General features: G+C 65.7%; 50 protein-coding genes and 2 pseudogenes (1 of these 52 running past the window's edge). 27 read left to right on the top strand and 25 right to left on the bottom strand.

Annotated features, from left to right (window positions below; all coding sequences use genetic code 11):
• Both MRBLAR12_RS00810 and MRBLAR12_RS00805 read right to left on the bottom strand, forming a co-directional pair.
• On the bottom strand, positions 1–1078 hold the 5' portion of the coding sequence (locus tag MRBLAR12_RS00810) for a serine hydrolase domain-containing protein (protein WP_364742698.1). It extends 80 nt beyond the left edge of the window; only the first 1078 of its 1158 coding nucleotides appear in the window; it begins with the start codon at positions 1076–1078; the stop codon falls past the left edge of the window.
• A 107-nt stretch (positions 1079–1185) separates the two neighbouring features.
• Entirely contained in the window at positions 1186–1995 is an 810-nt protein-coding gene (locus tag MRBLAR12_RS00805; protein ID WP_364742696.1) for an SDR family NAD(P)-dependent oxidoreductase, read from the bottom strand.
• A 314-nt stretch (positions 1996–2309) separates the two neighbouring features.
• Between MRBLAR12_RS00805 and MRBLAR12_RS00800 the strand changes: the two genes are divergently transcribed.
• Positions 2310–3797, top strand: a complete 1488-nt coding sequence (locus MRBLAR12_RS00800; protein WP_364742693.1) for an MFS transporter — start codon at positions 2310–2312, stop codon at positions 3795–3797.
• A 146-nt stretch (positions 3798–3943) separates the two neighbouring features.
• Here the strand turns inward: MRBLAR12_RS00800 and MRBLAR12_RS00795 are convergent, their stop codons facing one another.
• Positions 3944–4618, bottom strand: coding sequence for a TetR/AcrR family transcriptional regulator (locus MRBLAR12_RS00795; RefSeq protein WP_364742691.1), 675 nt, complete (start codon positions 4616–4618; stop codon positions 3944–3946).
• A 175-nt stretch (positions 4619–4793) separates the two neighbouring features.
• On the opposite strand from MRBLAR12_RS00795, the gene MRBLAR12_RS00790 reads away from it, so the two are divergent.
• The 3 genes from MRBLAR12_RS00790 to MRBLAR12_RS00780 all read left to right on the top strand — a co-directional run bounded on the left by MRBLAR12_RS00790 (position 4794) and on the right by MRBLAR12_RS00780 (position 6933).
• Positions 4794–5342, top strand: a complete 549-nt coding sequence (locus tag MRBLAR12_RS00790; RefSeq protein WP_364742688.1) for a TOPRIM nucleotidyl transferase/hydrolase domain-containing protein — start codon at positions 4794–4796, stop codon at positions 5340–5342.
• A 60-nt stretch (positions 5343–5402) separates the two neighbouring features.
• The gene (locus tag MRBLAR12_RS00785; protein WP_364742685.1) at positions 5403–5780 is read left to right on the top strand and encodes a hypothetical protein; all 378 of its coding nucleotides are present in this window, start codon (positions 5403–5405) and stop codon (positions 5778–5780) included.
• Positions 5781–6000: 220 nt separating this feature from the next.
• Complete coding sequence (locus tag MRBLAR12_RS00780; RefSeq protein ID WP_364742683.1) at positions 6001–6933, top strand: alpha/beta fold hydrolase; 933 nt, start codon at positions 6001–6003, stop codon at positions 6931–6933.
• A gap of 54 nt (positions 6934–6987) precedes the next feature.
• Here the strand turns inward: MRBLAR12_RS00780 and MRBLAR12_RS00775 are convergent, their stop codons facing one another.
• Positions 6988–7704: a hypothetical protein gene (locus MRBLAR12_RS00775; protein WP_364742680.1), complete on the bottom strand. Its 717-nt coding sequence runs from the start codon at positions 7702–7704 to the stop codon at positions 6988–6990.
• Positions 7705–8414: 710 nt separating this feature from the next.
• Positions 8415–8729, bottom strand: coding sequence for a hypothetical protein (locus tag MRBLAR12_RS00770; RefSeq protein WP_364742677.1), 315 nt, complete (start codon positions 8727–8729; stop codon positions 8415–8417).
• 416 nt (positions 8730–9145) lie between these two features.
• Between MRBLAR12_RS00770 and MRBLAR12_RS00765 the strand changes: the two genes are divergently transcribed.
• The 5 genes from MRBLAR12_RS00765 to MRBLAR12_RS00745 are packed head-to-tail and all read left to right on the top strand — an operon-like array spanning position 9146 to position 11746.
• Positions 9146–9448 (top strand): YnfA family protein, encoded by a 303-nt coding sequence (locus MRBLAR12_RS00765; protein WP_364743714.1) that lies wholly within the window; start codon positions 9146–9148, stop codon positions 9446–9448.
• Positions 9449–9503: 55 nt separating this feature from the next.
• A complete protein-coding gene (locus MRBLAR12_RS00760) occupies positions 9504–9830 on the top strand; it encodes an ArsR/SmtB family transcription factor (RefSeq protein ID WP_364742674.1) in 327 nt (108 codons plus the stop codon).
• A complete protein-coding gene (locus MRBLAR12_RS00755; RefSeq protein ID WP_364742671.1) occupies positions 9827–10717 on the top strand; it encodes a cation diffusion facilitator family transporter in 891 nt (296 codons plus the stop codon). Before MRBLAR12_RS00760 ends, MRBLAR12_RS00755 begins: the two co-directional genes overlap by 4 nt.
• Positions 10717–11403 (top strand): DsbA family protein, encoded by a 687-nt coding sequence (locus MRBLAR12_RS00750; RefSeq protein WP_364742668.1) that lies wholly within the window; start codon positions 10717–10719, stop codon positions 11401–11403. Before MRBLAR12_RS00755 ends, MRBLAR12_RS00750 begins: the two co-directional genes overlap by 1 nt.
• A 31-nt stretch (positions 11404–11434) precedes the next feature.
• Positions 11435–11746: a thioredoxin family protein gene (locus tag MRBLAR12_RS00745; protein WP_364742665.1), complete on the top strand. Its 312-nt coding sequence runs from the start codon at positions 11435–11437 to the stop codon at positions 11744–11746.
• A 372-nt stretch (positions 11747–12118) separates the two neighbouring features.
• Here MRBLAR12_RS00745 and MRBLAR12_RS00740 read toward each other — a convergent pair.
• Positions 12119–13149 (bottom strand): annotated as a pseudogene (locus tag MRBLAR12_RS00740) (NADPH:quinone reductase).
• 314 nt (positions 13150–13463) lie between these two features.
• Between MRBLAR12_RS00740 and MRBLAR12_RS00735 the strand changes: the two are divergent.
• Together MRBLAR12_RS00735 and MRBLAR12_RS00730 are read left to right on the top strand one after the other, a co-directional pair.
• On the top strand, positions 13464–14087 hold the full coding sequence (locus MRBLAR12_RS00735; RefSeq protein ID WP_364742663.1) for an HAD family hydrolase: 624 nt from the start codon (positions 13464–13466) through the stop codon (positions 14085–14087).
• Positions 14088–14355: 268 nt separating this feature from the next.
• The gene (locus tag MRBLAR12_RS00730; protein ID WP_364742660.1) at positions 14356–15204 is read left to right on the top strand and encodes an HAD-IIB family hydrolase; all 849 of its coding nucleotides are present in this window, start codon (positions 14356–14358) and stop codon (positions 15202–15204) included.
• Positions 15205–15446: 242 nt separating this feature from the next.
• On the opposite strand, the gene MRBLAR12_RS00725 is transcribed toward MRBLAR12_RS00730, so the two are convergent.
• On the bottom strand, positions 15447–16682 hold the full coding sequence (locus MRBLAR12_RS00725; protein WP_364742658.1) for an MFS transporter: 1236 nt from the start codon (positions 16680–16682) through the stop codon (positions 15447–15449).
• A 270-nt stretch (positions 16683–16952) separates the two neighbouring features.
• On the opposite strand from MRBLAR12_RS00725, the gene MRBLAR12_RS00720 reads away from it, so the two are divergent.
• Together MRBLAR12_RS00720 and MRBLAR12_RS00715 are read left to right on the top strand one after the other, a co-directional pair.
• Entirely contained in the window at positions 16953–17852 is a 900-nt protein-coding gene (locus MRBLAR12_RS00720; RefSeq protein WP_364742655.1) for a helix-turn-helix transcriptional regulator, read from the top strand.
• Between the two features lie 420 nt (positions 17853–18272).
• Positions 18273–19967, top strand: a complete 1695-nt coding sequence (locus MRBLAR12_RS00715; protein ID WP_364742652.1) for a SulP family inorganic anion transporter — start codon at positions 18273–18275, stop codon at positions 19965–19967.
• Between the two features lie 60 nt (positions 19968–20027).
• Here the strand turns inward: MRBLAR12_RS00715 and MRBLAR12_RS00710 are convergent, their stop codons facing one another.
• A complete protein-coding gene (locus MRBLAR12_RS00710; RefSeq protein ID WP_364743711.1) occupies positions 20028–20507 on the bottom strand; it encodes a cupin domain-containing protein in 480 nt (159 codons plus the stop codon).
• 111 nt (positions 20508–20618) lie between these two features.
• Here MRBLAR12_RS00710 and MRBLAR12_RS00705 point away from each other — a divergent pair, with 111 nt between their 5' ends.
• Entirely contained in the window at positions 20619–21278 is a 660-nt protein-coding gene (locus MRBLAR12_RS00705) for a TetR/AcrR family transcriptional regulator (protein WP_364742649.1), read from the top strand.
• A 64-nt stretch (positions 21279–21342) separates the two neighbouring features.
• On the opposite strand, the gene MRBLAR12_RS00700 is transcribed toward MRBLAR12_RS00705, so the two are convergent.
• The 11 genes from MRBLAR12_RS00700 to MRBLAR12_RS00650 all read right to left on the bottom strand — a co-directional run bounded on the left by MRBLAR12_RS00700 (position 21343) and on the right by MRBLAR12_RS00650 (position 33696).
• Entirely contained in the window at positions 21343–22164 is an 822-nt protein-coding gene (locus MRBLAR12_RS00700) for an alpha/beta fold hydrolase (RefSeq protein ID WP_364742646.1), read from the bottom strand.
• 326 nt (positions 22165–22490) lie between these two features.
• Positions 22491–24008, bottom strand: coding sequence for an aldehyde dehydrogenase family protein (locus MRBLAR12_RS00695; RefSeq protein ID WP_364742643.1), 1518 nt, complete (start codon positions 24006–24008; stop codon positions 22491–22493).
• Positions 24005–24745: an HD domain-containing protein gene (locus MRBLAR12_RS00690; protein ID WP_229995178.1), complete on the bottom strand. Its 741-nt coding sequence runs from the start codon at positions 24743–24745 to the stop codon at positions 24005–24007. The genes MRBLAR12_RS00695 and MRBLAR12_RS00690 overlap by 4 nt, the downstream gene beginning before the upstream one ends.
• A 40-nt stretch (positions 24746–24785) precedes the next feature.
• A complete protein-coding gene (locus tag MRBLAR12_RS00685; protein ID WP_364742640.1) occupies positions 24786–26087 on the bottom strand; it encodes an NAD(P)/FAD-dependent oxidoreductase in 1302 nt (433 codons plus the stop codon).
• Positions 26088–26089: 2 nt separating this feature from the next.
• Complete coding sequence (locus tag MRBLAR12_RS00680; protein ID WP_229995180.1) at positions 26090–26410, bottom strand: 2Fe-2S iron-sulfur cluster-binding protein; 321 nt, start codon at positions 26408–26410, stop codon at positions 26090–26092.
• Positions 26411–26471: 61 nt separating this feature from the next.
• Complete coding sequence (locus MRBLAR12_RS00675; protein ID WP_364742637.1) at positions 26472–27221, bottom strand: SDR family NAD(P)-dependent oxidoreductase; 750 nt, start codon at positions 27219–27221, stop codon at positions 26472–26474.
• Between the two features lie 7 nt (positions 27222–27228).
• Entirely contained in the window at positions 27229–29097 is a 1869-nt protein-coding gene (locus MRBLAR12_RS00670; RefSeq protein ID WP_364742634.1) for a PEP-utilizing enzyme, read from the bottom strand.
• Between the two features lie 69 nt (positions 29098–29166).
• On the bottom strand, positions 29167–30336 hold the full coding sequence (locus tag MRBLAR12_RS00665) for a PEP/pyruvate-binding domain-containing protein (RefSeq protein ID WP_229995183.1): 1170 nt from the start codon (positions 30334–30336) through the stop codon (positions 29167–29169).
• A gap of 3 nt (positions 30337–30339) precedes the next feature.
• Positions 30340–31617: a cytochrome P450 gene (locus tag MRBLAR12_RS00660; RefSeq protein WP_229995184.1), complete on the bottom strand. Its 1278-nt coding sequence runs from the start codon at positions 31615–31617 to the stop codon at positions 30340–30342.
• 153 nt (positions 31618–31770) lie between these two features.
• Positions 31771–32565 carry an IclR family transcriptional regulator gene (locus MRBLAR12_RS00655; protein WP_364742630.1) on the bottom strand — a complete coding sequence of 265 codons (795 nt, stop codon included), beginning with the start codon at positions 32563–32565 and terminating at the stop codon, positions 31771–31773.
• A gap of 450 nt (positions 32566–33015) precedes the next feature.
• Positions 33016–33696, bottom strand: coding sequence for an SDR family oxidoreductase (locus MRBLAR12_RS00650; protein WP_364742627.1), 681 nt, complete (start codon positions 33694–33696; stop codon positions 33016–33018).
• 113 nt (positions 33697–33809) lie between these two features.
• Here MRBLAR12_RS00650 and MRBLAR12_RS00645 point away from each other — a divergent pair.
• Positions 33810–34163: pseudogene (locus MRBLAR12_RS00645) on the top strand (transposase); the annotation flags it as partial.
• Between the two features lie 422 nt (positions 34164–34585).
• On the opposite strand, the gene MRBLAR12_RS00640 reads toward MRBLAR12_RS00645, so the two are convergent.
• The 3 genes from MRBLAR12_RS00640 to MRBLAR12_RS00630 form a co-directional block, all read right to left on the bottom strand.
• Complete coding sequence (locus MRBLAR12_RS00640) at positions 34586–35557, bottom strand: diacylglycerol/lipid kinase family protein (protein WP_364742624.1); 972 nt, start codon at positions 35555–35557, stop codon at positions 34586–34588.
• Between the two features lie 329 nt (positions 35558–35886).
• On the bottom strand, positions 35887–36288 hold the full coding sequence (locus tag MRBLAR12_RS00635; RefSeq protein ID WP_364742621.1) for a DUF1003 domain-containing protein: 402 nt from the start codon (positions 36286–36288) through the stop codon (positions 35887–35889).
• 851 nt (positions 36289–37139) lie between these two features.
• Entirely contained in the window at positions 37140–37754 is a 615-nt protein-coding gene (locus MRBLAR12_RS00630; RefSeq protein ID WP_364742618.1) for a TetR/AcrR family transcriptional regulator, read from the bottom strand.
• A 244-nt stretch (positions 37755–37998) separates the two neighbouring features.
• Between MRBLAR12_RS00630 and MRBLAR12_RS00625 the strand changes: the two genes are divergently transcribed.
• Together MRBLAR12_RS00625 and MRBLAR12_RS00620 are read left to right on the top strand one after the other, a co-directional pair.
• Positions 37999–38895, top strand: a complete 897-nt coding sequence (locus tag MRBLAR12_RS00625) for an amino acid-binding protein (RefSeq protein ID WP_364742616.1) — start codon at positions 37999–38001, stop codon at positions 38893–38895.
• A 53-nt stretch (positions 38896–38948) separates the two neighbouring features.
• Positions 38949–39206 carry a hypothetical protein gene (locus tag MRBLAR12_RS00620; protein WP_364742613.1) on the top strand — a complete coding sequence of 86 codons (258 nt, stop codon included), beginning with the start codon at positions 38949–38951 and terminating at the stop codon, positions 39204–39206.
• A gap of 353 nt (positions 39207–39559) precedes the next feature.
• Here MRBLAR12_RS00620 and MRBLAR12_RS00615 read toward each other — a convergent pair whose 3' ends face one another.
• Complete coding sequence (locus tag MRBLAR12_RS00615; RefSeq protein ID WP_229995190.1) at positions 39560–40177, bottom strand: TetR/AcrR family transcriptional regulator; 618 nt, start codon at positions 40175–40177, stop codon at positions 39560–39562.
• A 245-nt stretch (positions 40178–40422) separates the two neighbouring features.
• Between MRBLAR12_RS00615 and MRBLAR12_RS00610 the strand changes: the two genes are divergently transcribed.
• From MRBLAR12_RS00610 to MRBLAR12_RS00600, 3 genes are all read left to right on the top strand, one after another.
• Positions 40423–43644: a bifunctional cytochrome P450/NADPH--P450 reductase gene (locus MRBLAR12_RS00610; RefSeq protein ID WP_364742610.1), complete on the top strand. Its 3222-nt coding sequence runs from the start codon at positions 40423–40425 to the stop codon at positions 43642–43644.
• 439 nt (positions 43645–44083) lie between these two features.
• Positions 44084–45130, top strand: a complete 1047-nt coding sequence (locus MRBLAR12_RS00605) for a zinc-binding dehydrogenase (RefSeq protein WP_229996153.1) — start codon at positions 44084–44086, stop codon at positions 45128–45130.
• 173 nt (positions 45131–45303) lie between these two features.
• The gene (locus MRBLAR12_RS00600) at positions 45304–46530 is read left to right on the top strand and encodes a hypothetical protein (protein WP_364742607.1); all 1227 of its coding nucleotides are present in this window, start codon (positions 45304–45306) and stop codon (positions 46528–46530) included.
• Between the two features lie 44 nt (positions 46531–46574).
• Here the strand turns inward: MRBLAR12_RS00600 and MRBLAR12_RS00595 are convergent, their stop codons facing one another.
• Positions 46575–47273 (bottom strand): TetR/AcrR family transcriptional regulator, encoded by a 699-nt coding sequence (locus MRBLAR12_RS00595; RefSeq protein ID WP_229996155.1) that lies wholly within the window; start codon positions 47271–47273, stop codon positions 46575–46577.
• A gap of 132 nt (positions 47274–47405) precedes the next feature.
• Between MRBLAR12_RS00595 and MRBLAR12_RS00590 the strand changes: the two genes are divergently transcribed.
• From MRBLAR12_RS00590 to MRBLAR12_RS00570, 5 genes are all read left to right on the top strand, one after another.
• Positions 47406–48560: a 2,3-dihydroxybiphenyl 1,2-dioxygenase gene (locus MRBLAR12_RS00590; protein ID WP_364742603.1), complete on the top strand. Its 1155-nt coding sequence runs from the start codon at positions 47406–47408 to the stop codon at positions 48558–48560.
• On the top strand, positions 48557–49495 hold the full coding sequence (locus tag MRBLAR12_RS00585) for a fumarylacetoacetate hydrolase family protein (protein WP_229996090.1): 939 nt from the start codon (positions 48557–48559) through the stop codon (positions 49493–49495). Before MRBLAR12_RS00590 ends, MRBLAR12_RS00585 begins: the two co-directional genes overlap by 4 nt.
• Positions 49492–51390, top strand: a complete 1899-nt coding sequence (locus MRBLAR12_RS00580; RefSeq protein ID WP_364742600.1) for an acyl-CoA synthetase — start codon at positions 49492–49494, stop codon at positions 51388–51390. Before MRBLAR12_RS00585 ends, MRBLAR12_RS00580 begins: the two co-directional genes overlap by 4 nt.
• A gap of 49 nt (positions 51391–51439) precedes the next feature.
• Complete coding sequence (locus MRBLAR12_RS00575; protein ID WP_364742598.1) at positions 51440–52981, top strand: bifunctional 3-(3-hydroxy-phenyl)propionate/3-hydroxycinnamic acid hydroxylase; 1542 nt, start codon at positions 51440–51442, stop codon at positions 52979–52981.
• 131 nt (positions 52982–53112) lie between these two features.
• Positions 53113–53739, top strand: a complete 627-nt coding sequence (locus MRBLAR12_RS00570) for a malonic semialdehyde reductase (protein WP_364742595.1) — start codon at positions 53113–53115, stop codon at positions 53737–53739.
• 274 nt (positions 53740–54013) lie between these two features.
• Here the strand turns inward: MRBLAR12_RS00570 and MRBLAR12_RS00565 are convergent, their stop codons facing one another.
• The gene (locus tag MRBLAR12_RS00565) at positions 54014–54325 is read right to left on the bottom strand and encodes an MmcQ/YjbR family DNA-binding protein (RefSeq protein ID WP_364742592.1); all 312 of its coding nucleotides are present in this window, start codon (positions 54323–54325) and stop codon (positions 54014–54016) included.
• Between the two features lie 207 nt (positions 54326–54532).
• On the opposite strand from MRBLAR12_RS00565, the gene MRBLAR12_RS00560 reads away from it, so the two are divergent.
• The gene (locus tag MRBLAR12_RS00560) at positions 54533–56428 is read left to right on the top strand and encodes an ABC transporter ATP-binding protein (RefSeq protein WP_364742589.1); all 1896 of its coding nucleotides are present in this window, start codon (positions 54533–54535) and stop codon (positions 56426–56428) included.
• Complete coding sequence (locus MRBLAR12_RS00555; RefSeq protein WP_364742586.1) at positions 56428–57447, top strand: CHAD domain-containing protein; 1020 nt, start codon at positions 56428–56430, stop codon at positions 57445–57447. Before MRBLAR12_RS00560 ends, MRBLAR12_RS00555 begins: the two co-directional genes overlap by 1 nt.
• Positions 57448–57671: the final 224 nt, after the last annotated feature.

The raw sequence follows: 57671 nt of genomic DNA, 5'->3' as shown, positions 1-57671 counted from the left end.
TCAGGCAGACGAAGGTCATGTCGCGTTCCGGGTCGATCCAGAAAAGCGTGGATCCCGCGCCGTAGTTGCCGTGGGTCCGGGGGCTGGTGAAGGGCCCGAAGAAGGAGGGATGGGTTCCGGTGCCGCTCAGCGAGAAGCCCAGGCCGAAGTTTCCCGGGGGCTCTTCCCAGCCGCGCATCCGGGCGATCATGGCGTACAGGTCGTTGGTCATGTCGCCTGTCTGCAGTGTGGTGGCGGCGTCCAGGACGGCCGGCGCAATTAGCTGGCGGCCGTTATGGGCCCCCTTGCGGCGGATCATTTCGGCGAAGGCGAAGACATCAGCAGCGGTGCTGGCCGACCCGACCCACGGCATCTCGGCTTCCTCGTTGATGACGTCGTCCAGGACCTCGATGTCCTTGGCCGAGAGCCAGCCGGAGTCCGGGATGTAGGCCTTGAGCGGAACCATCCGGTCCTTCCAGTCTTCCAGCGGACCGAACCGGGTGTCCTTGAGGCCCAGCGGGCCGAACAGGTTCTTGCCGGCCAGGTCGCGGAACGAGTCGGCACCGTAGACCCGGCGGAGCATCTCGCCCATCAGCGCATGGTTGACCGCGGGTGAGTACGTGAGGTTGGTGCCCGGCTCGTGGACCACGTCGAGTTCGCAGATGGCGGCAATGACGTCTCTGAGGTTGCCCAGCCGGGCGTTCGGGAGCGGTTCGGGCGTGGCCGGCATCCCGGAGCGGTGGGTCAGCAGGTGGGCCAGGTTCACGCGGTCCTTGCGTCCGGCGCGGAACCGGTCGCTGCCGTAGAACTCGGGAATGATGTCCACCACGCGGGTGCTCAGGGCGAGCTTGCCCTCGCCAATGGCCTGGTACACCAGGGCGTTGGTGAAGGCTTTGGTCAGCGAGAGGACCCTGAAAATGCTGTCCGCTTCCATGGCGCGGCCGGCGGCGCGGTCCGCCCATCCGAGGGTGGCGTCGAGGGCCACTTCGCCGTGGCGGGCCACGATGATGCGGGCGCCGTCGTAGTCGCCGGCGCTGATGTCGTTGCGGATGGTCTGCTCTAGTAGTCCGATGGTCTCGGCGTTGAGTCCGTGGGTCATGGTCCTGCTCCTGTGTGCCTGGCTTAACGGGGGGATGAAAAGCGTGGCGGCAGCCCGCCGTCGTAATTTCCGACGGCGGACCGTTGCCACGGTGCGCAGCGGCAGACCTACATGTGGAGGCCGCCGGACGGCGAGAGGGTCTGCCCGGTGTAGTAGGCGCCCGCTTCGCTCGAGAGGAACACCATCGTGGCGGCGATTTCCTCCGGGGTTGCGGGGCGTTTGATGGGCTGCATGCCGATCAGCATTCCGGTGATTTCCTCGGGCTGTTGGCGGAACAACGGGGTGTCCACAGCGCCGGGCGCGATCGCGTTGACCCTGATATTGAAGGGGGCAAGTTCGGCGGCCGCTGCCCTGGTCATGCCGAGGACTCCGGCCTTGGACGCCGGGTAGTACAGCGGCATCGGAACGCCGAGCAGGGCTGCCGAGCTGGAGACGTTGACGATTGAGCCGCCGCCAGTGCGCTTCAGCAGGGGCGCCGCTGCCCGCATGACATAGAAGGGACCGAACAGGTTGACTTCCAGGACACGGCGGAAGTCTTCGTCAGTGATGTCGCCGAGGAAGTCGGGGAAAAACTCCTCGCCTTCCCGTGCTGCCCGGAAGGCCCGGACGTTGGTGTCAACGAGTTTGTCGTTCGCCGCCTTGGACGGCGCGTTGATGCCGGCCGCGTTGATGACCACGTCGAGGCGGCCGAATTCTGCGTCGAGTTTGGCAAAGGCATCGTTGACCGCCGTGCTGCTGGTGACGTCCAGCGCGATGGCGAGTGAACCGGGGATGGCGGAGAACTCGCGGGACAACGCCTCATCGGACATGTCCGCACCCACCACCCGGGCACCTGCGTCAGCGAAAGCCTTTGCGGTGGCAAGGCCGATTCCGGAGGCCGCTCCGGTAATGAATGCCACTTTTCCTTCAAGAGTCACGACGTTGTGCCTTTCTGCTGTCCACCCCGCAGTGCGGTCGTGGGCTGTGATGTAGGGCACCAGTGTTGCAGTTCGCTAGACACATGTCCAGCCAAAATGCTGGACATTCGATAAATAAAAAAGCAGTTGTTGAATCACTAGACAACAGTCCAGCCAATGTGTTCTGCTTCTCTCATCCCCGTGAGGACGGTCACACATCACCGGCCGGGTCTGAACACACTTCCCGGCGCTTCGCTCTGGAGCCTGCCGGCTGCGGGGACCCCGTACCAGAGACAGAACTTCGAGGCCCCCGGGCCTCTCTTCAAAGGAGAAGCATGACAGTTCCCACGACGGGCTCCCCGGCCGTCCAACTGGCCCCGGCAGAGCTGCCGGATACGCAGAGAAAGCTCCCCTGGAAGCGCGCCGGCATGCTCATGGCCGTGACGTTCTCCGGCCTGCAGATGCTCAACGAAGTGGGCGCCATGATGGCCATCCCGCTCTACCAGTCCATGAGCATGGATCTTGGCCTCACGCCGTCCCAGGTCTCCTGGGCACTGCTGGCCACCCTCCTCATGGGGGCGGCCTCCATCGCCCTGCTGTCCAAGGCGGGCGATGTCTTCGGCCACCGCAAGGTGATGATCATCTGCATCGTCGGCATCTTCGTGGGCTATGTCATGTCAGCACTCGCTACTGATTTCACCGTCCTGGTGATCGGCCGCGCGCTGACCGGCATCATGGCCGGACAGGCCCTGGTGGTGGGCATCATGAACGACCGCCTGAGCAACTTCGACCGCAAAAAGGCCATCGGCATCATCGCGGGCGGCCAGGCCGTCGGCGTCACGCTGGGCTTCGGCGTGGGCGGACTCATGGTGGTCGTCGGCGCAACGTGGCGCCACGCCTTCTGGATCGGCGCCGCCCTGACCGTCCTGAGCATGGCGGGAATGCTGCTATGGGGCTCGGACTCGGACGCCACGCTGCGGAACCGGGGCAAGAGCAAGCGCATCGACGTCGCCGGCGTCACCCTGCTCGGCTTCTCCCTGACGGCCATCTGCATCGGTTTGAGCCAGAGCCCCGCCTGGGGTTTCACCTCGCCCGCCACCCTGACCTGGGTGATCGCCGGCGTCGTGGGCCTTGGCCTGGCGCTTGTAGCGGAATCCCGCAGCAAGCAGCCGCTCGTTGACATCTCCCTGCTGCTGAGCACGCGACTGATGCCCGCCTACGCCGTATTCGTGACCCTGGGCATCGCCGGCATCATGATGTTCAACTTCGTGATGGGCTGGGCACTGACACCTGCCGAGCTGGCCGGCTACGGCTTCGGACTCAATCCACTGACCGCCGGTTTCCTGTTCATCCCCATGACCCTGGCCGGAATCGTCGTTTCCACCGTCATCCCGCGGCTGCTGCACCGTGTTCCCCCGCGCGGCCCACTCGCCGCCGGGGCGTTCCTGCTGATGCTGTCCTTTGTCTGGCTGTACTTTATGCACACTCAGCTGTGGGCCGTCGTCGTCGGCATCCTCTTCTACGGCGTCGCCTACACCACGGTCCTGACCATCGCCATCTCGATCATCGCCGCCGAAGCGCCGGCCGGGAAAGGCGCCGGCACGGCCTCCATCTACGTGGGGATTGCGCTGTCCGCCTCGGCAATCGGCACGGCAGTCTACGCCGCCATCATCGGCCTGAACACAACCCCCGCGGCTCCGCTTCCGCCGGCCGAAAACTATGCCACCGGCTTCCTGACGGCGGCCATCGTCTCGATCGTGGCGATCATCGCGGCATTCACCCTCTCCAAGCGCGTGCAGCTGACCGAAGTGGCCAGCCACTGAGGTCGAAGGATCCGCTGACATGGATCAGCGCAGGTTGAATCACCGCGGTTTGAATCAGCTCAGCTGAGCATTTGAACCACAACAAGGGCGCCGGGCCCATGGTCCGGCGCCTTTGGCGTCTGGTTCTAACGTGTGGTTCTGTCCGTCTAGCTGGCGGGGGCGTCACCGCGGACGAAGGCCAGCCATTGCATTGCCAACACGTCCTTGAGCAGGGCCATGTCCAGTGGCCTGCCGCGAAGGATCGTAAAGAACATGGTCCTGTCCAGCGCCATCTGGAGTGTCAGCAAATGGAGCCGCGCGCGTTCGTGCTGCACCGGATCCGTATATCGGGCAAAGGTCCTCGGCATGACCTTGTAGGTGTCGCCGAGGATAGTCATCCACGTCTCGGTCACCAGGTCATCGTTCGCCAGAGCCTGCTCCATGGTGGTGAAGTCGCTGGAGCGCTCTCGCCACAACATGATGGTGTCGTCCAGCCAGTCGAGGATGCTGGCCTGGTCCGGATCTTCCAAATCGTCCAGGCGGCGGTAGGCGGCCATCACGTCGGACTGGCTCCGCCTCATCAGCTCGGCAACGATCTCCGCTTTGGTCCGGAAATAGACGTAGAACGTGGCGCGGCTGGCGCCGGCCGCACTCGCGATGTTCTCGGCAGTCGTCTCATTGAAGCCGCGGCTGCGGAATTCCTCCGAAGCGGCCTCGATCAGCCGCTCGCGGGTCACTTGTTTCTGCACCTCACGCAGGGATTGCCTGGGAGCCTGCGTGCGTTGGGAACCCGGCGCTTGCCGACGAGGCTCAGCATATTTTTCGTTGTCGGCAGTGGTCACGCTCACCAACTTATCACCGGGAACGGCTGGAATTCGGAAACCCGAAGCGAGCCCTCACCAGCCCTTGAGCGTGAAACTGCTGAATTCAGGTCGCACCGAAAGACGACTCGCGAAATCCTTGCACCCATCTACCGGGAGTATCCTGTCGCGGCCGGGCGTCCGACATACTAGTTCCATGCAGGCGACGACGGTATTAGTCGAGGGCGAGAGTGACCGGCTGGCGGTCGAGACGCTGGCCTTACGCCTTGGCCATGACCTGACAGCCTTGCGGGTGTCGGTCGTACCGATGGGAGGCGCGACGAGCATCGTCCACTTCATCGACCGCTACGGCCCGAATGGTGCAGGCCACCGGTTGTTCGGCCTGTGTGATGCAGGGGAATCTCGTGGCGTCGCCCGCGCGCTCGGCCGTGCAGGTATCGGGTCCGGTTCGCTGGCCGAGCTTGGGTTCTACGTCTGTGACGCCGATCTAGAGGACGAACTCATCCGCTGCCTTGGGATCGATGCCGTGCTCAATGTCATCGCGGCTCAAGGCGAGCTCGCGTCGTTCCGGCTCCTCCAACGCCAGCCGTCATTGCGAGATCGGCCAATAACGGCGCAGTTGCGCCGGTTCTTCGGAGGACGCAGCGGTAACAAGGTCCGATACGCGCCACTGCTGGTCGACGCATTGCCGGCCGGACATGCGCCTGCGCCGCTAGCCCGCCTCGTTGCATCATTCTCACGGTGATCCGACTGTCCAAATAGATGGGCCCTCGCCGCAGGAGTTGGCGCGGCGGTCGCGTCGTTGGTGCAGGCCGCCATCGCCGCGGTGACTGTCCTCGAAGTCGACGCGATGACAGCCGAGGACACACTCGGACTCGTGCAGGCAATTGACCGCCTCGACAGCCTGAAGCTGCTGCTGCTCGCAGGCTTTGTCGCTACCGTAACCACCGTGCTGCGCCGCAATGGGTTCACCGCACACTGGGTCCCCGCCATCGCAGTGCTGCTCGTCCCGATGCTGGTCACCGGGACTGTCGCGTTTGCCGTGTCCAACCAAGTGCTGGACACTATCCTGGCGGGATCCCCGGTGCTGCTTCTGGTGTGGGCGGCGGGAATCGCCTGGACCATGAGGCCCCGGCGAGCGCGAATCGCACCGGAGATCCAGCAGTCACGGCCGACCGCCTGATCGTCGCCCCGCCTGTCCTGCACAGCCTGATCCCCATGAACGTCGGAGAACTCAAGGGAAGCGAGCGTCCTTCCGATTTTCCGAGACAGAGGTACCGCCCGGCCCACCCCGGTAACTTGATCAGAACGTTGTCCGCCCTGGGGCCTGGCTCGTCACAGTGTTGTTCCGAAGTGATTTCTCCTCAAGCCGTCTCGCCGGCCAGTTGGAGTACTGTTCGATCATGACGACGTCTGGGCGGGAACCCGGTAGTCCACAGCCCAACGTCAGGGTGACGACGAACCGTGTCAGGTCGGAAGGCGATGACCTGTACTTCGAAGTACGGGGTCACGGGCCGGCGTTTTTGTTGATCCCTGGAGCCGGTGGGGACGCGGACTTGTATGCGGCCGTCGCGGACCTCCTCTCAGACGAATTCAAGGTAATCACCTACGACCGCCGTGCGAACGCCCGCAGCACTTCCAACAGTCCCCAGAATTTCGAGATCAGCCAGCAAAGCCGGGATGCGGTAGCAGTCATCCATGCCGCCGGTGAGCAGGCGGCCTTCATCTTCGGGAGCAGCAGCGGGGCTGTGATTGCCCTTGATGCGGCGAGGACCCAACCCCATGCCGTGCGGGCCGCCATCGCTCACGAGCCGCCGTGTGCGAGGGTATCCCCGAATGCTGCCAAGTGGCAGCGTTTCTTCGCCAACGTATACCGAACGGCCTACCACTTCGGCCCTTCGCTGGCAGGGCTTCGTTTCATCTTCGGAATTCAGGTTCCCGTGAGGAAACTTGTCAAAGGACATGCCCAAGCCGCGAGATATGCCCGCGGCCATAGAGAGTTCCGGCAACACGAGTCTCGCATCAGCTCGCTCGACGCGAACAGTGTCCTGATGAAGCTCGAACTCCTGCCGGTGACGAACTATCTCCCGGATGTTCAAATGGTTCATCGCAACGGAGTGACGGTCATTATGGCCGTGGGCAAGTGGACCCAGGAACGGAAGACCTGGCTTGCTGAAGTGTCGCTCATCCTGGCAGAGCGGCTGGGCTGTGAGCTGGTGACATTCCCGGGTCACCATGGCTCGTACACCGACATGCCCCACGAATGGGCGGCAACCCTGCGCAGGGTCTTGCGCAAAGCCGGCGGAACAGAGCAAACCGGCCAACTGACGAAATGACAGCCTGCTCAGGCGTATCCGCGCCTGAGTCCGCCGCTTTGGTGCTTGGGTCAGTCAACTGCGTGGACGCGGCCTTTGGCCTGCGGCAACATCCTTGCGTTCGCGGAGAACCTGGACGCCTGCATCCACGTAGGGCACGGCGACGAGGAGGACCCCCGCCAGTGCTGCCGCGAGCGTCCCGATGCTGAGGGCGAACTGCGCCTGGCCAGTGTAGGCCTGGAAGACGCTGACTGCCAGGACCAGGGAATAGCCGATGCCCGCGCTCCACACCGCGTGCCGACGTCGAACATCTGACCAGGAGGAGCGCTGGACAAGCCACCCGAGCAGGGGCAGCACCTGGATGGCATGCAGGGCGATGCCATGAGGAGATTTGAGGATGCCGGCGGCACCGAGGACGACACCTTCCGGACCAAAGACCGCTGCCTCGTTGCCAGACAGGACGGCAGGTTCGCCGACGCCGATGATCGCCGCGCCGAGGACCTGTCCCGCGACGAGCAGCACCATGCCGGCCCGGACGGACAGCGTGAGGTCGGGCGCACCGGGTTTGGCTGAGGTGAAACTCAGGATGGCCAGGCTGACAATCACGACGACGATGACCATGACGGTCATGCCCATAGCTGAGAAGACCATGGCGTCGAAGGGCGTGGCGGTGTTGAAATGCGAGGGTACCCCGCGCCAGGCCTGCATGGTCACCAGCGCGGCCTCGACCACAAACGCGGCGCTGAGAATGCCGAGAAGGAGCCACGAGTCAACGGGCGCAAACGTAGGCAAGATTCGATGAGGGCGAGCGTGATGGCGGTGAGTGCCAGGGACAAGCCAAAGGTGATCGGCTTGCGCCACGAGACAGGGCCTTCCCAGGCAGTGCCTGACTGCAGGAAAACCACGGTATGGAAGACGGCGGAGACGGCCATGATAAGGCCGACGGCGGCGAGGACTTTGGCTGGCGCGGACAGGTGCTGCCAGTTGCGGAGGAGGAACGAAGGACGGGGGCGCTGGTTCACGGTTGCTGTGGGCACGACGTTCAGACTAGGGCGATTAATGGTCCAGAAGGATCGGGGACTCCCCTGAAGCGGACCCTGGGCAAACCCGGATTTCACCCTTGGTCGCGGGAGATTTTTCATTCAGTTGAACGCCCGCGTCACGGCAGGAACCTGGATCCAGACAGAGTTAGTGTTGCCAACCAGCCGTGTCCGTCTCACAATCGGCGCGTGAGATTCGATGGAGTGGTTCCCGAAGAAGCAGGCAGCGACGGCTTCGACAACCTGGTGCCGATTCCACACGATGTGCATCAGACCCAGTTCAAAGCATGGTGGAGTTACTGCTGATTCCGACCGTAAATGCTGCCCTCGACCCCTATCGCAACTGGACCGAGCCCCGTGACGGCGTCGGGTCGAACCCATTCCGGCTCTTGGTGCTTGAAAAGATCGGCCAACTCAAACGTGGTGTACCCGACGGGGCAGGCGGTTCTGGGTCCCTGTTGCCTAGCCGCCGCCGCTGATGTTTTCCAGGAACCACTGGGTAGCGGGCGGGTTCCGGCGCAGGGTGAAGGTCCGCAGTGCGGAGTTTGAGCTAAGGCGGACCTGGATGCGCCAGTATTCGATGCCCACCAGGTCGCCGTCGCCGACGGCCGCCGTGCGCTGGGTGTCCGGCCAGGCCTCCCGGGTGAACCAGTGCACCGGATCGGCGGCTGCGGCCCAGATGCGGTCCTCGTGCCGGATGGCCAGGGGTGTGCCGGCCGGGGTGAACCGGACATCCACGGCAACGTCCAGGGCCGATCTATTCGCTGTTGCCGTCACGGTCTGCTCGTTCTCCCAAGTTCCTGTTCATCATTTCGGTTCGGCGGGTGACCGCCGAACTCCGCACCAGGTCCGGTAGGTCCTGGTCATCGAAGTCCCCTCATGGCGCCAACGCGGCCCACTGAACCGGCCCGCCGCCATTGACGAAAACAAGGAAAGCAGCATTGCCAACTAACAGGCTGAGGCCTAATGGGGGCAGTCGACAGCCCGCTTTCGCCATGGAAGGCTGGCCGGCGCCCGATGGGGACAGACGCTGGCAAGCGCTGACGGTGAAGGGTCGACCGGAGACCAGATGGGGGGAAGGCGCCGGCCGACGCTTACGGTGCAGGGCCGGCCGGTGCCCGATGGGGGGTCCTGGCTCCGAGCGGCGCTTACAAGGGGGTAATCGTTGGCGTAGCCCGAAAGGTTACGCACCGATCGGAAATCTTTTTTCTTTTCAGGCCCGGCTCGTATGGCAGTCGGTCCGCGAGGGCAAGGAATGGTGGTGGGCCGGACTCGGGGTCGTGGACCTGGGTGTCTACGGCTTCGCCGCGACACTGCAGCCCGACGCGCACTTCGGCCGGATCCTCGCCGCCTATGGAGGGGTGTTCGTTGCCGGGTCCCTGGGCTGGGGGATGATTTTCGACGGTTTCCGGCCCGGCCGGTGGGACATCACCGGCTCCGTGATCTGCCTGCTCGGGGTGGCCGTGATCATGTTCGCACCGCGTAGCGCCGGCTGAAAACCGCTTCAATACACAATTGTGTGAATACATCGACGCCTGTATTTTGGGTTGCATGGAAACCCTCACGCATGCCCCGGTGCTGGCCCGGTTCGGCTACGCGGTCTCTGACCCCACCCGGGCGCGGATTCTGCTGGCCCTGGCGGATGCGCCCGCGTACCCGTCGGAACTGGCCGATTCCCTGGGGGTCTCGCGGCAGAGCATCTCCAACCACCTGACATGCCTGCGGGGCTGCGGCCTCGTGGTGGCTGTCCCGGACGGCCGGCGGACCCGGTATGAGCTCGCTGACGCCCGGTTGGGACATGCCATCAGGGATCTGCTCGGCGTGGTGCTGGCCGTTGACCCGGCCTGCTGTGCCCCGGACGGGACGTGCCTGGCATGACCACGACAATTCAGCCCGTGCACACGGCCTCCCGGCGCGCCGTCTTGAGCCGGCGGATCCGGCTGTTCGCGGCCGCGACCATCACTTACAACATCATCGAGGCCGTCGTCGCGCTCTGGGCAGGCAACGTCGCGGACTCGTCAGCTTTGATCGGCTTCGGACTCGATTCGGTGATCGAGGTCGCCTCCGCGGTCGCCCTGTCCTGGCAGTTCTCCGCTAAAGACCCTGAACGGCGCGAGCACCTGACCCTGCGGATCATCGCGATCTCCTTCTTCGCCCTGGCACTGTTCGTCTCTGTGGACTCTGTCAGGTCGCTGACCGGAGGCGGCGAGGCACAGCATTCCACTCCGGGCATTGTCATCGCTGCCCTGAGTCTGGCCATCATGCCCGTGCTGTCCTGGCTTCAGCGCCGGGCCGGACGGGAACTCGGATCCAGGACCGCGGTGGCGGATTCCAAGCAGACGCTGCTGTGTACGTACCTCTCCGCGGTTCTGCTGGCCGGTCTGGTGCTGAACAGCACGCTGGGATGGTGGTGGGCAGACGCCGGCGCAGCCCTGGTCATCGCCGGGATCGCCGTCCGGGAAGGCATCGACGCCTGGCGCGGCGATGTGTGCTGCACCGTCCCGCATACCGGGGTAAGCCACGACGGGGAAGGTGACGATTGCTGTGCCACCCCCGAACCCTGCCCCGTCACAAACGACGACGGCGGACCGGCCGGTTCGGGTGTGCACGCAGTTCCGGATACGGATGCCGGGCAAAGTGCGGCTTCCGGCTGCTGCGAGGGCTGCGGATCCGGTCCCGAACCGAAAGCTGTCAGCCTGTCTCTGACCCCAAAAGCGAATGCCACAGAACCAGCCCGCAGCGACCAGAAAAGCATCCACCACTGATGGCACGGACCCTGACAAACACCCCGGCCCCCAGCGACCCGGCCAAGACGGCCCGCCTGGTGATATGGATCTTGCTGGGGGTCATCGTCGCCGGCGGTGTCATCTGGTACGCGGTCTTCACCGCCACCAAACCCACACCCCCGCATGCTGCCACTCACGCACAGCTCGTCCGGGAGGACAGCCACCGCGTGACATCTCCGTCCACGGAGAAGGCGCAGCTGGTCGAGTTCCTGGACTTCGAGTGCGAATCTTGCCGCGCCGCCGAGCCGCTCGTGCAGCAACTGAAGCAGGAATACGGGGACAGGATCACGTTCGTCCACCGTTACTTCCCGCTCCCCGGGCACCGGAACTCCGGAACCGCGGCCCTCGCCGTCGAAGCCGCGGCCGCGCAGGGCAAGTACGAACAGATGGCCGCAAAGCTGTTCGAAACCCAGCCCCAGTGGGGCGAAAAGCAGGACTCCCAAGGCGCCCTGTTCCGGACCTTCGCGCAGGAGCTCGGCCTGGACCTGGACGCCTACGACGCCGCCGTGACGGATGAACAGACCAAGGACCGGATCCGCAAAGACGTCACCGACGGCACAGCCCTGGGCGTGACCGGGACACCCACGTTCTTCCTCGGCGGCGAAAAGCTCGTCCTTAGCGGCGAAGCGGACTTCCGCCAGAAACTCGCCGACGCCGCAAAATAGCCCGGTTGACCCGGACAGGAACAATGACCGCATGAGAATAGAACTGCTCCACATCGATGACTGCCCCAACACGTCAAAAGCGCTCGAACAGGTCGAAGCAGCCCTGACCGCCCTGGGGCGTGGTGACGTCCCCGTCCATTTGCGGCCCATAAAGTCTTCTGCAGATACCGCCGGAACCGGATTTGCCGGTTCACCCACGATCACCGCAGACGGAACCGACATCTTCCCCGACGGAGCACCAAGCAGTGACCTCGCATGCCGGATCTACCCCACGCCCGGCGGTCATGCGGGCGTGCCGACCGTCGTCCAAGTCATGGAAGCCCTCACGAACCATGGCCTCTGATACGTACTGCCAGTGCACCTGCTGCGGGCGGACAATGCAGCGCGAGAAACTTCATGCCCTCGGCGCCGAACCTGCCTACATTTGCCGGCGATGCGGGCTGTGGGTCGCCCTAAGGCGTCGGACCCGACCCTGAGCCAGCCAACTCTACAGCGGCCGATTGCCCGGTGCAGAGGACTTCGGACATTCCGTGCAGACGACTCCTGAAAATGACACCGAAGCCCTAGAATCCCGCGATATCTGACCGTCCGCCGAGTTGACCCAAAAGTGCGGCCATATTGATCCATCACGGTGCGCAGTCCGGACTGCTCGGCCCGCGCGGTTCTGCGGCTGCACCGCGTGATCGCCTCCGCGAGGCTCCCGAAGCGTTATCGCCTAGCCCGCTGACACATCGATCAGCACCTTGCCGACGATGCTCTCTTCCACCGCCGCGTGGGCCGCAGCAGTGTCAGCCAGGTCAAACCGATGCAGCGGAAGACCCGCGGCCTCTCCCACCGGAAGGGCGCCGTCTGCGATGGCCGCATTGTGTCCTCGGCGGCGGCGTGCACCGCCGCCATGCCAACGGTGTAGAGCAACACGAACTGATAGCGGATATTGAGGCTGAAATGCCTGCGCACGTCCAGGGTCACCTGATCGCCTCCATTGTTGGCGTAGACCGCGACGGAGCCGCGGTTGCGGATCACTGCCAGGTCAAGTTCCGCGTTCTGCGCGGGTGCCACCTCCACGATCTGGTCGACGCCCTCGGGAGCGATCCGGCGGATCTCTGCGGCCGCGTGGGTTTCCCGGTAATTGATGACGTGATCGGCGCCGGCGGCCGTGACCAGCGCAGCCTTTGCCGGTCCGCTCACGGTCGCGATCACAACGGCGCCGGCCCACTTGGCGAGCTGGATCGCCGCATGGCCTACGGCGCCGGCCCCTCCAGCGACGAGAACTACCTTGCCGTCCAAGGCTCCCGGGTGCAGCCGCCGCGGGCCGTCCTCGGCGATGGTCAGGGCCCGGTGAGCGGTGACCGCAGGAACGCCCAGGCTTGCACCGACGTCGAAACCGGCGTTCTCCGGCAGCGGAAAGACCCGCTCGGCCGGAAGGACGGCGAACTCCTGCGCTGTCCCGCCGTCGGCGCGCTGGTAGGCGGCCAAGGCCAGCCAAACTCTGTCACCGACGTGGAGATGCTCGACGCCGGGTCCGACGGCGTCGACCACTCCGGCACCGTCTTGGTTCGGCACGACCTCCGCGAAGGGCAAGGGCTCGCCCGGTTTGGCCCCGCGGCGGGACTTCCAGTCGGTGGGGTTCACCGCGGAGACCATGATCCGCACGCGTGCCTCCCCGCGCCCCGGGTCGCGGATCTCGCGGTCGACGAGCTCGAGAACAGACGGGTCGCCGGTGGCACGGTACACGATAGCTTTCATACTCAGACCTAACGCCGGCCCCGACCGAAAATTCCCGCCGGGTGCCGGACCAGATGCGGGCAACGGGCCTCGCCAGGAACGTCCTTCGTCCTGACTGGACCGCCTTGTGGCGGGACTTCAAGGGTCGAGACCCGGCCTCAGCAGCTCGAATCAATCAATCACCAGGTCCGGCCGGGCCGTCCGGGCTGCACCGGAGGAATCAGGAGGCTCCCGGACGTCAGCTGGCCGGTGCAGGCCGGCGCCGCTGGCGCAATTGCCTCAGCGTCCAGTTCAAACCAGCGAAGTGAGCTACTTTCTATCCGGAGGAACCGCATTTGCCCACCACCGTCAAGGCCGCCCCCGGCGAGCCCCTGCCATGGACCGGCTATCGCGCCTTGATTTTTGACTGGGACGGCACCCTGGTTAACAGCCATGGGGCCAACTACCAGGCCATGGCCGCAGCCCTGAACGCACAGGGTGCGCGAATGGAAAAGGTGTGGTTCGATGCCCGAACAGGATTGTCCACTCCGGAGATGGCCTCTCTCATCAGCGGCGAGCAGAACATCGACCTGAATCTGGACCAGATCGTGAGCGCGCGCAACAGCGAATACATGCAGCTGCTCGAGTCCGTCAGGGAAATCGTGCCAGTAGTCAACGTTCTCCGTGAAGCGTCAGCGGCAGGGGTTCTGACCGCTCTTGCAACCGGCGGAGGAAAGGCCACTGTGATGCCCAGCGTCGACGAGCTCGGGCTGCGGGATCTATTCAACGTCATTGTCACGAGAGAAGATGCCGAGCGTGGGAAACCGGCGCCGGATATCTTCCTGACTGCAGCGAAACGCCTGGAGGTCTCCCCCGCCGACTGCCTGGTTTTTGAGGACAGTGAAGAGGGACTCGCTGCGGCCCAGCACGCAGGCATGGACTCGGTGGATGTACGAGCGCTGCGCGGAACTGTCGCGTGAACGACGGCTGTCCGCCGGACGGGCAAAACTATGTGATCCCGTGACACCAGGGGGACCAGTTCATAGGGACCGACTCCCCTCTCCTGTAATCTGGGCGCTCCGGTCCGGGTTAGGACATCCGTGCGGCGGCACGGTGTGAACACGGGCGCCACTCGATGCAGGGCCTCTCTGGCCAGCCGCCGATTCGGAAGTGGAACAGCGAGAACGTCAAATCCACAAGAAGGAGTCCCGGCTGGATCGGGATGGTGCTGGGATATGATCGCGGATCATGAGCGCAACGCCGAGCACCACAGGAACCGTCCGGGCTGTCTTCCTTGACGTGGACGGCACCTACGCGGACTACGGCGTGGTCCCCGAGGGCCATGCGCGCGCTGTGCGGGCAGTGCGTGAAGCCGGCCACCGGGTCCTGCTATGCACCGGCCGGCCGGTCTCGATGCTGCCCGACAGTATCCTCGCGGCAGGCTTCGATGGCATCGTGGCCAGCGCCGGCGCCTACGTGGAGGTGGCCGGGACCGTGCTCGTGGACCGGCGCTTCCCGGCAGATCTCGCGGCCAGAACGGTTAGGGCACTCGACGCGCACGACGCCGTGTATGTCCTGGAGGCGCAGGAGGCGCTGCACGTTTCACCGGCGGCGATGCAGCGTTTGCGAGCGATCCTCGACGCCCATTTCAGCAAGGCGCAGGAGGGCCCGGTGGGTTCTTCCGCTATTCTCGGCGCGGTGCGCACCACTGCGGACCGTGGGGCCGTGCCCTTCGCCAAGGTCTCCGTCTTTGAGTCGCCCGTTGCCATGGAGCGCCTGGTCCAGGAAATCGGCGACGGCATTGCCGTCGTCGCCAATTCGGTGGCCGACGAGGGCCGGCACGCCGGCGAACTGTACCAGTTCGGGATCAGCAAGGCTGACGGTGTCGCGGCCGTTATCGCCCACCTCGGCATCTCCCGCGAAGACACAATTGCGATAGGTGACGGCGCCAATGACCTGGAGATGATCGCCTACGCAGGTGTCGGCATCGCCATCGAAGGCTCGTCCCCCGAGCTTATGGCCATCGCGGACCTCACCGCCGCCGGTCCGCGGCAGGAGGGGCTCGTTGCCGCGTTCGCCGAGCTCGGCCTCCTCTAATCCGGCACGGCTTGGGATTTCGCGGAAGTGACATGACGCTTGCCAAGCAACTAGGCTTCACGGCCCCTTCGTCACAGACCAACTGATACACAAGACACTCTCGCCGTACGCGGACGACCTAATCATTGCCACAAAAGTAGGACAATCGCGAGAAGGACCCGGCCAGTGGACCGCCCTCGGTCGGCCCGTTCATGAGACGCCGGCGGCGCCGGAGGCAACCGCAGGCGCAGCGCCGTCGGGCTTTACCGCGCGGCACGACGGCGGGTGGCGATGGCGAGTGGAATGGCGGGAATCAAGGTCAAAGCGGCAATGATCGTGCCGACGAGGCCGGGACCGGTGGTCCCGAGCGGGGAGAGCAGGGCTGCCCCGGCGATGGCGGTGCCCACGGCGGTGCCTGCGTTGAACGCCGAGACACTCAGGGCGGAACCGAGGGTCGCGGCTTTCCCGGCGAAGCGGACCGCCAGGTGAATCAGCACGCTGTTGGCGCTGAGGCCGAACAGGCCCAGCAGGACTACCAGTGCGCTGGTCAGCCATGGCGAACCGGGCAGCAGGCTGATTCCCAGCAGGAGGATGGTGGTCACCGCGGGTGTAATGATCGTGATCGGGCCGGGGTGGGCGTCGCCGAAGCGGCCGGCGAGGAGGGTGCCGATGACCGAGCCCATACCGAATCCGGTGAGCACCAGCGGGACCTGGGCAGCGTTCACGCCGGCCTGATCCGTCAGGATCGGGGCGATGTAAGAGTAGGCGGCGAGCACGCCGCCGCACGTCGCGGCGCAGGCAGCCAGCGCCAGCCACAGCCGGCCCGAGCGGAGACCGGCCAGTTCGGCACGGATCGAAGTTGTTTGCGCCGCCGGGGCGCCGTGCGGCACGAGGCGGGCGACGAGAACAGTGGCAACTGCGGCGGCGGCCGCCAGGGCCCAGAAGGTTCCGCGCCAGCCGACGAGCTGCGCTACGAATGCCCCCAGCGGCACGCCGAGAACGGTGGCCAGTGCCCCGCCGGCGCCCACGACCCCTACCGCTCGGGCACCTGAGGACGGGCCCGCGGCGCGGGTGGCCACCACAGCGGAAACTGCCCAGAACGCGCCGGTGGCAAGGGCGCTGACGAACCGTGCCACCAGCAGCAGCGTGAAGTCCGGGCCAAGCGCCACAACGATGTGGCCGATAACGAACACGATGAGCGCCAGGACCAACGTCAGCTGCCTGGACATGCGCATCGTCAGCATTGCCATCAGCGGCGCGCCTATGACCATGCCGATCGCGAAGACGGTGATCAGCGATCCGGCCTGGGCGACGCTCACCTTCAGGTCTCCCGCGATCATCGGAAGAATGCCGGCCACCACGAACTCGCTCGTGAGCATCAGGAACGTACCCAGTGCCAGCACGTAGACCACCACCGGAAGCTTCGGCCGCCGTCCGATCTCACCGGTTTTCGTATTGCCGGCAGTAATGCCGTCCTTGATTTTTGTCTGCACGCTCATACGCATTCCTCATTTAGGCAGTGGAAAATGTCTTGTATCCATTTCAACCGTTTGCTCACCGGGCGGAGAAGGCTGCGTTTATCGGGGTATAAACGGTCCCCCCTTTGCCGGAACATCGGCGGGTGCGGGCATGCTCACGAAGCGCGGCGACCCGTCCCGACTGCGACTCATGGATTGGCAATCCAAGGCATCTGGCGAGTGGGGGCGGGGTTTATGGGGGGAAGAAGCTGTCTCCCCCTAACCGAAGTGAACCGGGGTTACCGTGGACGTATGGACCATCTGCCTGACAACCGCACCGACATCCGGGACTTCCTGGCCAGCCGCCGCGCCAAGCTCAACCCGGACCAGGTCGGCCTCCCCGCCGGGACCCGACGGCGGGTCCCGGGGCTGCGACGCGAAGAGGTCGCCGTGCTCGCCGGGGTGAGCACCGAATGGTACGCGCGGCTCGAGAAAGGCCACATCAGCGGCGTCTCCGAAGATGTCCTCGAAGCCGTCGCCCGGGCACTGCACCTGGACGATGAAGAACGCGCCTACCTCTTCGAACTGGCCCGGGCGGCCCGGCCCGCAAAGCGGACTCCCGTCCGCAGCAAAGAGCCGGAGGTGGCTGCCCAGGTCCGGTGGCTGCTTGACTCCATCACCATGTCCGCCGCGTTCGTCCGCAACGGCCGGCTCGACGTCGTCGCCGCCAACCCGCTGGGCCTGGCGCTTCACGCTCCAATGTTCGCCAGCGACACCACCACCGCGAACGGCCACGCGAACTTCGCGCGCTTCCACTTCCTCGATCCGACCTCGCGGGACTTCTTTATCGACTGGGACGCCGGCGCCGCAGCCACCGCCGCCCTCCTCCGCACCGAAGCCGGCCGCGAGCCCAACGACAAGGCCCTCCGCGAACTCGTCGGCGAACTGTCCACGCTCAGCCCGGAATTCCGCACCCTATGGGCATCGCACGATATCCGATTCCGGCACGACGGCATCAAACGGCTCCAGCACCCCGTTGCCGGATACCTGGAACTGACCTACCAGTCCCTCGCCCTGCCCACCCTCCCCCGCGCGGTCCACGAACTCAGCGTCTACACCGCCGAACCCGGAACCATCCACGAGGAGCACCTCAGGCTGCTCACCAGCTGGGCGGCCACAACCATCCCAGAAACAGCACAAACCAACAGCTAGCCAGACCCATACCGACGGGGGTGACCTTGGGCCCCGTGTCGATTCAAGCTTTTTGCAAGGCGCTTCTGGCAGGATGCATTCCGACGTATCCCGATTGAACGTGGGTGGTTGTTATGTATGAAAACGCGAACTCGAAACGCTCCGTCCGGTTTTGGGTAGTTTCCATTGTGACTTTGGGTGCCCTTGGGGTCGTGGGCTGGTACGCGATCAGCGTCTTCGCGCGCCTGTTGTTCCCTTCCTGAGGCAGGATCATTAGTTTTGTCTCGAGGACGTCGGGATTGAGGGGAGCCCTGGCCGAGCCGACGCAGACCGGCGGTGGCTGGGGCGCAACGATCCGATCATCGGATACTGGTCCCGCGCAAGGCTGAGTTCGCCCGATTATGGATGGCGAGCAGGGCCATGTTGGGACATGATCGGAAGATGCGCCGATCCGGAAAGATTCCATTCTGGGCGGTCCCGCCAGCCCTGCGCGGCTACAGGATCGAGTGGCTGCGCCACGACCTGGTGGCCGGCGCCGCGCTCTTCGCGATCTTGGTCCCCGCGGGCATGGCGTACGCCCAGGCCGCCGGCCTTCCACCGGTGACCGGCCTGTACGCGACGGTAGTGCCCCTGCTTGTCTACGCAGCAGTCGGGCCATCGCGTGTGCTGGTGCTGGGGCCGGATTCCGCGCTCGCCCCGATGATCGTTGCAGCCTTGGTTCCCTTGGCCGCGGATAACGAGCAGAAATCCGTGGCCCTGGCCGGTCTCCTGGCCATACTGATTGGCGGCATCTTGCTGCTCGGCTCAGTGCTGAGATTGGGAATCGTCACTGGACTGTTGTCGAAGCCCATCCGGCTCGGCTATCTCAACGGCATCGCCTTGCTGGTGGCTGTGTCCCAGCTTCCCACCCTCCTGGGGATCTCCGTGGAAGGCAGTACACCTTGGGAAAAACTCATCGCCGCCGCGCCGAAGGTGCTTGCCGGCGAGACCAATTTGACGGCACTACTGCTCGGCCTGGTCTCGCTGGCGCTCATCTGGGTTCCCCGCCGGCTGAAATGGAAGGTTCCGGGCGTGCTCATTGCGGTAGTGGTGTCCTGCATCGCCGTGGCCCTGCTGGGACTCCAAGAGCGTTTGAAGGTCACAGGTGCCCTCCCGCAGGGGCTCCCTGCACCGGCCCTGGGCGGAATTGGCTGGGCTGACGTCCTGACACTGTTGCCCGCCGCCGCCGCGATCGCCCTCATCGTCTTCGTTGATACCGGAACCCTGTCCCAATCCCTGGCGGCCGCAGAGGACGGCAGGGTATCCGGCAACCATGAAATGGCAGCCTTGGGTGCGGCGAACGCTGCCACCGGGCTGCTGGGCGGCTTCCCGGTGTCGGCCAGCACGTCCCGCACGCCGGTAGCAGTCGAGTCCGGGGCGAAATCCCAGCTCACGGGGGCTGCGGGCGCAGTACTGGTGCTCGGCTTCATGCTCGTGGCGCCCGGCGTCACCGAGTTCCTGCCCGCCACAACCCTTGCCGCCATCGTCATCGCCGCAGCCGCCGCAATGGCCGACCCGGCCGGTGTGCGACGGCTCATCGGCATGAGCCGCAGTGAATCGTTGGTGATGTTCGCGGCATTCCTGGGGGTCACCATACTGGGCGTCCTCCCGGGCATCGCCATTGCCATCGGCTTGGCAATTCTGGACTTCCTACGGCGGGCCTGGGACCCCTACCGCGCTGAACTCGTGGACGTGCCCGGTATACCCGGGTACCACGACGTGAGCCGTCATCCGGAAGGGGAACGCATCCCCGGCCTGTTGATCCTGCGCTTCGACGCACCCCTGTTCTTCGGCAACGGAGCCTTGCTGGGGTCCTTCGTACGCAACGAACTGGACCAGGCGGAGGACGGCACTGAACGCGTGGTGCTCGCGGCAGAACCAGTGACAGGAATCGACACGACTGCACTGGACGAGTTGGTGCAGCTTGACGAATGGCTGGACCGGCACGGCGTAGACCTGGTATTCGCCGAGCTCAAAGACCCGGTCAAAGACAGATTGTTGCAGTACGGCATGGGCGCCCGCTTCTCTCCCGACCATTTCTACCCGACAGTGAGCGAAGCAGTGAGGGCGTTCCAACGGGAGAAACGGGAGGGGTAGGAAACGGTATCCCCGGACGCCGTGAAACAGCAGGCCCCCGCCTCTGCACCTGGGCTCGTGTCAGCCCATCGGAGGTGTCAGCCCGTACCGGGCGATGATGTCCGGCAGCCAGGGCGGCTCACCGAACTGAAGCCCGTATTCGGCGGCCATTTTGGCAATAACCTCGGGATCCGGCGGACCCGCTTCAAAGTGATCGGCCAGTCCCCAGAAGAAATGCTCAAACCCGGCCGGGCTGATGATCTCGATCAAACGGGCGGGGACTTTGCCGGCATTCCACATCGTGTGGAGCTCCCCCCGCGGTTTCGTGATGTAGCCTCCCGCTCCGAGCACCGCCTCACGATCGCCGGACCGGAACCCTATCTCGCCTTCAAGGACGATCGAGTACTCGTCCTCCCTCGTATGGGTGTGCGGGGGGACCAGAGCCCCGACAGGGAACGGGTGCTCCACAATCGAGAGCTGTTCATTGGTGTCTTCGCCGAAGAGCTTGAAGACAACGCCGATTGTTCCGAGACGACCCTCCCGCCCGTTGCCCGGCAGCACAACTGTCAACCGCGGAGCCCTTTCAAGGTCCATAACAGACCACCCCTCCAATTTCAATATACAATGGTGTTTACCGAAATTGTCCGCCCGGGAAGGAGCCGAGTCAATACATTGAGTGAACACCACGGTTCATCCAAGAGCCGCCGCTACGAAATGAGCAAGAGGACAGAAAAGATAAGCGGCACTCACCAGCGCATCATCGACGCGGCCGTGACCCTGCACGGTTCCGTCGGGCCGGCCCGCACCACGATCGCGGGCATCGCCGAAAAGGCCGGTGTCACCAGGCTGACGGTCTACCGCCACTTTCCTGACGACGAGGCACTGTTCTCCGCCTGCTCCTCGCACTGGCTCTCGCAACAGCAACTGCCGGACCCCGAGGAATGGTCCCGGCACGCCGACCCACTCGTACGCCTGACCGTTGGCCTGACCGATCTGTACCGGTTCTACCGCCGCGGCGAGGCCATGCTCACCCGAATCTATGCGGACTGGCACGCGCTCCCCCAAACACGCCGCGCGGCCCTCGAATCCACGAACGCCCACTTCCGGAACATTCTTCTCGAGCCGTTCCCCGAGCCGAACAGGAATTCCAGGTTTAACGCCACGCTCAGCCACGCGGTTTCCTTCTGGACTTGGCGATCACTTTGCCATGACAACGGGCTCTCCGACGATGACGCCGTCGAAGTCATGTCCACCCTGATCACCACCGCAGTCCGCGCTCCGGAGACGCCCGACGCACCCATGCCAGAGAACGCGGGCGTCCGCGGACAGTGAACCGCTAAAACAGGCGGACAGAACCTGCTGCCAGGTCGGCTGCAAGTAGTGCGGTGCGCGGCCTTCAGCGGAAGAGAGGCGAGTCCAGAAAGGTGGTCACAACTTCCTGCACCAGAGGTGTCTTCGCGAGCCCGAAGAAATGTGTCGTGCCCGGAAAAACCGCGAGCTGCGACGCCGGTACGCCCTCAAAGTCGCCGTTCACGTCTCCCCCGCGCAGCTGCAGGAACCGCACCGCGTGCTCGAGCTTGACCATGTCGCAATCGCCGACGGTGATCAAGGTGGGGGCCGCGATGCCCCGGACCTCGTCATCACTCCACCCCGTCGCGCCCGCGTCGTAACGCCCGAGCTTGTCCAGGAGTCCTTGTAGATGCTCGCGGTCGGGATGCGGCGACACCGTCAGATAGCGCTCTTCCATGGGGGTGCCGGCGATCATGTCCACGGTCATGGCGGCGACCGCTTCGGAGTTTTCGCCCCGATCGCCGTCGGGCCGGAATGACACGGACGAAACGATGAGTTTGCGGATCAGGTCCGGGCGGTTGACTGCCAGATGCAGTGCGACCGCGCCGCCGACGCTGAATCCGAAGATATCCACCTCCCGGACGTTCAGATGTTCAAGGAGCCCAACGACGTCGGAGGCGAGGTCTCGGGTGTTCAGCGGACGGTCGATGTCGTTGGTTCGACCGTGACCTTGGAAGTCCATCGCGATGACCCGGCGGCCCGCCGACAAGCCCGGGAGCAACGCGCCAAATTGCTGCTCGATATCGAACAGCCCGCCATGTAATAACAGCAGCGGTGTGCCGCCGGCACCATGCAGCTCGTAGTACATCTGCATTCCGTTAACGGGGGCGTACCCGGTTTCGGGGCCTGCCGTCGCTTGCTGATCCATCCGCTCGTTCTCCACCCGTGTCAGGACGCCCTTCGTTTTGGGGCCATCCTAGTCCGGCGGCAGTGCAGGCGGCAGGGTGTTCGGGACTGACAACAGCAGCGTTCGACGGCGGGTGCGCACCCGCCGTCGAACGCTTTGGTTACAAGCCTGTTCTGCTTGTCAGGCCCTTGGCATAGAGCGAGATGTCTCAAAAAGCTATTGCTTGGCGGACCGCCGCGGGACCTCCCGCCGCCGTCCGGCTCTGAACGCGCAGCTACATGGACGGGTCAGCCTCGGGGTCGTGCTCGCAACCAGCCTGACTCCGCGTAAGGCCCACACCCCGATAGTTAGGCACGGCGGTGAATGGACTTGTAGCTCAGGTACGCGTTGAGTCCTTCGATCCCGTACTCGGTGCCAAGGCCCGAGTCGTGCCGGCCGCCAAAGGGTGCGGCATGGTTGGATGCGAAGAAATTGATGCCCACGGAGCCGGTGTCCATCCGGTCCGCCACGTTCAGAGCAGCGTCCGCGTCCTTCCCGAACACCAGCCCGCCCAGGCCGAACTCGGTGTTGTTCGCCAGCGCGACGGCCGCGTCAACACTGCCATCGGCGTCGTCGTATTTTAGGATGCACAGGACCGGTCCGAAGATCTCCTCGCGGGAAATCCGCATCTCCGGTGTGACGTCGGCGAAGACTGTGGGCTCGACGAAGTAGCCGCCTTCAAGGCCACCGCCCAACGTCGCCGCACGCCCGCCGGTGGTGGCCCGTGCGCCTTCGGCCAGGCCTGACTCCACGTACTCCAGCACGGTCCGGTACTGGGACTCCGTTGCGCAGGGGCCGAACACGGTGTCCGGATCGAGCGGATCACCCTGCGTCCCGGCGGCAATCGTGGCCGTGACCATGTCCACCACCTCGTCATAGCGGCTCGCGGGCGCCAGGATCCGGGTGGAGATGTAGCAGGTCTGGCCGGTGTTGCGCATGGAGGACCGGATCAGGACCTTGGACATGGCGTCCAGGTCCGCGTCGGGCAGCACAACGGCGCTGGATTTCCCGCCCAGCTCCAGCGTGACCGGGCGCAGCAGTTCACCGCAGGCCGCGGCAATTTTCCGGCCCACCGGCGTCGAACCGGTGAACGCCACCTTGTCCACGCCCGGGTGCTTGACCAGCACATCCCCTAGCCGGCCGGAACCGGTGACCAAGTTGACCACGCCCGCCGGGACCCCGGCCGCGGCGACGGCGTCGATAATCACCCGGATGGACAGCGGAGTGGGCGACGCCGGCTTGATCACCACGGTGCAGCCCGCCAGCAGTGCCGGCGCCAGTTTGATGACCACCAGGTTGATGGGGAAGTTCCACGGTGCGATCAGCGCGCAGACTCCCAGCGGGTCGCGCCGGACTACGGACTCGCCGCCGCCGCGTGGGAAGGGGCGGACGTCTTCGCGCTCGAGGTACTCGGCGAGGGTGGCAAAGTAGCGGAAGATGCTTGCCGCGTTGGCGGCCGCGCCGGCGGACTCGGAGACCGGGGAGCCGTTTTCCCGCGAGTTGGTCAGCGACAGTTCTTCAGCCCGCTTTTCCACTTCGTCGGCAATCCTTAGCAGGTAAGCGGCGCGTTCAGACGGCGTAAGCCGGGGCCACTCCCCCTGAAACGCTCGCTGGGCGGAGCCGACGGCGGCGTCCACGTCTTCCGGTGTTCCGTCCGGCACCGAGCCCCACACTTCGCCCGTGGCGGGGTCAGTCACAGGGTTGCGGCCCGTGCTCCGCGAAGGCTGCCACGCTCCGCCGACAAAGATCGTATCCACATACGTATGCGGCAGGGACAGCTCCGTCCGGGCGACCAGGGCGGGAGCATTATGCGTGGCGGAGGTCATCGGATCACCGCCGTCTTGAGGAGGGCGTTGGATCGGTTGAGGTCCGCCGTCGCCATGTCCACCGCCGCCTGCGTGATGAGTTCGGGCACGATCTCGGTGGCCAGCCGGTCGGTGTACGTTGCCGGGTCCATGGCGAACCACGAGGAGGCCAGCGAGATCCCGGCACGGTCGAAACGCCACAGCCTGTCGGCGTCGCGCATCAAAGCGTCCTCCAAGGACCTGGCCACTGGCCGTGTGTCGTGGCCGTCGATGATTTCGCAGACGCGTTCCACAAAGGCCGGCGAATAGCCCAGCCCCGGGAGCACCCGGCGGGCCACCTCGCAGCCCTGCTGCTCGTGTTCGTAGCGGATGGCAGCCTTCCGCCAGTCACCGGTGAAGCCCTCGGAGATGATGCGGGATTCATCAACGTGGGCCCAGCCGGTGTCGTGCAGCAGGGTGGCCACGCGCACCAGTTCAGCGTCGGCGCCGGGATAGGCCCGGCACAGCCTTTCGGCGTAGGCCAAGGAAATCGGCAGATGGATGTCGTTTCCGCGCGTCCGGGTTTCCTGGACGACGGCCTTCCACAGCGCGTCGAGTTCCTCAAGGGCCGCGGGGGTGTTGCAGATGGCGGTGGTGTCCACCGGACCGGCCGCGGGTACGGGCCGGACGCTGTACTCCGCGGCGAAGGCCTCGGCCGGCACGTCCGCCGGTTCAGCGGCGAGGCCGGCTGAAGCGACCGGAGTCTTGGGGGTGCGCATATTGCTCCTTCGGGTGGGCCGACGTATTGTCTGAGTGCAGTTAGCTGTCCGTGGTGATGGTCTTGAGTTGCGTGGCGGGGTCCGCCGCGGCGTCGGCGGGGATGTTCTGCCCCTTTGCCAGGGCGTTCTTCACTGCCATAAAGTCCAGCGGTGCGTTGACGCAGTCGGCGGCGATTACCTGGCCCTGGCGGTAGTAGAGGACGCTGAACTTTCCGCGTGCCTCGTCGCGCCGGAGGACTGTATGGTCGAAGCCGTTGCAGAGACCCGCGATCTGAAGCTTGAGGTCGGCCTGGTTGGACCAGAACCACGGGATGCCGGCGTATTCCTCCCGCCGGCCCGTGAGCGAGTAGGCGGCCACCTTGGCATGCTCGATGGCGTTGTTGACGCTTTCCAGCCGGATCCGCTCACCCGGCTCCGAGCCCGGTACCGGGTTGGGCAAGTTGGCCACGTCCCCAACTGCAACGGTGGTGCCGTCCGAAGCGAGCGCGAAACGGTCCACTACCACACCGTTGTCCACGTCCAGTCCGAGCTGTTCGGCCAGCTGCGTGTTGGGGATGACGCCGATGCCGATCAGCACAATCTGGGCAGGCAGGACCGTGCCGTCCTTAAGCTCGACGGCGGCGACTGCAGTGCCGCCGTCGGCGGGGGTAAAGCGCGCCGCACTCGTGTTGAGCCGGATGTCCAACCCACGGGAGCGGTGTGCCGCCAGGAAGTACTCGGCGGTCTCCTCCCCCACCGCCCGGCCCACCAGCCGCGGCCCATATTCGAGCACGGTGACGTTTTTGCCCATCTTCTGCAGGCTGGACGCGGCCTCCAGGCCAATGAACCCGCCGCCGATCACCACCACGTCCGTGGCGTCGCCTACCCGGGCTTTGAGAGCCAGCGCGTCGTCGGCATTGCGCAGGTACAGCACGCCGTCCAGGTCCGCGCCCTCGGTGTCCAGTTTGCGGGCGCGGGCGCCCACGGTGAGGGCAAGCCGTTTGAAGGGGAACTCCCGGCCGGAGGACGCGTGCGCCACCCCGGAACCGTCCGCTTCCTTGTCGATCCGGGCGATGTACTCGCCCTTGACCAGGTCCACGTTGTGCTCGGCCCAATATTCGTTGGAGCGAAAAATCAGGGATTCGCTTTCCACGGTGCCCTGCAGGAACTCCTTGGACAGCGCGGGCCGCTGGTACGGGCGGTGGTCTTCATCCCCGAGCAGGGTGATGTGTTCGTCGAAGCCCAGGGCCCGGAGCGATACGGCAAGCTGTACGCCTGACTGGCTGGCGCCAATAATCAGGAGCCCGGTCTGGGTGGGGACGGTGGTGGCGCCGGCCGCCTGCTCCATTGCGTGCGTGCCCACGGTTACACCTGGGATTCCGGGGTGGTGACGAACAGTTCGAGCTCGTCCGTGAGGCGCAGCTGGCAGGACAGCCGGGAGTTGTCCTCGCGGTCCACTGCGGTGCCGTACAGCATCTCGTCCTCCATGTCCTCCATGGGCGGGAGCTGCGAGACGCAGTCTTCCCGGACGAAAACGTGGCAGGTGGCACAGGACAGCGAACCGCCGCACTCGGCTACGATTCCGGGAACGCCGTTGCGCACCGCGGTTTCCATGACCGAGTCGCCCACGTTGCCCTCGACGTCGCGAACGGCGCCTTCGGCGTCGGTGAAGTGAACCGTTGGCATTGGTCCTCCTTGGGGTTGAAGTTGGTTGTTGGTGGAATGGCTGGTCAGCTCAGCAGGCTGGTCAGATGAACTGCCGGCCGCCGTCCACCACCATGGTCTGGCCGGTGTAATACGAACTGTCCGGTCCGGCGAGGAAGAGCGCGGCTCCCACGATGTCCTCCGGCTGGCTGGCCCGCTTGATGGCACCGCGGTCCACGCCGTAGTTCTCGGCATTTTCCATCAGGCCGTAGCTGGCCTCGGTGAGGGTGAAGCCGGGGGCGATCGCGTTGACCGTGATCCCCCGCCGCCCCAGCTCCTTGGCCATCACCCGGGTCAGGGCCACCACGCCGCCCTTGGAGGCGACGTAGTGCAGCCATTGCTCGGAGCCGCTGAAGATGGTGGCGCTGGAGAGGTTGATGACGCGCCCGCCCTCGGGCAGGTATGGGCTCGCGGCGCGGGTCACCAGCCAGGGGCCTTTGAGGTTCACGTTCATTACCAGGTCCCATTCGGCCGGATCGATCTCCTCAAACGGGGTGCGGGTCACCGCCGCGTACACCGCGGCGTTGTTCAGGACGACGTCGATGCTCCCGTTTCCGAAGTCCGCGCAACTTTTCGCGAGGTCCTCCGTGGAGTCCACGCTGGTGACGTCCGCTGAGAACGCTGCAGCTTCGGCGCCGCTTTCGCGGACCAGTTTGGCGGTCTGCTCAGCACCCTCGAGGTTGATGTCGGCCACCGCCACGCGGTAGCCGCGGCCGGCAAAGCCGAGCGCAAACGCCCGGCCCAGCCCGCCGGCGGCACCGGTGATGAGGACGGTCTTTCCTGCTTCAGACATTCTTGCTTCAGACATGGCTGTGACTGTGAGCGCCGGGTCCGGTCACCAGCAGTTCGTCCTCGGCGTCGAGGATCTGGACCGTGCCCTTGGTCCCGTCCACCCGCAGCCGCTGGCCGGTTTTTATGGTGGTGGATGCCGATCCGGTCCCAGTCACGGCCGGAAGCCCGTATTCGCGGCACACGATCGCGGCGTGGCTCATCATGCCGCCGATGTCCGTCACCGTGGCCTTGATCTTCCCGAAGATCGGGCCCCAGGACGGGGCGGTGACGGTGGCGACGAGGATTTCGCCCTGCTGCACCTCGGAGAGCTGGTCCGCGTCGGTGATGACGCGGGCCAGGCCTTCGACGACGCCGGGCGAGGCCGCCATGCCGCGCAGGCCCCCGCCCTCCACTTCCTCGCCGGCGCCCAGCCACTGCTGGACCTGCTCGGTGGTGATGCCCCAGAGCATCCGGGTGAAGGGTTCGGTGATGGATTCCGGCGGGGTGTTCAGCGCCGGGGCGGGCCGGGCGGTCTTGAGCGCGTCCACGATTCCGCGGCGGCGCTCGATCTCGGCCGGCCAGTAGTCCGGACCGATCGGCTTGGCACCCACGCCCCAGCCCGTGACAAGGTCGAAAAGCGCGTCACGGACCTCGTTGCGGCCCAGGTAGAGGAGGTCGTCCGGTTCGGTCCAGAAGCCCTCGGCCTGCATCATGCGGGACAGCTCACGGATCTTGCGCCAGAAGACGCCCATGGTCCAGTGCTCGATGTAGAAGTTGTGGTTCTCGACATAGGGGTAGGCCGTCGCGGCGAGCCCGCGCTTGGCGTCGAAGAGGGCCTGGGTTTCGCCTTCGAGCAGCTCGCGGTACTCCTCGATGACACGGTCGCGTTCAACGATGAGCGCCTCCACCGGGCGCATGATTTCCTGGCCCTCGTCCACACGGCGGATGTAGTCCGCGATGTAGCCCAGCGGGATTTCCTGGTGCTCATTCCAGTACTTGTCGTGGCCGTAGAATCCGTTGCCCACAGTGAAGTTGAACCACGGGTCCTTGGCGCCCTCGTACTGGGCGATCCACCGGTCCCCGCCCGGAGCGGCCGCGATGGCCGCCAGGGTGGCCCCGACGTCGTCGGTGTTGCCGAATAGAGGCTGCAGTTGCAGCTCAACGGCGAGCTTGGCGAGCTGCTTGAGCTCGTCATCCGGGCGGAAGAGCTCCATGTCCACGCCCTGCACCATAGTGGCGATGGACTGGTCCGGGATGTTGGGGAAGGCCTGCTTGCAGAAGTTGAAGAAGTCCAGGTAGGCGATGTAGCCGAGGTTGAGGAACTCGAAGTGGTACTGCCAGTTCTGGTAGGCCAGCTGGATGAGCCGGTCGTAGCTCTCCAGCAGCTTCTCGGAGCCATCCTTGCCTTTGCCGGAGAGAATGTCCTCCATAGGGACCACGTCCGGAAGCCTGGGGAAGGAAATGGTCTCCATCTCCTCGATAGTGCCCTGGACCTTGACGTGCCACTGCCTGAGGAGCTGGTCCCAGTTCTGGAAGTAGTGGCCCACGCGCTGCTCGAACAGGGGCACGCGGGCAGCGATCTGGTCCTCCGGCACCGGGATCGGCGACATGTAGAGGTAGCCCAGGTGGACGCGGAACTCGATGCCGTTCGCGTTCGGGATCATCAGGTGCCGGGCGTTGTACTGGCCCAGGCACTTGACCGCGAACTCGCCGCCGATCGTCTCGAAGGGCTTGAACACGGTGGGCCAATGCTGGCTGTCGCAGAACCAGAACTTGGCGTCCTCCTGTTCCTTGAGCTTGTCCTGGAACACCAGATAGTAGGGGTAGATCTTTTCCCAGCCCTCGGCCCCGGCGGGGACCGGAAGCTCGGAGGGCTTGGGGAAGGACTTCAGGGACATGGCGGTCCTTTCAATACGGGCTCGGCGTTGAGCCTGGGTGATCGCGCGGACTAGCGGGTAAAAAACTTGTCAGAAAGAGGGCTTGAGCAGCGAGGCGGTGATGCTGCCGAGGTTGAGGCCGCCGGTTGAGGACGACGGCGTGGTGCCTGCCGACGTCGGGGACGTGGTCGATGGCGGGTGGCTGAGTCCGCTGAAGTAGCCGCCGGCGGTGGCGCCCGGCTGAGCCGTTGCGGCAACCGCCGCCGGCTTGGAGGAGTGCACGGTTTCCGGGCGTGACTGCAGCAGGAGCAGGTTGCCGCCGTCGGGCAGGTCCGCGTCGAGGGCCCATTCGATGTCCTGGGGGCACTTGTAGTGCTTTTCCGCGCGCTTGGCCATCTGCGCGACGGCCGTGAGTTCGGCGTCGGTGAGGCTGCGGCGGCCGCGGCGTTCGGCGTCGACCTCGCGTTCCACCAGACGGCCGGCGACCAAGTCGGGGACGAGCTCGGCGTGCTTGTCGCCGAGGTGTTCGGAGATGACGGCCAGGGTGACCTTGTCCAGCATGATGTTGTCCGGCGTGACCTGGCCCGAGACCACCATCTCGCCCACCCCGTATGAGGAGTCAATGGTGATCTTGGAGCGGTCGCCGTTGGTGGGGTCCATGGTGATCGCAACGCCGGAGACGCGTGCGTTGACCATCTTCTGCACCACAACGGCCATGGAGAGGCCGTCGTTGGGGATGTTGTTCTTGAGCCGGTAGATGATGGCGCGGGAGGTGAAGAGCGAGGCCCAGCACTGGCGGATGTGCTCGGTGACGGCCTGGACGCCGTCTAGCCATAGGTAGGTGTCCTGCTGGCCGGCGAAGGACGCGTCCGGAAGGTCCTCGGCGGTGGCGCTGGAGCGGACGGCCACCGGGACTGGCGCCTCAAAGCGGGACATCAGGGACTCGTAGGCGGTGATGGTGAGTTCGCGCATGGCCTGGGGCACCGGGCGGGAGCGGATGTCCTCGCGAATGCCGGCGGCGATCTTGTCCACCTGGCCCATGTCCTCGGGGTCCAGGCCGGCGAGGAGCTGGTGGATATCCCGGGTGATGCCGGCTTCCTTCATGAACGCGTCGAACTGGGCGGTGGTGACCACGAAGCCTGGCGGGACGGGCATACCGGCGGAGGTCATCGTGACCAGCGAGGCGCCCTTACCGCCGAGGTTTTCGAGCTTCGGTTCGATGCCGCCGTCGAAGAACTGGATGTATTCGTTGCTTTGCATTTCTCAGGCCTTCCAGCTGACGGGGACGGTCTCGGGGACGCGGAAGGAGAGGTTCTCGCGGAAGGCTATGCCGTCCGGATCCTCGAGCTGCAGCTGCGGGGCGAGCCTGGCCACTTCCTCGAGCGCGATTTTGGCCTGGAGCTTGGCGAGCATGTTGCCCAGGCAGTAGTGGATTCCGAACCCGAAGGAGAGGTGCTCGCGGGCGTTGGGGCGGGTGATGTCGAAGTCCTCGCCAGCGCTGAACTTGTTCTCGTCCCGGTTGGCTGAGCCCATGAGGAGCAGCAGCTGAGCGCCTTCCTCGATGGCGACGCCACCGACTTCGGTGTCCTTGAGGGCCTTGCGGCGCCAGCCGACGATCGAGCCGGCATAGCGCAGGACCTCGTCGATGGCTGCGGGGATCTTTTTGGGCTCCTCTACGAGCACTTTCCACTGCTCGGGGCGGGACAGCAGTTCGCGGAGCGCATTGGAGATCAGGGTAGTGGTGGTCTCGTGGCCGGCGAAGAGCAGGCTGTAGAGGACCGAGGCGATCTCGTGGTCGGAAATTTCGGCGCCTTCATGCTGAGCTTTGACCAGGTCTGCGGTGAGGTTGTCGCCGCCTTCGTCGTGGGCAACCCTGACCAGGCGCAGGCATTCCTGCCAGTACTCCACGAGGTTGTGGGCGTGCGGGACCTGCTCCTCGTCGCTGAGGTCGCCCCAGGTCATGGCGGCGCGGGAGTCGCTCCAGCGCTTGAAGGTGTCCACCTGGGAGACGTCGGCGCCGATCAGGGTGAGGATGGTGATGGTGGGGACGTCGTAGGCGAGGTCCTTGACCATGTCCCCGCGGCGGTCCGGCCGGGCGAGCATCCTTTCGAGCAGGTCGACGACGTTCTGCCGGATGAAGGGTTCCAGGGCCTTGTAGCGGCGGGGCGTGAACGCCTTCTGGACCACGGCGCGGATGCGGGTGTGTTCCGGCGGTCGGCGGGCGGAAAGGCCCGAGTATGCGGTGAAGCCGCCGTCGTCCATGATCTTCTTGGCGGCGGCGCCGCGTTCGCGGACCGGCGCCTGGGCGTTTTCGCTGGAGAAGGTCTCCCAGTCCTCGAAGACGGCCTTGATGTCGTCATAGCGGGAGACGACGTAGAGGCCGATCCGTTCGTCGAACATCACGGGCTGCTCGGCTCGGAGTTCGGCGTAGGCCGGGAAGGGGTCCTTCATCTGGAACGGCTGGTAGCCGTGGTGACCGGCGGGTGCTTCGGCGCCGTGCCCGAAGGGGCAGCGGCCGGCCGTTTCAGTCGACGATGACATCTGAGCTCCTTGGTATTCGGTCCCGCCGGCAGCGCCAGTGCTTGCCGCGGGTTTCTCTTCACCAGTGTGCCCCCCATCACCTTGGGATGGCAGGAATGACTTCCACTGAGCGGAAGCCAGTTCAGTTCAGGCCTGCAGCTGCGGGGTTTAGGCCTACTCCGTTCCCGCCGCGTGGCTGCCCAGCAAGGATTCCAGGGGGATCCGCGCGGTGGCGCGTTCAATCTGCGCAGCGATGCCCCTCAGGACCGGCAGGTGCCGGGTCATCGTGGCTGCCTGGCTGGTGGGCAGCACCAGGCCGATCGCGGCGCCGATCCGTCCGGTGTGGAAGACGGGGACTGCGATCGAGCAGGAGCCCAGCCGGACTTCTTCGAGGGTGGTGGCGTAGCCCTGTTCCCGGATCTGGGTGAGTTCGGCGGCCAGTCTTTTGGGGTCAACGTGGGTGTGCGCGGTGTGCCGCTCGAGCTGCCGGTTCAGGTAGGCGTCGCGGACCCAGTCCTCCTCGAAGGCCAGGATGACTTTCCCGACCGCGGTCGCGTGCATGGGCAGGCGCCCGCCGACGCGGGAGGCACGGGGCAGGCGCTTGGAGCCGTAGACGCGGTCGATGTACAGCACCTCGTGGCCGGACCGGACGGCCAGGTGCGCGGTTTCGCCGGTGAGGGAGAACAGGTCCTGGATGTACGGCCGGGCCGCGTCGCGCAGCTGGCGGCCCGTGTTCTGGGCGAGCTCCCAGAGGCGGATGCCCAGTTGGTAGCGGCCGTTGGGTTCGCGGGAGAGGAAGCCCCAGTCGGTGAGCTCATTGACCAGCCGGTGGGCGGTGCTCAACGGCAGGCCGGACTTTTCGGCGATGTCGGTCAGGCTGAGGGCCCCGCGGGACTTTTCGAAGGCTTCCAGGATCGAGAGGACCTTCGAGGTCACGGTCCTGCCGGGTTCGCGGCTTCCGCCGGCCATCGCGACTCCTTATTGTTAGGTGCCCATCTTAGACAGCCGGCCGGGCCGTCCGGTCAGAGTCCAGCCCGGGACCGATGCCACGCCGACGGTTCGGTGATGACGCGCGTCCGCTTCGTCGGCCGCTAGTGCTTTTTGGAATACATCAGCGACTACTCGGCGGCGGTGACATTGAACACCAAGCCGATCAGCGATCAGGCACTCGATCCGGACAGAAATCACGCTGCCAGCCCTCGGGCAGGTCCGCCGCCGGCTCTCCGAACTGATGGAAGATCCCGACCCTCTCATGCAGCAGCTCGCCCGAGACTTCATCGACGACGGTACCTTCTGCCCGGGATCCCTTCACGTGTCCCGCACCGGCCGCGGGAGGCGGTGGCCACAAGCGGGAACGAACGCCTTAGTGACATCCAGTCATTCGGTCGCGGCCATGTCTTCGCCCGCGAGTTCGGACAGTCACATCGAAGTGACGCCCCGTACACGGTGGCCAACGGCGATCGACTCCCCAGAGATGGCTCCAGCGATCGGAGACACGAGGAATGTGATCAAGGCAGCAACGTCGGATGGCCGGGCCTGTCCCGCCTGACCGATCTCCACCTCGGCAGCCGCGTCCTCGCGGACGACGCCGGGACTTACCGTGTTGACCGTGACACCCGTACCGGCGACGGAGTCGGCAAGGTTTTTCGCTGTGATAATGAGCGCCGCATTGCGCACCGCCCCCGTCACATTTCCAGTGAGGAAAGCATTCTGACCGGAAACCCCGATGATGCGTCCATAGCCCGACTCGGTCATGACCGCCAGCGCGGCGTTCGCGACTCTGAGAAAACCGAGCACCTTGGCGTCCACGGCTTCAAGCACTTGCCTCGGGTCAGAATTGCGTGCGGGGTCGAGGGTCTGCGCGCGTGGCGCCGCCGCGACGACGACGCCGTCCAGGCGACCATGCTCTTCGAGCAGCGTGGCGATCCCCGCGGAGACGGACGCATCGTCGCGGGCGTCCAGGACGAAACCCCCGCTCCCACTGCGGGACGCAACCACCGCAACGGCACCCTCCGCACGAAGACGGTCGACCACTGCGCCGCCGATCACCCCGGTCCCTCCGACGACTAGCACAACGCGTCCAGTCAGCTGCAAGTCCATGCCACCACGCTAGCCCGCGATCCGATTGACCACCATGAGGTCCGGGCCGACGATCGTATATAGGGGCTCCATGCAGGGATCCTCCGGTTTGGCTACTTGGCTCCACGATCGGCGCGTACCTGGGTCTCGTGCCGACCGAGCACTCCTCCGGAGCATCCAGGTCCCAGGGCTCGATCACGAAAACCGGCAACACCCACGCCCGCAGGCTGCTCGTCGAGGCCGCCTGGGACCACCGCAGACCCTATGACCACCCGTCCCGCCTGCTGCGCTCCCGATGGGAGGAAGCCACGTCTGAGGCAAGAGCCCGGGGCCATAACGGGAACCGGCGCCTGCACAACCGCTGGATCAGCTACCTTGAACGACGCAAACGACCCGTCATCGCGAACGTCGCCATCGCCCGTGAACTCGCCGGCTGGTGCTGGTCCCTGGCCGCAGACGCCCGGGACACACATCCCATGAGTGCTTAAACGCCGTGCCCGGCCGGGCACGGACTGCCGGGAAGTCCTGCGGAGTGGTTACTTGCAGCGCGTGGAGTAAACCCGCGATACAGCTATGGGCAACCGGAAACGGCCACGCCCGACGTTCCTAGACCAGCGGTAAGCTCCAGCCGAACACTTCGTCCTGCGGTAACCAACCCGCGCGTATCAGTCTGACCACGCCGTCGCCAACGACACGCTGACCGCCCAACCGGACCCACCGGCAACACAAAAGAAGCGGTCCCGGACAACACCCTACGGGTCTTCAATGACAGGGCAAGAAAGTCATACCGGACCCCGCGATCAAAACCCCGTCGTTCGCGGACCCAATGTAACGGTGCAACGGGCGGTTAGGCCCGATCGGCGAGGAGCCCGCTCGTCTCGGGTGGCAGTTTCGCTATAAGGAGGCCCTTTCACCCGGGCGGGTAATGCGGGGTGGTACGCGGCCGTAGCTCCGACCAACGGCCGAGCCCGCTGCGCAGCGAGTCCCGGAGAGTCGAGCGGGCCGGGAGCGGACGGGCCGCCGGTGAGATCCGGGTCTCGCGGGGAAGGCGGATCCGCAGCGCGCCCGGCCGAATGGTGAACCGCAGTGGGGCCGCCATGCGGAGCGCTTCCCCGTCCATGCCGACGTCGATCGGCCCACTCGAAGCCACCTCAAACGTCGTGGGCTCCCAAGCGACGGAGCCGGGAAACGTCTCCGGGTGGCCGCTGGCCGCGGCCACCTGGCGCCGTGCTTCTGCTGGATCGTCCGGGAGCTTGAGGGCGATCACCCCGAGGTGGCCGCCGTCGAGTCGCGGCCGGTTGGCGAGGGTGGCGGGCGTGCGGCCATACGGGTTGTTCGAGACCTGGAGGACGTGCGCGCGGGTGTACTCCTCCCCCGCCGGACCGGTAAAGCGCAGGTCGAAGGGTCGACTCCCGGGCCCCAGCATGCTCGGCAGCATGCTTAGGGTGGTGTCCACCTTGGCATTTCGGTACTCGGGGGAACGGACGATCTGCGCGTACAGCCCGAGCGAAACGTTGTTGACGAACACCCGGCCGTTGACTTGGCCGAGGTCGATGCGGTGTTCCACCGCCACTCCGAACGCGTCGAGTGCCCCGAGAACGTTGCCGCGGTCGAGGCCGAGGTCCATGGCCAGATGGTTGAAGGTGCCGGCGGGCACCACGACCATGGGCACACCGTGCCGGGCGGCCACGTCCGCGACCAGCCCAAGCGAGCCGTCTCCGCCAGCCATGCCGAGCACATCGGCGCCGCGGGCCACCGCGGCCTCGGCCAGGCCGGTCAGGTCCTGCCCCGGTTCGAGGACGAGCACCTCAATGCCGCGGGCCCGGCATTCGTTGACCAAGCCGAGGCGATCGGCCTTGCCGCCGCCGCTGCGGGGGTTCACGATCAAGGCGGGATGGCCCGCCGGCGAAACGGCGCGGCCCGGAGGTCCCGACCGTCGCAGGACGCGAATCCCGCGGAGGGCCGCGATGCCCGCCAAGGCGAGCACCGTCCCGGCTATTAACGCCCCGACCCAACCGGTGTTGGATCTGCTCGAACGAGTCACCACGGCGTTCAGTCGGCGTGGTGGGAAGCGTCTGCGCGACGTCGCTGACGAAGGCGAAGCCGCATGAGGCATGCCGCCGTGTCGCCCCACCCGCGGCCAGCGCACGCCGCGAGCTGCCAGGGGCCTCTGGGTAATCGGGGCGGCGCCCTCCGGGCCATAGGCGGCGGTCATCCCTGGCCGATCACACGTCGATGCAGCTCCGTCTTGAGCTTGTGGATCTCGCGGGTGAGCTCGGTGTTGTTCTTCAGTTCAGTTTCCTGCTCTAGGAAGTCGTGATCAGCCTTTTCCTGTTGGAAGGCGGATGCGCGGTTCTGCCCGATCATGATGAAGGTCGACAGGAAGATCGACTCCAGCGAAACGACGCGGGTCAGCGTGGGCCACGGGCTCTTCTCGACGAACAGCATCCACCCGGCGAAGACGACCACATGGACGTAAACGAAAGGCATCGATCCGGCAGAGCTGGTGATTGCATCGGCGATCCTCAGCTGCGGGTGCTCGGCACGCTTCTCCCGGAACCTGGTCACGACCGGGTGTTCGCGCAGTGGCGGCGGCGGGTGGAGTCGGGGCATTGCTCTCCTCGGAAGTTGCGGCGGACGAGCCACGCTACGATCTGTGGCAGTTACTGCATACGGCGTCGACGGCCGGGTCCCGGATGCTCCGCCGCCTCCAACAGCTACTCGAGCACCTTGGAGGGACGCGGTCTCTCACCTCCAGTTTTGACCGTCCGAACAGGAACGATAGGGGCTTAGGTCCCGAGACGTCCTAAACGCTGGGTTGTTGCTTCAACTGGGAAGATGTCACCACGAATGGATGCCAGTGAGAGCCAGGTGAAGCTGCAGCGCCTGATGGCAGTGTGGTAGCTCTCCCACGTTCTGGACGGCTCTCTCCCCCATGAGATCGTGACGCTCTCGACCCCAGGCCCGGACGGGGCCATGGCCACGAGGATGTGGGTATCTGACTTGGACGGGACGGGTCTGGAAGCAGATCAGATTGAACGGTTCTGATCCTCGAACCGCAACCGGGAGAGTGCAGCCTGGAGGCATTCCATGCCGCCGCCCTCGTTGAACTCGAGGCCCGCCGGCGGATCGACTACGAGGTCGCCGCCCGGCTGGTGGCCGATGAGTTCCAGCGCCGAGGAGTCCGGCCGGTGCTGGGCACCGGCGCCGAAGGGGTCAAGCGCGTCGACGGCCGGCTCAACGTCACGCTCTCGACCGGTACCGGCTGACCGAGCTTATGAGCACTGCCGCCAGCGGCTCGACCGACACGACCGTGGCGTGAAGCTAGCCGCAGCACGCAGCGCATCTGCAGCGGCCGCATGGAATGGGCCTTTGCGGAAGTCAAGGGTGCCCCCTCATGCGTTGCGGCCTGAGCCGCCCGACCACGGGTCGCTCTCAGGCGGCAACGCTACAGGACTGCACAATCAATGGTCGGCGCCCTGGAAGTCACCCTCAGCGCCCAGTTGGCTTTCCAGGCCCATGATGATCGTGTCCAGCGTCAGGCGGAAGACGCGGACGTCACTGCCTGGAGGGGTGAGCCCGTCTTCGCCGACAGTGGGGGGTTTCAGGCTCGACCACCGGTGGAGCGCGCCGTTGAGTTCGGCGGTGACGACACCGGTGATGACGACGCCCCCGAGAGCGGTGAACTGCGGGAGTTCCGAGTGCGGCACCCCGGCGGCGTCCAGGATCGCGGTGAGCGCAACCAAGAACGGGTCTTCGGGCTGGATGAAGTCCGCCTGGTGGCTGAACGAGTAGCCCATGAGCCTGGGGTGGCTGTGCGCCAGAGTCCGGAAATCCGTGGCGAGCAGGCGGATGCGCTCCTGCCAGGGAGCGCCCTCCAGCGCCACGGTGCGGAACTGGGTGCCGACCATTCTGGCCACGCCGCGCAGCACGGCGTGCTTGTTCGCCACGTGGTGGTACAGCGACATCGGGTTCGCATCGAGCGCGGTCGCGAGTTTACGCATGGTGAGCGCCTCGACCCCATCCGCATCGATGAGCCGCAGGGCGGCGGCGTAGATTCCGGCCTCGGTCAGAGGCACCTCTCTCTTCCTGGTTCCCCGCGGTGGACTCTTCGTCTTTTCCATACGGGGACGGTATCAGATTCATACAGTGTATGAAAAGTGCCCCCAGCCATGCGGCGGGATGACAGTCGCCTGTAAAATCCGGGTTGCGGTCAACCTTCCATACGTTGTACGGTTACATTTCCATACATCGTATGTTTCCTCAGTCTACCCTGCATCACGGGCGCCCTTGCCCATACCGCCCTGCACAAAGGAGCAACTCATGACCGCTCAGTCCATGAACGACTCGCCACCCATAACAACGCCTCGAAAGAAGAACCCCATCAAAGCGCTGCTGTGTGACGCCTGCGGCCAACTGCCCCATCCCTCGAAAGCCCGTCTTACCCTGGCCAACGTCACAGCCATGCTGCCGATTGAGCTTTTGGTTCATGCCGCTGTAGTGAACGCGGCACTCCCTTATGTTCTGAAGGTACTGGTCCTGACTTTGACGGCCACCGTACTGGTGATCTGGGTCGCCGAGCCCTCCGTCCGGCGCGCATTGCGGGGCTGGCTGCACGCACCGGCCCTGCGCCACCGACGGCGGCTGCACAACTCTGCGGCCCTGTGGCGGGTCCGCACTCTGATCGATTACAGCAACGAAGCCCAGGAGAAACTGGCAGAGGCCATCTCCGGCGTCGACGCCGAGATCCTCGTGTGCCGGAATCACACCGTTGCCGGCGGGATGCTGGACGAGCTGGTCGTCTCCACGCCAGATCATGTCACCCACGCGGAACTACTCGCTGCGGCCGCGGGCGGCGGAGGACGGGATGTCCGAGCGTGGCCGGCGACAGCCCTGACCGTGGCGGACGGCCAGACCAAGGCCCTTGCCCTTGCCCTGCGGGTCGTGGAGGACCCAGGCGAACTCCAACTCGCGGTCGCCGAACTGCTCGACGCCAAGCCCGTCGCGGCTCCCACCGGCGACAGCACCTCACCCGCGACCAGCAAACCGGCATGTGATGGCACCGTCCTGAAAATACCATCCCCCCGGCATGGACCCCTCGGCTTCTCCCGCCCCCGGGCGCCCTTCACACCGGCCGAATCCGCCCGGGCACACCGGCTAGCCGAGCTCGCCGAGCTCACTGAATTGACACGAAAACACCCAGTACGGCCTCGGCAATAGAAAACCGGGAGGTGTCGTTCCCGCTGCGGGAACCGCCCCGAAAGGAGACAACCATGACGGCAGCCCAGTCCTCACCTATCCGCTCATGCTCGGAACTTTCCTACGGAGACGAAATCGAAGCCTGGCGCTTCGGCAAGCTCCTGCACCGAGGAAGGGTGAACCAGACCCTGCCGTCCGTGGAGATGTTCTGGATCATTTGCCAAAGGACCGGAACACGCAAGCTCGTGGACATGGAGGCCGCCGCCATTCTAAGGATTCCAACAGCACCCCGAGACGCGAGATCTGCGGCACCGCCGTCGTCATCCCGTTGATGAACCGGGTCGACAGACCGCGGACTGGTAAGCCGGCACCCGGACACAGATGACCGAAGGAGCGTAAGCATCCCCCTTAAACCCGAGGGCGGGAGGCTGGCGGACGCCGCCGTGAGGGACCGGCTTGGGCAGGGGCGTCAGCCCATCCAACCGTTCGGCGGGAGTGACTCCAAACCACTGCGGCCGACTCGGGCGGGCCTCAACTCCAACCCGGGGCGGTGCCGATTTTGCGTTGCTGCAGAGGATTGCCGCCGCGCTTTGCGATGGTGGATCACTGCGCAGGAACGAACTCCCCCTCATCAAAGCCGCCAAAGCCAGGCGCCCTCAGGCGGCAACGCTACAGGACCGCACAATCAATGGTCGGCGCCCTGGCTCTCACCAAAGGCGGCGAGTTGGCCCTCCAGACCCATGATGATCGTGTCCAGCGCCAGGTGGAAGACGCGGTTCTCGTCACGGCCTGGAGGGGTGAGCCCATCTTCGCCGACACTGGGGGGGTTAAGGCTCGACCACCGGTGGAGCGCGCCGGTGAGTTCGGCGGTGAGGACACCGTTCATGGCGAAGCCCACGAGAGCGGTGAAATGAGAGAGCTCCGAGTGCGGCACCCCTGCGGCGTCCAGGATCGCGGTGAGCTCAGTCCAGAACGGGTCGTCGGGCTGGATGAAGTCCGACTGCAGGCTGAACGAGTAGCCCATGAACCTGGGGTGGCTGTGCGCCAGCGTCCGGAACTCCGTGGCGAGCAGGCGGATGCGCTCCTGCCAGGAAGCGTCCTCCAGCGTCACGGTGCGGAACTGGGCGCCGACCATTCTCGCCACGCCCCGCAGCACGGCGTCCTTGTTCGGCACGTGGTAGTAGAGCGACATCGGGTTCGCATCGAGCGCGGTGGCAAGTTTACGCATGGTGAGCGCCTCGACCCCGTCCGCGTCGATGAGCCGCAGGGCGGCGGCGTAGATCCCGGCCTCGGTCAGAGGCACCTCTCTTTTCCTGGTCCCCCGCGGGGAACTCTTCGTTTTTTCCATACTCGGACACTATCAAATTCGTACAGCGTATGGAAATAACCTCGGCCGTGCGGCGGAATGAAGCCACTCGACATTCCGGGTTGCGATCGACCTTCCGTACGATGTATGGTTGCAATTCCATACAACGTATGTTTCTGCGGTGCATCTCCAACATCACCGACGCAACAGCCCATCCACGCCCTGCACAAAGGAGCAAACCCATGACCACTCAGTTCAAGAACGAATCGCGACCCATCAGGTCTCCGCGCGCGGTCCCGCTCTTCGGCCACACGCCGCAAATCCCCAGCACCAACCCGGTGGAGTACTTCGGCGAAGTGTCCAAGCAGTTCCCCGAGGGGCTCTACAGCATGGAGATCGCCGGCATCGAGCAGGTCTTCGTCTGGGACCCGGACCTGGTGGCCGAGGTTTGCGACGAGTCGCGGTTCTTCAAGCAGATCGACAAGACGCCCCTGGCCCATGTCCGGGACTTCACGGGCGCCGGCCTGTTCACGGCCCACCAGCACGAGGAGGAATGGGGCATGGCGCACCGAGTCCTTCTCCCGGCCTTCAGCCAGCGGGCGATGAAGGGCTACTACGGGCAGATGCTGGAGATAGCCCAGAACCTGGTGGGCAAGTGGGAGCGCAGGGAGGGCCAGCCGGTCAACATCACCGACGACTACACTCGGCTGACCCTGGACACCATCGCCCTGTCGGGGTTCGGTTACCGGTTCGACTCTTTCGCCAAGGAGGATCTGCACCCCTTCCTCAACGCGCTGCTGGAGTCGCTGGTTGAGTCGCTGCGGCGCACGCAGGAGCTGCCGATGATGACCAAATTGCGCAAGGCCGATGACAAGAAGTACCGCGCGAACATCCAGCAGATGCGGGACCTGGTCGAGAGTGTGATCAGGGAGCGCCGTGAGGGGAAGGGCACTGCAGAGGATGACCTGCTGGGTCTGATGCTGGAGGCCACCGACCCGGAGACCGGCAAGGGGCTGGACGACGACAACGTCCGTGACCAGGTAGTGACGTTCCTGATCGCCGGTCACGAGACCACCAGTGGTCTGCTGTCGTTCGCCACGTACTCGCTGATGCGCAACCCGCACGTACTGGCCCAGGCCTACGCAGAGGTGGACCGCCTGCTTCCGGGCGACACGGTCCCGGACTACGACACGATCATGCAGATGGACGTAATCCCGCGCATCCTCGAGGAAACCCTGCGCCTGTGGGCTCCCATCCCGATGATCGGCAAGTCCCCGCTGGAGGACACCGTCATCGGCGGCGGCTACGAACTGAAGAAGGGAGCGCGGGTCAACATCCTCGAGGGCCCGCTGCACACCCACCCCAAGGCGTGGGACCGGCCGGAGGAGTTCGACATCAACCGGTGGCTGCCGGAGAACCGGGTCAACCACCACCCGCACGCCTACAAGCCGTTCGGCAACGGCGTGCGTGCCTGTATCGGCCGGCAGTTTGCGCTCACCGAGGCCCGCTTGGCCCTCGCGCTGGTGCTGCAGAAGTTCAAGTTCGCCGACACCAACGACTACAAGATGGACGTCCAGGAGGCGCTGACGCGCAAGCCCGGCGGCTTCGAACTGGAAGTGCGGTCCCGTCAGGAGCACGAGCGGACCGTGTTCGGCGCAGTGGACCTGCAGACCGGCGACACGCCGGCGCAGGCCGCAGTCAGCGGTGTCGGGGTGAACCTGACCGTCGCCTACGGCTCCAGCCTCGGCTCGTGCGAGGACCTGGCGCGCACCATCGCCGACCGCAGTGAGCGCTCCGGCTTCGGCACCACGCTGATCGGTCTGGACGAGCTGGGCGACAACCTGCCCACCGAGGGCCTGCTTGTCGTGGTGGCCTCCAGCTACAACGGCAAGGCCCCGGACAACGCGCAGCGTTTCGACGACCTGCTCGCTTCCGGACTCCCGGAGGGTTCGCTGTCGGACGTGCGGTTCGCACTGCTGGGGGCCGGCAACACCCAGTGGGTGGCCACTTACCAGGGCTTCCCCAAGCGGATCGAAGAAGGCCTGCTGGCCGCCGGCGCCACCCCCGTCATCGAGCGCGGCGCCGCGGATGCCGCCGGTGACTTCGACGGCATGGCCAGCCGCTGGATGGAAACCCTGTGGGCCACCCTGGCCGAGGAGTACGCCGCCGACACCTCCGAGGTGAGCAGCCCGCGCTTCCAGGTGCAGTTGCTCACCGAGGCGGACGTGCGCCCCGCGATCGTCTCCGAGCAGGCCTACCCCCTCACGGTGGTGGCCAACGAGGAACTCGTGGCCGACGCCACCGGCCTGTGGGACTTCAGCCTCGAGCCGCCGCGCCCGGCGGCGAAGTCCATCACCATCGGCCTGCCGGAGGGTGTCACCTACGAGACCGGCAACCACCTGGCCGTCTTCGCCAAGAACGAACCGGCCCTGGTGAACCGTGCCCTCGCGGCGCTCGGCGTCGACCGCGATCAGGTCCTGCGCCTGGAGCTGCCCACCGGCGGCCGCACCCACCTCCCTGTGGGCACCCCTGTGACGGCAGGACTGCTGCTCACCGATTTCCTGGAGTTGCAGGACGTGGCCACCCGCTCCCAGATGCAGACGCTGGCTGAGCACACGGAGTGCCCGTGGACCCGACCGCAGCTTCAGGCCTACACGGCCGACACCGCCGAAGCCGAGGAGCGCTATCAGACTGAGATCCTGGGCAAGCGTGTCTCCGTGCTGGGCCTGCTGGAGCGCTTCCGGGCGGTCGAGCTGCCGCTCGCGGTCTTCCTGGACATGATGGGTCCGATCCGCGCGCGGTTCTACTCCATCTCCTCCGCCCCGCTGGCCAACCCCCGCCACGTGCGCCTGACCGTGGGCCTGCTGGAAGGCCCGGCCCTGTCCGGTGACGGCCAGTACCGGGGCACCTGCTCGTCCTACATCGGCGGCCTTGAGCCCGGGGACGTCTTCTACGGCTACGTGCGCGTGCCCTCCCCGACCTTCGCCCCGCCGGCCGACCCCGCCACGCCGCTGATCCTCATCGGCCCCGGCACCGGCATCGCGCCACTGCGCGGCTTCCTGGAGGAACGCGCATCGCAGCACGAGAGCGGCACGAAGGTGGGTCTGTCGCAGGTCTTCGTCGGCTGCCGCCACCCGGAGCACGACTACTTCTACCGGCAGGAGATGCAGGACTGGGAGCAGGCCGGGATCGCCCAGGTGCACACCGCCTACTCCGCGGTGACCGGCCACCCGGCCCGGTTCGTCCAGAACGCCATCGCCAACGCCGCCGACACAGTATGGCAAGCCATCGAAGACGGCGCGCACATCTACGTCTGCGGTGACGGCCGCCGCATGGCGCCCGCCGTGCGCGAGGCCCTCGCGGCGATTCACCGCGAGCGGACCGGCAGCGACGACGAGGCCGCCCAGCAGTGGCTCGCCCAGCTCGAAGCCGATGCGCGCTACCAGCAGGACGTCTTCGCCTGATCCCCCAGACGCCGGGAGGGTGCGGCGGTCCCGACACCCCGCCCCCTCCCGGCCACCACTGAGCAAGTCAACAAAAGGAGTCATCATGGCGACGGAAACCCAGGCCACGGCCGCCCCTCACGGAGGCATCCTGGCAGCCACCGGCAAAACCGATGCAACCACATTACCGCCACCGCAACTTCCGCCTGCTCACCTTGAGCACCGGCGGGCTTGCGAGCTGACCCATACGCCATGGGCCGGCTGGTACTGCGAGACCGCAGCTGACTGAAAACCGCGGCGGTGTCCACACATTCGCCTGATCCCCCAGACTCCGGGAGGGTGCGGCAGACCCGACACCGCCCCCCTTCCCGGCCACCACCCGATTGCGAACCACCACAAACCACACGGCAGCCATCGGCCCGAACCGCCAGGAAATGCCGCTCAGAGAAAGCAGATCACCATGAATACCATGCTCGCCGGACGCTTCCACCTGGACAGCAAGAAGTTCGCCGTGGAGGAGGTCCCCATCCCCGTTCCGGGCCCGGGTGAAATCCTGATCGAGGTGAAGGCCGCAGGTGTCTGCCTGTCGGACGTCCACCTGCTCGACGGTTCCCTCGTCCCACTGTTCGCCACCTCCGACGCGGTCACCGTCGGCCACGAGGTCGCCGGTGTGATCCACACCCTCGGCCCTGACCTTAAGCGCGGACTGACCGTCGGCACCCGCGTTACCCTTGAGGCCGGCAAGACCTGCGGCCAGTGCGGCGGCTGCGTGCGCCGCCGCCCCTGTACCCAGATGCGCACCGCCGGCATCGACTACGACGGCGGCTGGGCCCAGTACACCCTCGCCCGCGAGGACACGCTCATCCCCATTCCCGACAACCTCCCCTTCGATCAGGCAGCGATCATCCCCGACGCGGTTTCCACCCCCTACGCCGCCGTCGTTGCCACCGCCGGGGTGCGCCCCGCACAGTCCGTCGGCATCTGGGGCGTCGGCGGAGTCGGCGCCCACAACGTCCGGGTCGCCCGCATGGCCGGCGCCGCGCCGGTCATCGCCGTCGACCCGCTGCCCAGCGCCCGCGAGCGTGCCCTGGCCTTCGGTGCGGACTTCGCCCTGGACCCTGCCGCCGACGACTTCGCCGACCACATCCGCATGGCTACGGGCGGACGAGGCCTGGACTTCGCCTTCGACTGCGCCGGCGTGCCCGCCGTCCGAGAGCAGGCCGCCTCCGTACTCGGCCTCAACGGCGCCCTCATCCTGGTCGGCATCAGCCCCAGGCCCCTCACCATCACCGAGGGCCTGACCTTCAACTACCTCGGCAAGCAGGTGCGCGGCCACTACGGCGGCACCCCCGAGTCCGTCAGCGAGCTGGTCCGGCTGGCCGAGGTCGGACGTCTAGACCTCGCCCCCTCGATCACCGACCACTTCCCGCTCGCCGAGGCGGCCGACGCGGTGAACCGGCTGGCGAACAAGATCGGCGACCCGATCCGCCTCATCCTGGTGCCCTGACAGCTGAACAGCAGTTCATCAAGACCAGCTCGGCAGGAGCGGGTGGGCGCCGGTGCTTGAGGGAGCACCGGCGCCGGCCTCTCGTGAACTGTCGGTTTCGTCCCGGGTCTTCAGACCCACATAAGCGACAACGAGGCAGCAACGAACCTTGTTCAGCGCACATATTCACCCCCGTGACCTACCCAACAATCGAGACAATCGAGGATGCCATGTCTAGGAAACGTCACGAGTCCCCGACGGCTGCTTCGAAGGAAAAAGTCAGCCTATGGGGGCTGGTCCTACTCGGGTTTCTCGCCTCCCTAGCCTTGGTCGCGGCGCTATCTTACGTCTTCGCCGCCTACACCACGCAGAGTCTGACACCCTTGGGAAATCAGCAGACGCTGACGACTGATCAACAGTCCGGCGTTCTTCGGAACGCCGTGACAGCAGGGGCTGCGCTCGGTGTTGGTGTGACGCTGCTCCTCACCTACCGGAGTCAAAGAGCGACAGAGGAAAATCTCTCGATCACCAACAGCCTTTTGGAACTACAGCAACGGCAGCATGATACCCAGGTGGTCTCCGCCCTTAGGGACCGATACTCACTTGCAGCAGAGCAGCTGGGGAGCAAAAAGCTCCCCCTTGCCATTGCTGGCGTCCATTCAATCGAGTCCCTGACCGATGAATGGTTTGCGGAGCGCAACGAAGTTGAGCGGCAAAACTGTGTAAGTCTTTTGACTGAATTTTTAAGACTGGCCAAGAAGGACAAAGATAATCTTTCGGATGTAGGCTCTCTCATTACCGCGACCATCCTCCGCCGCTTAAAGGCAGGGCTCGAGGAGGGACGGTACTGGGGGCTGCGCATCAACATGGCATATCATGCCCCGTCCAACATTTCCGACCTATACGTCAATGGCGCACAGCTGGACCTCCGAGGCGTTCGTGCCGAGGACCGTGGAGACCATGACCTCGGCTACATGGCCAGGTGGTACGTGGCCGCCGGCAGCGTCGACCTGACCGATCTGCAGTTGGACATGGGCAATCTTCTCTTCCAGGACTCCGTGTTTCATGGCGGCAGCGTCAGATACAGTATCGACGAAAACGGCAGTGGTCGCGGTCGAATCGAATTCAACCGATGCACTTTCAGCGGAACAAAATTTGAAAATGTCGAACAAAGCCGCGATGCCCTGTCCCTAACGTTCAAAGATTGCCGATTTGAAGACGGTAGCTTCAACTTCGCCACGTATCAGCGGCCCAAATCCTTGTCCTTCATCAACTGCACCTTCGACAAGAACATATTTACAGGCAGTAAAGAAATGAGCGGGTTTGACTTCACCGAACTCTTGATTCACAACTGCGAATTTGCGGACGGCCTCCAAAAACTCGAAACCCGGAAAGCGCCAGAGGTTCCAGAGCGCGATTAGCATGGTGACGGTCGTTCCCCGCCGGCATCCCGAGGTCGGGCAATTCAGCGGGCAGCGTCTCCGTTCGCTGCCACCTCGTCGACGGCACCGCGCAGCCCGGCCGTTTGGAGTTCGGGGAGTGGACTGCTACATATTGCACGCGCTTCGTTGGCAGAGACACCCAACATTCGCAGCAGCGCCTCGGTCGCCCGATCCGTCGTCTCGGCGTCGTCGCGGTCCGGTTCGGCATGGATGAGCTGTCCGAGGAAGGTTGCCGCACCGACGGCGCACACCACGGCTACGTCGACGTCTGTCATTGTGAACCGACCGGAATCGACGCCGGCCTGAATGTCACGCCGGACACGCGGCGCCAGTCCTGTCTGCGCGCCGAGGATGTCGAGAGTTGCGTGCAGGATCACCTTGCTGAGCTGAGGTTCACGGCGGTGGAAGCGACCGGTCAACCGGAAGCTGGTGGCAAACGCGACGGCGGGGTCGTCGACGTCGGTGGTGAGCTCGTCCAGGACCGCGCCGAGGAGGTCCATGACGTGCTCGACCGCTGCCTCGAACAGCTGGTCTTTCGACTCAAAGTGGTTGTAGAAGGAGCCGATCCCAACGTCCGCGGCCTGAGTGATCTCCAGCACCGGCGTATTGGTCCGTCCTTGAGCCAGGAAGGACTGTGCTGCGCGGATCAACGCGGCGCGAGTCTGCGCCTTCCGTCGATGCGACCGGGTGGGTTCCGGGGACGAAGTTGGGGCTTGGGTCATCGCTGGCTCCTTGAAGTCATCCGGTCAAAGGAATCCTACCAGCGCGCCATCAATATAGTGAAGAAATCTTCAACTGCCCTTGACTGACGATATCTTCATAACCGAATATAGATTCAGAAAGTGAGGCTATCCATGAATGACCACCCTGACCACCCTGGGACCCACAGCGACCTGCACACTGACCTGCATAGTGAGCAAGGGGCGCTGCGAGGCGAGCACCGCGGACGGGCGGCGAACCCGATCATCAAGGTGCATGACATCGCCTGGCTCGAGTTCCAGAAGCCAGACCTGCTCGCTGCCGAGACCTTCGCGCACGCCTTCGGCTTCGCCACGAGCCTGCGCACCCCTGACGAGCTGCACCTCCGAGGCACCGACACCGGAGCGCCGTGCGTGATCGTACGGCGCGGACCGAGATCGCAATACCTGGGCGCCGCGTTCACTGCGGCCGAGGCCTCGGACGTCCTTCGCCTGGCTGACGCGACAGGCACGACCACGAAAAAACTACCGGAGACCATCGGCGGCATAGGGGTTAACCTCGTGGATCCGAGCGGCGCGGCGATTCGCGTCGTCGCAGACACGCACAAACTCCCTGCACTACCGGCCCAGACGCCGCTCACGTTCAACTCCGGCCACGAGCTGGCGCGGGCCAACCAGACCCAGCGGCCACTGCGTCAACCAGCGACGGTTCAGCGCCTCGGTCACGTCGTGCTTCAGAGCACAAAGTACCGTGAAACGCTCGACTGGCACCTGGAACACCTCGGCCTGATCGTCAGCGACTTCCTCTACTACCCTGGCCAGCGCGAGCGCGGTCCGACAATGAGCTTCATCCGCTGCGACCGGGGTTCGACACCAACCGATCATCACACCATCGCGATGACGCTGGGACCGACGAACCGCTACGTGCACTCGGCATACCAGGTCGCTGACCTCGATGCCCTTGCCGCCGGCGGTGAGCTTCTGCACGACCTTGGGTACCACCGTTCGTGGGGGATCGGCCGCCACATCCAGGGCAGCCAAATCTTCGACTACTGGCGCGATCCCAACGGATTCCTGGTCGAGCACTTCACCGATGGGGACATGTTCGACTGCACCCTCGAGCCCGGTTGGGCACAAATGTCCGCCTCCAATCTCGCCCAGTGGGGCCCTCCGGCGAGCAAGGACTTCCTCGGTATCACCCCCGGCCGGGAGTCGCTGCGCGAGCTGGCCTCGATGGTCTCAGCCCTCCGCGACGACAACGAGTTCGATTTCACGCGCCTGCGCGGCCTGATGAAAGTAGCCACCTCATGACCGTCTCCATCCTGCGTACCGCCGACAATTGGTGGGTCCACACGCCCACCGGCGCCGCCCGTATCGCCACTCTTGCGACCACCACGGGCGAGCTGATCGCCGATCGGGCGGCCATCAATGCCGCGATCGGCGGCAGCGAAACTGTGCCGGTGGAAAACCTGGACCTCATCTCGCCGGTCACAGTGCCGTGCCGCGTGGTGGCCCAGATGACGAACTTCGCCTCGCACGTGAGGGACGCCGGCATGGATCCTAAGAAAATCCCACTGACCTTCTTCCGCAAGTCCTCGGGCTCGATCAGCGGGCCCCATGACGACGTCGTCCGGCCCGGGCACGTGCGGTTCCTCGACTACGAGGCTGAGATCGGCCTCGTGATGGGCCAAGAGACCCCGGTCGGCTCGGTTATCACCGACGACACGATCGCCGACTACGTCGCTGGGCTCGTGATCACCAACGACATCTCTGCCCGCGACCTGCAACTGCCGAAGACCCAGTTCTACGAGTCCAAGTCCTACCCGAGCTTTACGCCCGCCGGACCGACACTCGTGCTCTTCGATCCCGAGGACTGGAACCGCTTTGGTGAGCTGCGGCTGCGGCTGTGGGTGAACGGCGAGGTCCGCCAGGACATGACGGTGGCCGACATGATCTACCTCCCCGTCCAGGCGCTGGGGGCACTCACCCGCTTTCAGCACCTCTCCCCCGGCGACCTGGTGCTGACTGGCACCCCTGTCGGCACCGCACTGAGCGCACCACCGAAGCCAGTCGAGATCATCAGCAATCTGCTGCCCCCGGCCACGAAGTGGCGCCTGTTCTTCAAGGCCCAGGGCCGCAATCCGAAGTACCTCAAGAGCGGTGACGTCATCGAGATCGCCGTCAGCACCGACGACGGGAAGATCGACTTGGGGCGCCAGCGCACGACGGTGAGGGACGCCCGGTGAACGGCACGACTCTCTGGCCACGGTACTCGAGCCCAGATGACATCGTCGACATTGAGAGGACCCCCCTGTCCGAACGCGGACTTCCGGCATCGACGTACGAGCTGCTGTGCCGAGCCGCCCGGCTCTGGCCGGATCGGACGGCAGTGGCAGTACTTCGGAACGCCGAGCGCTGGCAGGAACCCGCCACGCTGACGTTCGCTGAGCTTCTCGCCAATGTGAACCGGATGGCGAACCTGCTGAGACAAATCGGGGTCGGCCGCCAGGACACCGTGGCCTTACTCTCGCCCAACTGCCAGGAGCTCATCTCCGCGACCCTCGCCGCCCAGGCTGCCGGAATCGCCGTCCCGATCAACCCCGGCTTGTCCGAGGACCACATCGCCGAGCTGCTCCAGCGCTCGGGCGCGCGGGTGCTGGTGGCGGCCGGGCCCGATCTCGATCCCGTCGTCACTGAGGCCGCTTTCAGCCTCGCGAAGAAGGGCCTGGTGGACTATGTGCTCCTCATGTCACCGACCGGGCAAGCAGCCTCTGGCCCGGCCTCGACCGTCGGATACGCAAGCGTAGACTACCTGACACGCCGGGCAGCAACCGCGTCGTCCGAGCAGTTCCACGGCGATCAGCCCGGACCAGGCGATCTGGCGGCACTCTTCCACACTGGCGGCACGACCGGCACCCCGAAGCTGGCGGCACACACCCAAGCCAACGAGGTCGCCGACGCCTGGATGCTCGCAGCCAACGACCTCCCCGGCGAGGACGCCGTGTACTTCGCCGCCCTGCCGTTGTTCCACGTCAATGCACTCGTGGTGACCGTCCTCGCTCCCCTTTTCAAGGGCCAGTCGGTCGTGTGGTCCGGACCGCTGGGCTACCGCGACCCTGCCCTCTACGGCGTCTTCTGGAAGCTGGTCGAGCACCACCGGCTTACCGCCATGAGCGCCGTCCCTACCGTCTACGCCACGCTCGCCGCATCTCCCGTGAACGCCGACATCAGCAGCCTGCGGCACGCCATGGTCGGAGCCAGTCCCTTGCCCGCGGCCGTGCGTGCCGGCTTCGAGACAGCCACCGGCGTCGCCCTCATCGAAGGGTACGGCCTGACGGAAGCGACGTGCGTAAGCGTACGGAGCTTCCCAGGCGCCACTAAGAGTTCGCTCGGCTGCCGACTGCCCTACCAAGAGATCAAGTCGGTGCACGTCGACGACGACGGACACTGGCATGATCTCGGACCAGGCACCAGAGGCCAGCTGGTGATCAAGGGCCCGACGGTCTTTCCCGGCTACGTCATCGGCAACGGCCCCGACGGCCTCTTGCTCGACGGCCTCGGCAAACTGCGGGACGGCTGGCTCGACACCGGCGACCTCGGACAGGTAGATGAGGACGGATTCGTCCAGCTCACCGGCCGTGCCAAGGATCTGATCATCCGAGGCGGCCACAACATCGACCCGGCACTCGTCGAGGACGCCCTCCTCACGCACTCGGACGTGACAGGCGCAGCGGCGGTCGGCAGACCCGACCGGCATGCAGGAGAGGTACCTGTCGCCTACGTAACATTGGCTGCGGGTGCGACCACCAGGACCGAGGACCTGATCCGATGGGCGGATGACCGGGTCGGGGAACGGGCGTCCTCGCCGAAGTCGGTCACAATCGTCAACCAGCTTCCGGTCACTGCCGTCGGCAAACTCTACAAGCTCGCGCTCCGGGCGGACGCCACCAGGGTAGCGCTGAGCGAGGCCTTGCGGGAGACGGCCGCCGTGCACGCCGTGGAGACCGATATCGAGGACGGCACGATAGTCGTCACCGTGCGTGCTGACGAGGCATCGCATGCGGCCGTCAAGCGCACCCTCGACGAGTACGGCGTCCGATGGCGGATCACGCATCGGCCCGCAGGAAAGGCGAATCGATGATCATCGTCCTCACGATAGCGCTGGTTGGATGTTTTACGGCGGCAATAGTATGAGCGCCCACAACGAGGGCGTGGCGCCGGTGGTCGTGGTCGGCGCTGGCCCTTCCGGGCTGGCTGTCGCCACCCTACTCGGCCAGTACGGCGTCGAGTGCCTCGTCCTGGACCGCTGGGAGGGCGTCTACCCGCTACCACGGGCGGTACATCTCGACGACGAGGTCTATCGCATCCTCCACCGTCTGGGCGTGGGGACGCAATTCGCTGGGCTCAGCCGACCTGCACACGGGCTACGTTTGCTCGCACCCAACCACCGGGTGCTCGCGGAGTTCCAGCGACCGGCCGATGGCGGCGCCCACGGCTATCCCCAAGCGAACATGTTTGACCAGCCGGACCTCGAGCAGCTCATGCGCAACAACCTCCGGATCATGCCTACGGTGACCCTGCGCGGAAATGTCGAGGTTCTCCGTGTGACCCAAGGCAACGCGGCAGTCCAGGTGGACTTCACGGATCGTGCCACAGGGGCACGCGAGTCGGTCCGTGCCAGCCATGTCCTCGGCTGCGACGGCGCCAGCAGCATGGTGAGGGGGGCCATCGGCGCGGAGATGGAGGATCTGGGCTTCGAACAGCGCTGGCTGGTTGTCGACGTCGACACTTCGGCGCAACTGAACCAGTGGGAAGGCATCCACCAGCTGTGCGACTCCCACCGCGCCGGTACCTACATGCGCGTCGGAGAGCTCCGCTATCGCTGGGAGTTCCGGCTGCTGCCTGACGAGACTGCCGCCGACTTCGCGACGATGGATACGCTCCATCCGCTGATCCGGCCCTGGACCGGCGACGTCCCGGTGGACGATCTGCGCGTGATCCGAGTCGCCGACTACACCTTCCGCGCCCTGGTCGCCAATAAGTGGCGCGACCGCCGGGTCTTCCTCCTCGGCGACGCCGCTCACCTGAGTCCTCCCTTCATAGGCCAGGGCATGGGGGCGGGACTCCGAGATGCGATGAACCTGGCCTGGAAGCTCGCCGGTGTTCTTGCCGGCGAGCTCCCCGCAAGCACGCTGGCCAGCTACCAGACCGAGCGCAAGCGGCACGCGAGAAGAACCATCACCGTCGCAAAGCTGTTCGGCCTCACCATGACCGCGGGTGGTCGCGTCGGTACGGCCCTGCGGAGGTTTTTCGCACCGGGCCTGCACCTCGTGGCAGGCCTTCCCGCACAGTCATGGACAGCTATACCCCTCGGCTCCCGGCTCTCGGCACTCGCCCGCACCTCCGCCGTCGGACGTCTATGCCCCAACGCCCGCACTTCGGTCATCCCGGACGGCAAGCGATTCGATGACGTCGCCGGAGACGGATTCGCGCTGCTAGCTCTCGCGATCACTCCCGAAGAGCGCGAACGGATCCTGCTCAGGGGCGCGGCGCCCGTCGTCCCGGACCCCGGATCTGAGCTCCAGCAGTGGCTCGTCCGACATCGGATCGCTGCTGCCGTTGTCCGCCCGGATCGTGCCGTGATGTTCACTTCCGACTCCGTCGCCGGGAGCCTCGCCCGCCTGCCGTCCTTTCACTCCGCGGCCGCGAAGACAGAGCGGACAGAGCGATGAAAGCGCATCGGCTCCCCATAACGTCCTCGGGCATGACCGCACTACCGGACCGGCCAAGGTGAGACGCAGCAGAAGTGGCCGCGACACCCCGCGGGATCAACCGCTCCCATACCCGAACACAAAGGAACATCATGAACCCCACGACAACCTACCCCACGATCCACGACAGTCTCGCCATCGACTCCGACAGCACTCAACGGCTCTTCCTCGAAGCGCGGACCGCCAATAGCTTCTCCTCCAAACCGGTCTCAGCCGACACATTGGCCGCGATCTACGAGCTGACGAAGATGAGCCCCACGATGATGAACAACCAGCCGCTGCGCATCACCTGGGTCCAGTCACCCGAAGCCCGCGAACGCCTTGCCTCGCACCTGGCCGACGCTAACCAGGAGAAGACCCGCACCGCCCCCGCAGTCGCGGTGCTGTCCTATGACAGCGACTGGCACGAACACTTCCCAACGTTCTTCCCGCCCGCCCCCGAACGCAAGGCCATGTTCGACGGCGACAGAATCAAACGCGCCGAAATCGGCAAGAACAACGCCTGGCTCCAATCCGGGATTTTCATCATGGCGGTACGTGCAGTCGGGCTCCATGCAGGCCCCATGGGTGGATTCGACGCCGCCGGCGTCGACGCTGACTTCAACGCCGGCACCACACACCGGGCGTTCATGGTGGTCAACGTCGGGGAACCAGGCGAGGACGCCTGGTTCCCACGCCTGCCCCGCCTCTCCGCCGACATCGCCGTACGAACCATCTAACTGACTACAATCCACAACCGGCAGGGTTTTCTCCTTCGACGCAGCGAAGAAGAAAACCCTGCCTTTTGTGGTGCATGGGCCCCCTCGGGGAGCACGTGCTTTGCCGCAGGACGTGTGCCTCTCGCCATAAACCGGTGGCTCCTCACAGACGTCCTGCGAACAGAATGGGGCTTGCGCGAAGCCGCCATCTCGGGATGGGGCGCCGTCAGCAACCGCATTGCCGCCTTGAAGGCGGGACTTGACCTGGAAATGCCCGGCACCGACGGCCCAGCGCTTACCTGGCGGCTCCCCCGCCAGCCAAGCGATACGACTCCTGCAGCAGCTCGTCCAGTTCCTCGACGTCGATCCTCTCCAAGCGGACCAGCACCAGTTTCGGGGACCGCTCGTGGTGGGGCGTCCAGAAGAAGGTGTCGGGGCCGGTCCCTGCGAGTGCTTCCCGTTCCTCGGTTTTCACGGTGAGGACGCCGTCTTCCCAGATACGTGCCATCAGGGTTTTTCCGAACCATGCCGGCTGGCCCCAACTGGGCCGCTCGCTAACCCCCGGCAGTCCATGGCAGATCTGGCGGACATCTTCCTCTGTGGCCATGGTTCACTGTGGCACCGGAGCCCCTGACCAGGCAACGCCTGCCCTCCCTAGGGAGACTTCCAAAAATTGCTTCGACCACAGGCGGTCAGTATTGCGGCCTACCTTCCATACGCTGTATGGTTAAACTTCCATACAACGTATGTTTCTGCGGTGCATCCCGCATCGTCGGCGCCGTTGCCAATACCGCCCTGTACAGAGGAGCAACCCATGACCGTCCACTCCACGGACGACCTGCCATCCAGCCCGGAAGACATCGACGCAGTCAAACCCCAAAGACACGGCGCCGGTGGGCGTTCGCGCTGGAATCTCAGCACTCTGCGCGAGCTGTGGCGGTTCAAGGAATACGGCCGGCCCGAGCGAAAGTCGCTGGTCCTGGGCGTGCTGATGAACGGCGGGCAAATGGCCGCCAATCTTGCCGCCCCCTGGCCGCTGGCGCTGGTCATCAACGACCTGCTCCAGGACAAGGGCCAAGGCAACAGCCAGGGCAAGAGCGGGATCCTGCACGCCGTCGCCGGGTGGTTCGGCGGTTCGTCGATGGCGATGCTGCTGGTCGCGGCGAGCGCCGTGGTGGCGATCACCGCTGCCGCGGGGATGTTCTCCTACTTGGGCGACATGTACATGAACGGGTCCGGCCAGCGGATCACCTCGCGCATCCGCGCGGATGTATTCGCCTACACCCAGCGGCTGCCGATGGCCTTCCACGACCGGCAGAACGTCGGCGAGCTGACCAGCCGGGTCGTCTCCGACACGTCAACGGTGGAATCGACCCTGCGGGATGTGGGCACCGACCTCGTCCCGTCCGTGCTCACCCTGGCCGGTACCGCCGCCGTGATGGTCGCGGTGGACTGGCGCCTCGGGCTGATCGGGCTCGTCGTCGCCCCGCTGGTATTCCTGACCGCTAACCACTTCGCCGGCCTGACCCGGCAGTACGCCCGTCGCAAGCGCGCCGCCACCGGCGACCTGACCGGGCTCGTCACCGAGTCCCTGATGGGCATCCGCACCGTGCACGCGTTCGGCAGCCAGCGGGTGCAGGACCAGCGGTTCGCCACGCAGAACGACAACGTGCTCGGCCTGTCGCTGCGCTCGGTCAAGGTCAGCGCCAGGTTCTCCCCCACCCTGCAGTTGGTCGCCTCCGTGGGCACCGCGCTGGTGTTGTTCGTCGGCGGTTACGGAGCGCTGAAGGGCTGGTGGCAGGTCGGGGTGCTGGTGGTCGTCACCAGCTACCTCAAGACCATGCTCTCGCCGATGAAGTCCCTGGCCAAGCTGGCACCCAGCTTCACCCAGGGCGCCGCCTCCGCCCAACGGATCGCCGACATCCTCGACCAGCCCACCGACCACCAGGGCACCGAGGAGCCGCTGCCGGCCCGCGTCGACGGCCGCATCGAGCTGCGCAAGGTCGTGCTGGACTACGGCACCGGCCGCGGCCCGGTCTTCACTGACGTCGACCTGACCGTCACCCCGGGCGAGCGGATCGCCCTGCTCGGTGACAACGGCGCCGGCAAGTCGACCCTCCTGTCTGTGATCGGCGGCCTCTACCGTCCCACCTCCGGCCAGGTCCTGCTCGACGGGCACTCGGTCCCCGACGTCCCGGAGCGCTGGCTGCACCAGCAGGTGGCCATGGTCCTGCAGGACACCTTCCTGTTCTCCGGCACACTGATCGACAACATCCGTTACGGCCGCCCCGACGCCACGGACGCCGAGGTGGCTGCCGCCGCAGAGGCGGCCCTGGTCAGCGAGTTCGCCGATGACCTCCCCGACGGGCTCGACACCACCGTCGGTACCGGCGGGACCGGGCTGTCCGGCGGGCAGCGCCAGCGCGTCGGCATCGCCCGCGCACTGCTCGTCGACGCCCCCGTCGTGCTCCTCGACGAACCCACCACCGGCCTGGACGTTCACGCCGAGGAACTCGTTGTCCAGGCGCTGGGCCGGCTCGTCAAAGGTCGCACGATCATCGCGACGACGCATCGGCCCGCGGTCACTGCGCTGGCCACCCGCACCGTGTACCTGCGCCGGGGTGGCGTTCTGGACACCGAGCTGCCCGAGACCGCTCCGGCAGACCCTTCCGCCGACCGCACCCACCTCACAACCATCGGAGCCCTCTAATGACCATCACCGCGACGAACACCCGAGAGCCGTCCACCCGCCGCACCAAGCCATCGAAGAACCAGACGGCGACCGCGTCCCCGCCCACGGCCGGCGAGGTGGTGCTGCATGCCCTCCTCGCCCAGACCAGGGCACTTCGGGAGGCCGAGCGCAAGGTGCGCGACGACGACCCGAAGGGGGTCACCAGGATGCGCGTCGCGATCCGCCAGCTGCGTTCCACACTTCGCGGCTTCTCCCGCATCCTCGATCGGCAGGTCACTCGACCGGTGTGCGCCGAGCTGGCGTGGCTGGGCCGCCAGCTCGGCGAGGAGAACGACACCCAGAGGACACTCATCGAGCTGAAACGACAGCACGACGCCCTGCCGTCGGAGTTGATCGTTGGCCCGGTGTTCGACCACGCCCGGACCCAGCTGGACCAGCTCGCCGTCAGTAGCAGCAAGACCACCCATGCCACGCTCGACAGCGATCGCTACGCCGCGCTCCGTCAGGTGCTGGACTGGCCGCCGGCCGACCCGCCCTTCACCGAGCGCGCGGCGCGGCCCGCGGCGGAGGAGCTGCCAAAGAGCATCGCCAAGGCGCTGCGCACGCTCGACCGTCACCTCGTGGCCGCCCAGGCGCTGCCGGCGGGGACAGAGCGGGATGAGGCGCTGCACGACGCCCGCAAGGCCGACAAGCAACTCCGCTACGTGATCCACGTCGCCACCCCCGTCGTCGGCAAACCCGCCCGGCGGCTGGGCCGGCAGGCCAAGAAGCTCCAGGACCTGCTCGGCGACTACCAGGACGCGGTCGTGACCCGCCCAGTGGTGCAAGGGCTCGGTTCCGCCGCGTCGGCCAAAGGTCATCCGACCGGCACGTACTACCTGGTGGACGCCCTGGAGCAGGTCCGCACCGACCGTGTCCTGGAGAAGCTTCCGCGCCGGTTAAGCAGCCTCTACAACGAGGCGGCCTGGCTGCCCAACGCCGCCTCCCTCCAGTACGACCCGGGGACGTCAGCCGCGCGGACCGGGAGCGGGATCTGAACGCACCACAGCTGCCAAATCGAGCGTTACCGGCGGTCGAGGGGCCGCCGCAGCCGAGCGTCGGCTCGGTCTCAACCGACCACCAAGGCCAGACAGCTCCGGCCGCGTCGCGGGCCTGACCCCGCGACGCGGCCGGAACCGGGGCGCACTCTCCGTGGCTCAGAAGTCGTCGCCGAACGAGACGGGACCGCTTCGCGAAGGACTTCGGGTGATCCTTCACACCG

Source organism: Arthrobacter sp. LAR12-1-1.1, from assembly GCF_040676555.1.
Classification (GTDB): Bacteria; Actinomycetota; Actinomycetes; order Actinomycetales; family Micrococcaceae; genus Arthrobacter.
Note: the sequence above shows the minus strand (reverse complement) of the source record. Positions and strands in the feature narration are given on the sequence as shown.

Excerpts from the sequence above, each read along its gene's own strand:
- MRBLAR12_RS00800 (WP_364742693.1), top strand. The coding sequence starts at position 2,310 with ATGACAGTTCCCACGACGGGCTCCCCGGCCGTCCAACTGGCCCCGGCA.
- MRBLAR12_RS00790 (WP_364742688.1), top strand. The coding sequence starts at position 4,794 with ATGCAGGCGACGACGGTATTAGTCGAGGGCGAGAGTGACCGGCTGGCG.
- MRBLAR12_RS00780 (WP_364742683.1), top strand. The coding sequence starts at position 6,001 with ATGACGACGTCTGGGCGGGAACCCGGTAGTCCACAGCCCAACGTCAGG.
- MRBLAR12_RS00760 (WP_364742674.1), top strand. The coding sequence starts at position 9,504 with ATGGAAACCCTCACGCATGCCCCGGTGCTGGCCCGGTTCGGCTACGCG.
- MRBLAR12_RS00755 (WP_364742671.1), top strand. The coding sequence starts at position 9,827 with ATGACCACGACAATTCAGCCCGTGCACACGGCCTCCCGGCGCGCCGTC.
- MRBLAR12_RS00750 (WP_364742668.1), top strand. The coding sequence starts at position 10,717 with ATGGCACGGACCCTGACAAACACCCCGGCCCCCAGCGACCCGGCCAAG.
- MRBLAR12_RS00745 (WP_364742665.1), top strand. The coding sequence starts at position 11,435 with ATGAGAATAGAACTGCTCCACATCGATGACTGCCCCAACACGTCAAAA.
- MRBLAR12_RS00730 (WP_364742660.1), top strand. The coding sequence starts at position 14,356 with ATGAGCGCAACGCCGAGCACCACAGGAACCGTCCGGGCTGTCTTCCTT.
- MRBLAR12_RS00725 (WP_364742658.1), bottom strand. The coding sequence starts at position 16,682 with ATGAGCGTGCAGACAAAAATCAAGGACGGCATTACTGCCGGCAATACG.
- MRBLAR12_RS00720 (WP_364742655.1), top strand. The coding sequence starts at position 16,953 with ATGGACCATCTGCCTGACAACCGCACCGACATCCGGGACTTCCTGGCC.
- MRBLAR12_RS00715 (WP_364742652.1), top strand. The coding sequence starts at position 18,273 with ATGCGCCGATCCGGAAAGATTCCATTCTGGGCGGTCCCGCCAGCCCTG.
- MRBLAR12_RS00700 (WP_364742646.1), bottom strand. The coding sequence starts at position 22,164 with ATGGATCAGCAAGCGACGGCAGGCCCCGAAACCGGGTACGCCCCCGTT.
- MRBLAR12_RS00695 (WP_364742643.1), bottom strand. The coding sequence starts at position 24,008 with ATGACCTCCGCCACGCATAATGCTCCCGCCCTGGTCGCCCGGACGGAG.
- MRBLAR12_RS00690 (WP_229995178.1), bottom strand. The coding sequence starts at position 24,745 with ATGCGCACCCCCAAGACTCCGGTCGCTTCAGCCGGCCTCGCCGCTGAA.
- MRBLAR12_RS00680 (WP_229995180.1), bottom strand. The coding sequence starts at position 26,410 with ATGCCAACGGTTCACTTCACCGACGCCGAAGGCGCCGTTCGCGACGTC.
- MRBLAR12_RS00675 (WP_364742637.1), bottom strand. The coding sequence starts at position 27,221 with ATGTCTGAAGCAGGAAAGACCGTCCTCATCACCGGTGCCGCCGGCGGG.
- MRBLAR12_RS00670 (WP_364742634.1), bottom strand. The coding sequence starts at position 29,097 with ATGTCCCTGAAGTCCTTCCCCAAGCCCTCCGAGCTTCCGGTCCCCGCC.
- MRBLAR12_RS00665 (WP_229995183.1), bottom strand. The coding sequence starts at position 30,336 with ATGCAAAGCAACGAATACATCCAGTTCTTCGACGGCGGCATCGAACCG.
- MRBLAR12_RS00660 (WP_229995184.1), bottom strand. The coding sequence starts at position 31,617 with ATGTCATCGTCGACTGAAACGGCCGGCCGCTGCCCCTTCGGGCACGGC.
- MRBLAR12_RS00655 (WP_364742630.1), bottom strand. The coding sequence starts at position 32,565 with ATGGCCGGCGGAAGCCGCGAACCCGGCAGGACCGTGACCTCGAAGGTC.
- MRBLAR12_RS00650 (WP_364742627.1), bottom strand. The coding sequence starts at position 33,696 with ATGGACTTGCAGCTGACTGGACGCGTTGTGCTAGTCGTCGGAGGGACC.
- MRBLAR12_RS00635 (WP_364742621.1), bottom strand. The coding sequence starts at position 36,288 with ATGCCCCGACTCCACCCGCCGCCGCCACTGCGCGAACACCCGGTCGTG.
- MRBLAR12_RS00625 (WP_364742616.1), top strand. The coding sequence starts at position 37,999 with ATGACCGCTCAGTCCATGAACGACTCGCCACCCATAACAACGCCTCGA.
- MRBLAR12_RS00620 (WP_364742613.1), top strand. The coding sequence starts at position 38,949 with ATGACGGCAGCCCAGTCCTCACCTATCCGCTCATGCTCGGAACTTTCC.
- MRBLAR12_RS00610 (WP_364742610.1), top strand. The coding sequence starts at position 40,423 with ATGACCACTCAGTTCAAGAACGAATCGCGACCCATCAGGTCTCCGCGC.
- MRBLAR12_RS00605 (WP_229996153.1), top strand. The coding sequence starts at position 44,084 with ATGAATACCATGCTCGCCGGACGCTTCCACCTGGACAGCAAGAAGTTC.
- MRBLAR12_RS00595 (WP_229996155.1), bottom strand. The coding sequence starts at position 47,273 with ATGACCCAAGCCCCAACTTCGTCCCCGGAACCCACCCGGTCGCATCGA.
- MRBLAR12_RS00590 (WP_364742603.1), top strand. The coding sequence starts at position 47,406 with ATGAATGACCACCCTGACCACCCTGGGACCCACAGCGACCTGCACACT.
- MRBLAR12_RS00585 (WP_229996090.1), top strand. The coding sequence starts at position 48,557 with ATGACCGTCTCCATCCTGCGTACCGCCGACAATTGGTGGGTCCACACG.
- MRBLAR12_RS00575 (WP_364742598.1), top strand. The coding sequence starts at position 51,440 with ATGAGCGCCCACAACGAGGGCGTGGCGCCGGTGGTCGTGGTCGGCGCT.
- MRBLAR12_RS00570 (WP_364742595.1), top strand. The coding sequence starts at position 53,113 with ATGAACCCCACGACAACCTACCCCACGATCCACGACAGTCTCGCCATC.
- MRBLAR12_RS00565 (WP_364742592.1), bottom strand. The coding sequence starts at position 54,325 with ATGGCCACAGAGGAAGATGTCCGCCAGATCTGCCATGGACTGCCGGGG.
- MRBLAR12_RS00560 (WP_364742589.1), top strand. The coding sequence starts at position 54,533 with ATGACCGTCCACTCCACGGACGACCTGCCATCCAGCCCGGAAGACATC.
- MRBLAR12_RS00555 (WP_364742586.1), top strand. The coding sequence starts at position 56,428 with ATGACCATCACCGCGACGAACACCCGAGAGCCGTCCACCCGCCGCACC.